This window comes from Paenibacillus sp. CMM36 (assembly GCF_053570945.1).
Genome location: NZ_JBSEDY010000017.1, coordinates 1 through 57,671, shown reverse-complemented (window position 1 = coordinate 57,671; position 57,671 = coordinate 1). Strand labels below are relative to the sequence as shown.

At 44.2% G+C, this 57,671-nt stretch carries 59 protein-coding genes and 1 pseudogene (1 of these 60 running past the window's edge); 12 read left to right on the top strand and 48 right to left on the bottom strand.

The features are described 5' to 3' along the window. Both ACWA2B_RS24120 and ACWA2B_RS24115 read left to right on the top strand, forming a co-directional pair. A protein-coding gene (locus ACWA2B_RS24120; RefSeq protein ID WP_029515495.1) for a methyl-accepting chemotaxis protein crosses the window boundary here: on the top strand, window positions 1–1,285 show its 3' portion. It extends 476 nt beyond the left edge of the window; 1,285 of the gene's 1,761 nt are visible here — the last part of the coding sequence; its start codon lies off the left edge, out of view; the stop codon is at window positions 1,283–1,285. A gap of 301 nt (window positions 1,286–1,586) precedes the next feature. Next, complete coding sequence (locus tag ACWA2B_RS24115) at window positions 1,587–3,155, top strand: S-layer homology domain-containing protein (protein WP_449292684.1); 1,569 nt, start codon at window positions 1,587–1,589, stop codon at window positions 3,153–3,155. Between the two features lie 90 nt (window positions 3,156–3,245). Here the strand turns inward: ACWA2B_RS24115 and ACWA2B_RS24110 are convergent, their stop codons facing one another. From ACWA2B_RS24110 to ACWA2B_RS23975, 28 genes and pseudogenes are all read right to left on the bottom strand, one after another. Beyond that, window positions 3,246–4,208, bottom strand: a complete 963-nt coding sequence (locus ACWA2B_RS24110) for a helix-turn-helix domain-containing protein (RefSeq protein WP_165149763.1) — start codon at window positions 4,206–4,208, stop codon at window positions 3,246–3,248. 130 nt (window positions 4,209–4,338) lie between these two features. Then, window positions 4,339–4,734, bottom strand: coding sequence for a hypothetical protein (locus ACWA2B_RS24105; RefSeq protein ID WP_340886107.1), 396 nt, complete (start codon window positions 4,732–4,734; stop codon window positions 4,339–4,341). A 43-nt stretch (window positions 4,735–4,777) separates the two neighbouring features. Beyond that, entirely contained in the window at window positions 4,778–5,761 is a 984-nt protein-coding gene (locus ACWA2B_RS24100) for a sensor domain-containing diguanylate cyclase (RefSeq protein WP_340886109.1), read from the bottom strand. Window positions 5,762–5,785: 24 nt separating this feature from the next. After that, entirely contained in the window at window positions 5,786–6,592 is an 807-nt protein-coding gene (locus ACWA2B_RS24095) for an alpha/beta fold hydrolase (protein ID WP_069010507.1), read from the bottom strand. A gap of 86 nt (window positions 6,593–6,678) precedes the next feature. Then, window positions 6,679–7,029: a hypothetical protein gene (locus ACWA2B_RS24090; protein ID WP_029515501.1), complete on the bottom strand. Its 351-nt coding sequence runs from the start codon at window positions 7,027–7,029 to the stop codon at window positions 6,679–6,681. Window positions 7,030–7,042: 13 nt separating this feature from the next. Then, a pseudogene (locus ACWA2B_RS24085) lies at window positions 7,043–7,206 on the bottom strand (methyl-accepting chemotaxis protein); the annotation flags it as partial. A 146-nt stretch (window positions 7,207–7,352) separates the two neighbouring features. Further along, window positions 7,353–8,810, bottom strand: coding sequence for a glycoside hydrolase family 1 protein (locus ACWA2B_RS24080; RefSeq protein WP_342444455.1), 1,458 nt, complete (start codon window positions 8,808–8,810; stop codon window positions 7,353–7,355). Between the two features lie 30 nt (window positions 8,811–8,840). Then, on the bottom strand, window positions 8,841–10,754 hold the full coding sequence (locus tag ACWA2B_RS24075; protein WP_029515503.1) for a beta-glucoside-specific PTS transporter subunit IIABC: 1,914 nt from the start codon (window positions 10,752–10,754) through the stop codon (window positions 8,841–8,843). A 107-nt stretch (window positions 10,755–10,861) separates the two neighbouring features. Continuing rightward, on the bottom strand, window positions 10,862–11,695 hold the full coding sequence (licT, locus tag ACWA2B_RS24070) for a BglG family transcription antiterminator LicT (RefSeq protein ID WP_029515504.1): 834 nt from the start codon (window positions 11,693–11,695) through the stop codon (window positions 10,862–10,864). 585 nt (window positions 11,696–12,280) lie between these two features. After that, entirely contained in the window at window positions 12,281–13,297 is a 1,017-nt protein-coding gene (gene moaA / locus ACWA2B_RS24065) for a GTP 3',8-cyclase MoaA (protein ID WP_029515505.1), read from the bottom strand. A gap of 37 nt (window positions 13,298–13,334) precedes the next feature. Beyond that, window positions 13,335–13,568, bottom strand: a complete 234-nt coding sequence (locus ACWA2B_RS24060) for a MoaD/ThiS family protein (RefSeq protein ID WP_029515506.1) — start codon at window positions 13,566–13,568, stop codon at window positions 13,335–13,337. Further along, window positions 13,561–14,004, bottom strand: a complete 444-nt coding sequence (locus ACWA2B_RS24055; RefSeq protein WP_029515507.1) for a molybdenum cofactor biosynthesis protein MoaE — start codon at window positions 14,002–14,004, stop codon at window positions 13,561–13,563. The genes ACWA2B_RS24060 and ACWA2B_RS24055 overlap by 8 nt, the downstream gene beginning before the upstream one ends. A gap of 84 nt (window positions 14,005–14,088) precedes the next feature. Then, window positions 14,089–15,108, bottom strand: coding sequence for a ThiF family adenylyltransferase (locus tag ACWA2B_RS24050; protein WP_029515508.1), 1,020 nt, complete (start codon window positions 15,106–15,108; stop codon window positions 14,089–14,091). Next, window positions 15,101–16,255, bottom strand: coding sequence for a nitrate/nitrite transporter (locus ACWA2B_RS24045; RefSeq protein WP_029515509.1), 1,155 nt, complete (start codon window positions 16,253–16,255; stop codon window positions 15,101–15,103). The genes ACWA2B_RS24050 and ACWA2B_RS24045 overlap by 8 nt, the downstream gene beginning before the upstream one ends. A gap of 166 nt (window positions 16,256–16,421) precedes the next feature. Next, window positions 16,422–16,952 carry a hemerythrin domain-containing protein gene (locus tag ACWA2B_RS24040; protein ID WP_029515510.1) on the bottom strand — a complete coding sequence of 177 codons (531 nt, stop codon included), beginning with the start codon at window positions 16,950–16,952 and terminating at the stop codon, window positions 16,422–16,424. Between the two features lie 22 nt (window positions 16,953–16,974). Next, window positions 16,975–17,622 carry a response regulator transcription factor gene (locus ACWA2B_RS24035; protein WP_023989699.1) on the bottom strand — a complete coding sequence of 216 codons (648 nt, stop codon included), beginning with the start codon at window positions 17,620–17,622 and terminating at the stop codon, window positions 16,975–16,977. Window positions 17,623–17,629: 7 nt separating this feature from the next. Next, window positions 17,630–18,694, bottom strand: coding sequence for a PAS domain-containing sensor histidine kinase (locus ACWA2B_RS24030; RefSeq protein WP_029515511.1), 1,065 nt, complete (start codon window positions 18,692–18,694; stop codon window positions 17,630–17,632). After that, entirely contained in the window at window positions 18,695–19,147 is a 453-nt protein-coding gene (locus ACWA2B_RS24025) for a GAF domain-containing protein (RefSeq protein WP_029515512.1), read from the bottom strand. Between the two features lie 45 nt (window positions 19,148–19,192). After that, window positions 19,193–19,876, bottom strand: a complete 684-nt coding sequence (gene narI, locus ACWA2B_RS24020) for a respiratory nitrate reductase subunit gamma (RefSeq protein ID WP_029515513.1) — start codon at window positions 19,874–19,876, stop codon at window positions 19,193–19,195. After that, window positions 19,876–20,442: a nitrate reductase molybdenum cofactor assembly chaperone gene (gene narJ, locus ACWA2B_RS24015; RefSeq protein ID WP_029515514.1), complete on the bottom strand. Its 567-nt coding sequence runs from the start codon at window positions 20,440–20,442 to the stop codon at window positions 19,876–19,878. The genes narI and narJ overlap by 1 nt, the downstream gene beginning before the upstream one ends. After that, entirely contained in the window at window positions 20,435–22,012 is a 1,578-nt protein-coding gene (gene narH / locus ACWA2B_RS24010) for a nitrate reductase subunit beta (RefSeq protein ID WP_028542275.1), read from the bottom strand. Before narH ends, narJ begins: the two co-directional genes overlap by 8 nt. After that, on the bottom strand, window positions 22,002–25,676 hold the full coding sequence (locus tag ACWA2B_RS24005; protein WP_029515515.1) for a nitrate reductase subunit alpha: 3,675 nt from the start codon (window positions 25,674–25,676) through the stop codon (window positions 22,002–22,004). The genes narH and ACWA2B_RS24005 overlap by 11 nt, the downstream gene beginning before the upstream one ends. A gap of 198 nt (window positions 25,677–25,874) precedes the next feature. Next, window positions 25,875–26,510 (bottom strand): molybdate ABC transporter permease subunit, encoded by a 636-nt coding sequence (modB, locus tag ACWA2B_RS24000; protein WP_449292704.1) that lies wholly within the window; start codon window positions 26,508–26,510, stop codon window positions 25,875–25,877. Between the two features lie 38 nt (window positions 26,511–26,548). Beyond that, window positions 26,549–27,403 carry a molybdate ABC transporter substrate-binding protein gene (gene modA / locus ACWA2B_RS23995; RefSeq protein WP_165149730.1) on the bottom strand — a complete coding sequence of 285 codons (855 nt, stop codon included), beginning with the start codon at window positions 27,401–27,403 and terminating at the stop codon, window positions 26,549–26,551. Between the two features lie 29 nt (window positions 27,404–27,432). Next, window positions 27,433–28,152, bottom strand: a complete 720-nt coding sequence (gene ric, locus ACWA2B_RS23990; RefSeq protein ID WP_209949808.1) for an iron-sulfur cluster repair di-iron protein — start codon at window positions 28,150–28,152, stop codon at window positions 27,433–27,435. 109 nt (window positions 28,153–28,261) lie between these two features. Next, window positions 28,262–29,683, bottom strand: a complete 1,422-nt coding sequence (hemG, locus tag ACWA2B_RS23985; protein ID WP_449292683.1) for a protoporphyrinogen oxidase — start codon at window positions 29,681–29,683, stop codon at window positions 28,262–28,264. Then, window positions 29,667–30,782 carry a TIGR04053 family radical SAM/SPASM domain-containing protein gene (locus tag ACWA2B_RS23980; RefSeq protein ID WP_069010498.1) on the bottom strand — a complete coding sequence of 372 codons (1,116 nt, stop codon included), beginning with the start codon at window positions 30,780–30,782 and terminating at the stop codon, window positions 29,667–29,669. Before ACWA2B_RS23980 ends, hemG begins: the two co-directional genes overlap by 17 nt. A 14-nt stretch (window positions 30,783–30,796) precedes the next feature. Then, window positions 30,797–31,585, bottom strand: coding sequence for a YwiC-like family protein (locus ACWA2B_RS23975; RefSeq protein ID WP_049816889.1), 789 nt, complete (start codon window positions 31,583–31,585; stop codon window positions 30,797–30,799). 169 nt (window positions 31,586–31,754) lie between these two features. Between ACWA2B_RS23975 and ACWA2B_RS23970 the strand changes: the two genes are divergently transcribed. Beyond that, window positions 31,755–32,177: a hemerythrin domain-containing protein gene (locus tag ACWA2B_RS23970; RefSeq protein ID WP_029515522.1), complete on the top strand. Its 423-nt coding sequence runs from the start codon at window positions 31,755–31,757 to the stop codon at window positions 32,175–32,177. Between the two features lie 28 nt (window positions 32,178–32,205). On the opposite strand, the gene ACWA2B_RS23965 is transcribed toward ACWA2B_RS23970, so the two are convergent. From ACWA2B_RS23965 to ACWA2B_RS23945, 5 genes are all read right to left on the bottom strand, one after another. After that, the gene (locus ACWA2B_RS23965; protein ID WP_029515523.1) at window positions 32,206–33,003 is read right to left on the bottom strand and encodes a hypothetical protein; all 798 of its coding nucleotides are present in this window, start codon (window positions 33,001–33,003) and stop codon (window positions 32,206–32,208) included. 78 nt (window positions 33,004–33,081) lie between these two features. Beyond that, complete coding sequence (locus tag ACWA2B_RS23960) at window positions 33,082–33,549, bottom strand: hypothetical protein (RefSeq protein WP_340932829.1); 468 nt, start codon at window positions 33,547–33,549, stop codon at window positions 33,082–33,084. A gap of 52 nt (window positions 33,550–33,601) precedes the next feature. Then, window positions 33,602–34,072 (bottom strand): DUF6097 family protein, encoded by a 471-nt coding sequence (locus ACWA2B_RS23955; RefSeq protein ID WP_039274393.1) that lies wholly within the window; start codon window positions 34,070–34,072, stop codon window positions 33,602–33,604. 99 nt (window positions 34,073–34,171) lie between these two features. Beyond that, window positions 34,172–34,882 (bottom strand): DUF1963 domain-containing protein, encoded by a 711-nt coding sequence (locus tag ACWA2B_RS23950; protein ID WP_449292682.1) that lies wholly within the window; start codon window positions 34,880–34,882, stop codon window positions 34,172–34,174. 11 nt (window positions 34,883–34,893) lie between these two features. Beyond that, window positions 34,894–35,820, bottom strand: coding sequence for a cell division protein ZipA C-terminal FtsZ-binding domain-containing protein (locus ACWA2B_RS23945; protein WP_449292681.1), 927 nt, complete (start codon window positions 35,818–35,820; stop codon window positions 34,894–34,896). Between the two features lie 159 nt (window positions 35,821–35,979). Between ACWA2B_RS23945 and ACWA2B_RS23940 the strand changes: the two genes are divergently transcribed. From ACWA2B_RS23940 to ACWA2B_RS23925, 4 genes are all read left to right on the top strand, one after another. After that, window positions 35,980–36,729, top strand: a complete 750-nt coding sequence (locus ACWA2B_RS23940) for a hypothetical protein (protein ID WP_340933950.1) — start codon at window positions 35,980–35,982, stop codon at window positions 36,727–36,729. A gap of 265 nt (window positions 36,730–36,994) precedes the next feature. After that, window positions 36,995–38,080 carry a WXG100 family type VII secretion target gene (locus tag ACWA2B_RS23935; protein WP_241113381.1) on the top strand — a complete coding sequence of 362 codons (1,086 nt, stop codon included), beginning with the start codon at window positions 36,995–36,997 and terminating at the stop codon, window positions 38,078–38,080. 35 nt (window positions 38,081–38,115) lie between these two features. After that, the gene (locus tag ACWA2B_RS23930) at window positions 38,116–38,952 is read left to right on the top strand and encodes a hypothetical protein (protein WP_029515530.1); all 837 of its coding nucleotides are present in this window, start codon (window positions 38,116–38,118) and stop codon (window positions 38,950–38,952) included. Continuing rightward, the gene (locus tag ACWA2B_RS23925) at window positions 38,945–39,430 is read left to right on the top strand and encodes a DUF5381 family protein (protein ID WP_029515531.1); all 486 of its coding nucleotides are present in this window, start codon (window positions 38,945–38,947) and stop codon (window positions 39,428–39,430) included. Before ACWA2B_RS23930 ends, ACWA2B_RS23925 begins: the two co-directional genes overlap by 8 nt. Window positions 39,431–39,448: 18 nt before the next feature. On the opposite strand, the gene ACWA2B_RS23920 is transcribed toward ACWA2B_RS23925, so the two are convergent. The 3 genes from ACWA2B_RS23920 to ACWA2B_RS23910 all read right to left on the bottom strand — a co-directional run bounded on the left by ACWA2B_RS23920 (window position 39,449) and on the right by ACWA2B_RS23910 (window position 41,882). Continuing rightward, window positions 39,449–39,775 carry a phosphorylase family protein gene (locus ACWA2B_RS23920; protein ID WP_340886119.1) on the bottom strand — a complete coding sequence of 109 codons (327 nt, stop codon included), beginning with the start codon at window positions 39,773–39,775 and terminating at the stop codon, window positions 39,449–39,451. Window positions 39,776–39,797: 22 nt separating this feature from the next. Next, complete coding sequence (locus tag ACWA2B_RS23915) at window positions 39,798–40,973, bottom strand: aminotransferase class I/II-fold pyridoxal phosphate-dependent enzyme (RefSeq protein ID WP_341039758.1); 1,176 nt, start codon at window positions 40,971–40,973, stop codon at window positions 39,798–39,800. A gap of 69 nt (window positions 40,974–41,042) precedes the next feature. Further along, window positions 41,043–41,882: a MetQ/NlpA family ABC transporter substrate-binding protein gene (locus ACWA2B_RS23910; RefSeq protein ID WP_449292680.1), complete on the bottom strand. Its 840-nt coding sequence runs from the start codon at window positions 41,880–41,882 to the stop codon at window positions 41,043–41,045. A 289-nt stretch (window positions 41,883–42,171) separates the two neighbouring features. Here ACWA2B_RS23910 and ACWA2B_RS23905 point away from each other — a divergent pair, with 289 nt between their 5' ends. Continuing rightward, entirely contained in the window at window positions 42,172–42,729 is a 558-nt protein-coding gene (locus tag ACWA2B_RS23905; RefSeq protein ID WP_342425086.1) for a YdhK family protein, read from the top strand. An 86-nt stretch (window positions 42,730–42,815) separates the two neighbouring features. Here the strand turns inward: ACWA2B_RS23905 and ACWA2B_RS23900 are convergent, their stop codons facing one another. From ACWA2B_RS23900 to ACWA2B_RS23880, 5 genes are all read right to left on the bottom strand, one after another. After that, entirely contained in the window at window positions 42,816–44,699 is a 1,884-nt protein-coding gene (locus ACWA2B_RS23900; RefSeq protein ID WP_449292679.1) for a stalk domain-containing protein, read from the bottom strand. Window positions 44,700–44,858: 159 nt separating this feature from the next. Next, window positions 44,859–45,146, bottom strand: coding sequence for an antitoxin Xre/MbcA/ParS toxin-binding domain-containing protein (locus tag ACWA2B_RS23895; RefSeq protein ID WP_341071064.1), 288 nt, complete (start codon window positions 45,144–45,146; stop codon window positions 44,859–44,861). A gap of 13 nt (window positions 45,147–45,159) precedes the next feature. Beyond that, entirely contained in the window at window positions 45,160–45,645 is a 486-nt protein-coding gene (locus ACWA2B_RS23890; protein WP_449292678.1) for a methylated-DNA--[protein]-cysteine S-methyltransferase, read from the bottom strand. Window positions 45,646–45,670: 25 nt separating this feature from the next. Next, window positions 45,671–46,231, bottom strand: a complete 561-nt coding sequence (locus ACWA2B_RS23885) for a bifunctional transcriptional activator/DNA repair enzyme AdaA (RefSeq protein WP_039274368.1) — start codon at window positions 46,229–46,231, stop codon at window positions 45,671–45,673. Between the two features lie 37 nt (window positions 46,232–46,268). Beyond that, complete coding sequence (locus ACWA2B_RS23880; protein ID WP_449292677.1) at window positions 46,269–47,057, bottom strand: isocitrate lyase/PEP mutase family protein; 789 nt, start codon at window positions 47,055–47,057, stop codon at window positions 46,269–46,271. Window positions 47,058–47,343: 286 nt separating this feature from the next. Between ACWA2B_RS23880 and ACWA2B_RS23875 the strand changes: the two genes are divergently transcribed. Beyond that, on the top strand, window positions 47,344–48,327 hold the full coding sequence (locus ACWA2B_RS23875) for a chitosanase (protein ID WP_449292676.1): 984 nt from the start codon (window positions 47,344–47,346) through the stop codon (window positions 48,325–48,327). Window positions 48,328–48,554: 227 nt separating this feature from the next. Here ACWA2B_RS23875 and ACWA2B_RS23870 read toward each other — a convergent pair whose 3' ends face one another. Further along, entirely contained in the window at window positions 48,555–48,926 is a 372-nt protein-coding gene (locus ACWA2B_RS23870) for a hypothetical protein (RefSeq protein WP_029515541.1), read from the bottom strand. A gap of 514 nt (window positions 48,927–49,440) precedes the next feature. On the opposite strand from ACWA2B_RS23870, the gene ACWA2B_RS23865 reads away from it, so the two are divergent. After that, window positions 49,441–50,121 carry a GNAT family N-acetyltransferase gene (locus ACWA2B_RS23865; RefSeq protein ID WP_341071067.1) on the top strand — a complete coding sequence of 227 codons (681 nt, stop codon included), beginning with the start codon at window positions 49,441–49,443 and terminating at the stop codon, window positions 50,119–50,121. Window positions 50,122–50,222: 101 nt separating this feature from the next. Here the strand turns inward: ACWA2B_RS23865 and ACWA2B_RS23860 are convergent, their stop codons facing one another. The 4 genes from ACWA2B_RS23860 to ACWA2B_RS23845 all read right to left on the bottom strand — a co-directional run bounded on the left by ACWA2B_RS23860 (window position 50,223) and on the right by ACWA2B_RS23845 (window position 53,037). Beyond that, the gene (locus ACWA2B_RS23860; RefSeq protein WP_341071068.1) at window positions 50,223–51,395 is read right to left on the bottom strand and encodes an MFS transporter; all 1,173 of its coding nucleotides are present in this window, start codon (window positions 51,393–51,395) and stop codon (window positions 50,223–50,225) included. A gap of 70 nt (window positions 51,396–51,465) precedes the next feature. Then, on the bottom strand, window positions 51,466–51,744 hold the full coding sequence (locus tag ACWA2B_RS23855) for an ArsR/SmtB family transcription factor (RefSeq protein WP_029515545.1): 279 nt from the start codon (window positions 51,742–51,744) through the stop codon (window positions 51,466–51,468). Window positions 51,745–51,968: 224 nt separating this feature from the next. Further along, window positions 51,969–52,706, bottom strand: a complete 738-nt coding sequence (locus ACWA2B_RS23850) for an SDR family oxidoreductase (RefSeq protein WP_341071069.1) — start codon at window positions 52,704–52,706, stop codon at window positions 51,969–51,971. 49 nt (window positions 52,707–52,755) lie between these two features. Then, window positions 52,756–53,037 (bottom strand): Atu4866 domain-containing protein, encoded by a 282-nt coding sequence (locus ACWA2B_RS23845; RefSeq protein WP_340932842.1) that lies wholly within the window; start codon window positions 53,035–53,037, stop codon window positions 52,756–52,758. A gap of 198 nt (window positions 53,038–53,235) precedes the next feature. Here ACWA2B_RS23845 and ACWA2B_RS23840 point away from each other — a divergent pair, with 198 nt between their 5' ends. Continuing rightward, window positions 53,236–54,165 carry an AraC family transcriptional regulator gene (locus ACWA2B_RS23840; RefSeq protein ID WP_340886130.1) on the top strand — a complete coding sequence of 310 codons (930 nt, stop codon included), beginning with the start codon at window positions 53,236–53,238 and terminating at the stop codon, window positions 54,163–54,165. A 140-nt stretch (window positions 54,166–54,305) separates the two neighbouring features. Here the strand turns inward: ACWA2B_RS23840 and ACWA2B_RS23835 are convergent, their stop codons facing one another. Further along, window positions 54,306–54,956 carry a hypothetical protein gene (locus tag ACWA2B_RS23835; RefSeq protein WP_449292675.1) on the bottom strand — a complete coding sequence of 217 codons (651 nt, stop codon included), beginning with the start codon at window positions 54,954–54,956 and terminating at the stop codon, window positions 54,306–54,308. Window positions 54,957–55,073: 117 nt separating this feature from the next. After that, a complete protein-coding gene (locus ACWA2B_RS23830) occupies window positions 55,074–56,111 on the bottom strand; it encodes a LacI family DNA-binding transcriptional regulator (protein WP_013311372.1) in 1,038 nt (345 codons plus the stop codon). A gap of 341 nt (window positions 56,112–56,452) precedes the next feature. Here ACWA2B_RS23830 and ACWA2B_RS23825 point away from each other — a divergent pair, with 341 nt between their 5' ends. Then, the gene (locus ACWA2B_RS23825; RefSeq protein ID WP_341071071.1) at window positions 56,453–57,505 is read left to right on the top strand and encodes a 2,3-butanediol dehydrogenase; all 1,053 of its coding nucleotides are present in this window, start codon (window positions 56,453–56,455) and stop codon (window positions 57,503–57,505) included. The last annotated feature ends 166 nt before the right edge of the window (window positions 57,506–57,671 follow it).

The following is a 57,671-nucleotide window of genomic DNA, read 5'->3' as shown; positions in this document are numbered from 1 at the left end:
CACTTATAAATGGGCTTTACCTGGTACAGATCAAGTGGAGACGAAAATTTCGTACGTTGAAAGGGATCCTTATTGGGGATGGATCATCGGTTCTGGAGCATATTTTAACGAATTTAACAGCGGGGCGACCAAGGTCCTTTATATTGTCCTGATTATTACGACTATTGCAGTTATTCTGGGAGCAATTATCGTAAGCTTTGTTTCGGGACGTTTTACGAAGCCTATTATCATGATTGCAAAGCGGCTTAACTCAGTTGCGGACGGTGATTTAACGGTCGAAGAAGTCAAAATGAATTCAAAAGATGAGGTTGGCGAGCTGGCACAGGATTTCAATCATATGATTAAAAATATTAGATATTTGATCGGTGAAGTAAACCTGTCCACAAAGCAGGTAGCAGCTTCCTCGAAAGAATTAACCCTTGGTGCAGAGCATACTGGGCAGGCAACCGAGCATATCACCATCGCGATTCAAGAATCGGCGGCCGGTGCGAAGGAGCAGCAACTGATGCTCCAGAAGACAACCAGCTCGCTTGAAGAAATTTCAATAGGCATGCAGCGGATCACGGATAGCTCCTTGACTATTGCTGAATCGTCTGCAGACGCGATGGAAATGGCGAGCCTTGGCGGTACTGCTGTACAACATACGGTGAAGCAAATGGACTTGATTAACCATTCCGTCAATGAAACCGATGCGGTTATGAGGATGCTGGATGAACGTACTCAACAGATCGACACGATGCTGCATGCCATTACGGATATCGCACAGCAGACCAATCTGCTTGCCTTAAATGCTTCGATTGAGGCTGCCCGTGCAGGCGAAGAAGGCCGCGGTTTCTCCGTAGTTGCTTCAGAGGTAAGAAAACTGGCCGAACAATCGAACCAGTCTTCTGGGCAGATTTCTGAGTTGATTCAGAATATGCGCAAAGATATGGAGCATTCGCTTCGGACCATGGAACGCGTAAAACAGGATGTCGACTCCGGCATTAAAATTGCTAATGAGACGGAGCAGCAGTTTAACAAAATTGTGACGTCCACCAATCATATCGCACAGCAAACGGAAGAGCTCGCGAGCATCACGGAGCAAATAACCGCAAGTGTCCAGGAAATTTCAGCAAGCGGAGAAAACGTATCGAGTCTGGCGCTTCAAGCGGCGGACAACTCGCAGAATATTGCAGCGTCTGCAGAGGAGCAGCTAGCTTCGATGCAGCAGATCACCAGCCTGGCAACGACCTTGTCGGATATGTCACAGAAATTACAGGATCTGACGGTCAAATTTAAATACTAACGGAATAATTCTTTCCAAAATATCACGCTAAACTGTCATTCATATTATGAGGTCAACCAGTTTTTTCTGGTTGACCCTTTTCGCATTTGCTCTGAGAAATTACGGAAAAGCTCGCAAATCGTGATCCCCTTCTAGCGATGTGAATTGAGCACGCGGTTTTTGTCGATTTGGTTCAGAATTGGTTCAGAGGCATTTAGTATAGTAAATCAGTAATGTAAGAAAGAAAATTATATTAGTAGGTTAGTCATCATGGAGGATTTAGTCAGTTCATCGTGACACCGGAATTTTATGGAGGAAATTTATGAGTAAAATCAAGTCTTTTTGTTTATCTTATCTTGCTGTTATCGTCTTATTTGGAACCTGGACATGGAGTTTTTCCGAGAGTACTGTGTATGCAACCTCCTCACCAGCACCTAGTGTAACGGATGCGGTGTATGCTACTGAAACCACGGTAACGAGTTGGACAAATCCTTCTAAACAAGGTCAATCCGTAACGTTTAGCATCAAAACCATCTCAACCCCACAAATTACGAAAGATTTAACCGGCTCGGTTATCCTTATGGACGGTACGGATATATTAGATACGCTGACGATGAGGCCAAATGGCATTGCGAATGGATATGCCACTGCGACCTACACCACAAGCGATTTAAGTGTGGGAAGTCACCCAATTACTGCTATATATAGTGGGGATGCTCGATTTGCCCCCAGTACATCTGAGCCATACATTCAGGTCGTAAATGCATCTGCGCCTACACCTTCACTGAGACCTACAGTAACTACAATATTGAGTTCGCTGAATCCGTCTAATCAAGGTCAGGAAGTAAGGTTTAGCTTGAGGACAACCTCAAACCCACAAACTTCGGGCGATTTAACCGGAACGGTCATCCTTATGGACGGCACGAATATATTAGATACGCTGACGATGGAGCCAGTGGGCATTTCGAATGGCTATGCCAATGCGTACTACACTACAAGCAACTTAAGTGTGGGAAGTCACGCAATTACTGCTATATACAGTGGGGATGCTCGATTCGCGCCGAGCACCTCTGATGCCTATATACAGGTTGTAAATGTAAATGGAAATGCAGGCACGGGTGATATTAGCAATAACGACAGCAGCAGTAGCAATAAAAAAGATAAGAAGGATAACGCGGATAGCAGTGACTCATCTTCTTCAAGTGAAACAACCGCATCTTCATCACCATCGGCTTCTTCAACGGTTTTACCGACTGCGGAAATCATGCCAGTAGAGCAATCCGAGGTTGCGCATGAAAAATATATAACGGGTTATCAGGATGGTACATTCCGACCGGACCAGTCAATTACACGAGCTGAAACCGCCGCGATGATGGCTAGGATTATGAAGTTGGAGACAAAAGAAGGCTCAACGACATACAAAGATGTACCTAGCACGTATTGGGCAAAGGATTCGATTATAGCACTTACGACACAGCACCTTATGAATGGATATGCAGATGGAACATTTCGACCAGAGCAACCCATTACCGGTGCAGAAATGGCAGCAATACTCGCATCCTGGAAGCAGCTTAAAGGAACGCAAACCACAGCGTCTCCTTATACCGATATCGAAAAGCATTGGGCAAGGGATTCCATTGTAGCGTTAGCTAATGCAGGATGGATTACCGGCTATAACGATAACAGCTTCCAACCCAATAAATATATAACACGAGTAGAAACGGTTACCATTTTGAACACGATCTTAAAACGAGGACCCCTGGAAGGAACCATTCAGGCTACATGGAAGGATGTACCAACAGATTACTGGGCATTCAAAAATATTGAAGAAGCGTCTCGTACCCATACTTCAACCATCAATACAGATGGCATTGAAACTTTCGTGAAATAAGCACCAAATAAAAAGTCTGGAATCCTATCTATACAGGGTTCCAGCTTTTTGTTACCTTGATATTTTTTTAAAATGGTCAAAACAGAATTTTTAAAATACTTTCTTCAAAGATGATGGTTTCACTCCGTATTCCCGAAAAAATTGCTCTGAAAATGCACTCACATTACTGTATCCTACAGCCATCGCAGCTTCTGTTACATTGCTTTCCTGGCTTCTAAGCAGCTTCATCGCATAATCAAGACGAATTTGGCGCAAATATTCAAATACAGTCGTTCCAAAACATGCTTTGAATCCTTTTTTTAATTTAAAATCGTTTAATCCAATTCTTTTGGATAATGCGATCAGTGAAGGAGGATCAATCATGCTGGATTCAAGGATTTGCCGAGCCATATGCAACTTTCTGACATCTTCTTTAGATAAGCCTTCGGGCATGGGAGTTAAATCAAATAATTGAATCATAAACCTATTCAAAATCTCTAGTGCCGCTGCTTCCATTAATAAAGGCGATCTATGCACACTTTTCAAATCTTTGATCAAATGTTCAATCATCACTATACTTCTGTGATCCAGCTCAAAACTAAGGTGATGGAACGCAGCACCCTTCAGAATTTGTTTAAATTCAATAGCTACCTGGCGACGAGCCGCCAACTGTGAAGCCGCATAATTAAACAACGAAACAGGAATGCCAAGTGCAAAGGATTGGTATTGTTCGTTAATCGGAGGATGAAAACGTGCTTTGAAATCCTGTAAAAAAATAAGAGCACCCCACCCTATCGGGAGCGTGTAGTCCAGACCAGCTATATTCACATGACGTTGACCCGAAAGTGCAAATTGAAGTTCAATCATTTGTCCTTTGGAAGCAAAGTTCGTCTGGTAAGGCTCGTGATATTGGATATGCGAATACACAATCTCGATACCGCTGTAAGTCGTAACTCTGTAGATATGTCCGTCACCTGCTTCCGGTAACATCATATACGTATGCTCGTTTTGTTTTCTAAACGGAGTTTTTTCCAAATAATGCTGATATATTAATGATAACGAATTTGAATTCACAAGCGTCCACCTCAAAGGTTTTCATTCATTTTGATGATTCAAATGAGAATCGTTATCATTAATATTAGCTGAATTTGAACGATTTGACCAGACTTATTGGAGTATGCTGTGAAGATATCCGGGGAATCTATTAATCCCAATCCATATAAAACGTTGCTTTCAATTTGCCCTTCTCACATGCTGGGCAACTTAAATGAACAGGCACATTGTTTTCAATGTGTTCCTGCTCCATAACACTCGCGCATCTAGGACAAGCATAAGAAATTTTATACTGTGATGAGTCCGATTTCATCTCAATAAACAATTCATTACGGATGGCCTGACAGGCAGGACACACATACATAGCGTCATAAGCATCATATCTCGTCGAAGGGTTGCCTATGAATTCCCCAATACGTCGTTTAAGGACAGTATCCTGTACAAACGAAGCAATGGATTCCAAACTCATATATGAAAAACCAAACCCTACAAATATGTTCTTAGTATAAGCACAGGTATCACAGTCCAGCTTGTACGCTTCCCCCATGTTTATCACTCCCCAACTCTTCATGCGGTTATTGAAGCCTCATTTATTTCTTTACGAGACTTGCTGAATGCGTGACTTGGTTTCTCCCGCCACTCTTAGAAGCATACAGTGCCAAATCCGCTTGATGAACTATCGATTGTTCCGTATCCGCTTGCGTAACCGTTGCCACACCGATACTCACAGTAATGCTGTATTCTCCCCAATCCCTTGAAGCCGTCATGGAGCGGTATCTTTCTGCTGTACGAATGGCTTCCTGTTGATCGTTGCCGGGAAGGATAATTACAAATTCCTCGCCACCGTAACGAGCGACAATATCAACATTCCGTGAAATGGATTGTAGTAATTCTGCCAGATGAGTGAGCACCAGGTCGCCCACCGGATGACCATAAGTGTCGTTAATGCTTTTGAAATGATCAATATCAATGAGCAGCAGCGAAAAAGGTATTCCAGTCTCTTGAAAAGAGGCTAGGATGATTAGTAATTGATCTTGAAAATATCTTCTATTCTTTAGCCCAGTTAACGGGTCGGTTGATGCCATCGTTTCTAGCTGGAGATTGATCCTCACTAATTCCTGCTGCTTGATTTCATATTCTTCGTGCAACCGTTCAAGCTTCTGGTTGGCTTCATTCGTCGCCTGATATAATTCCTGAAGCTTGGTTTTGGTCTGTAGTATATCTTTTTCGTGTTCAATACGCTTACGCATCACAAGCACTACACAGTCAATCACTGCTTCTCCATTTCGTTCCTGGCGAATTCCGTTTAGAAGTACAGGCACATCCTGTCGATCACTTGTGCGAAACGAAAAGTACATCTCATCGACACGCCCGTACAACTGGATGTATGGATAAAAATAAGTATGAAAAAATAGCTTGTTGGTAACAGACATTGTTATTTCAATCGGCCATCCGAGCAATTGATCGCGTTCATAAAGAAGCATGTCCAATAAAGTTTGGTTTACCGATTGAATGATCCCAGCGTCCGAAATTGAAAAGTATCCACAGGGAGCTTTATCTAATTGAATATCCATTAAATGACTGCCTTTCTTTCGATATTACACACTAGCTAAATATTCTTTGATTAAATCGCTCGTTTCTCCTGGTTGGCTTAAATGAGGATAATGCCCCTTTGCTCTCATCTGCTGAAGTCTGCTATTTCTAAGATGGGTATGCAAATAGTCCCCTACCTCAATCGGAGCAATACTATCATCTGAGCACTGGAGAATAAGTGTAGGAACCGAAGCATGCTGAAGATCAACACGGCAATCTGAAAAAAATGTAACCTCTGCGAATTGCCGTGCAATATGAGGATCTCTTGAACAAAATGCCTTTTCCAATTCTTCGGTTAAGTCCCCTCGCTCGGGATTCTGCATAGCAATGGGCGCCATGTAACTAGCCCAGCCAATAAAGTTCATTTGCATCATATCCAGTAATTCATCAATATCACTCTTATCGAAGCCCCCATAATAAGAAGGCAGGTCATTCACATAGCGTGGAGAAGGACCGAGCATGACAATGCGTTCAAAATATTGAGGGCTGCGGATCGATGCGAGCATTCCGATCATGCTGCTAACGGAGTGTCCGACGAATATGGTATTTCTTAAGTCTAACGCTTCCATAATATCCAGCACATCCTGGGCATACCCTTGCAAGTCACTGTATTTTTGGGAATCATAGTACTTTATTTGAGAATCTCCCGAACCAACATAATCAAATAAGACGATTTGGTAGTTGTCGATAAAGCTAGGGACGATATAACGCCACATATCCTGGTCGCATCCAAAGCCGTGAGCAAACACAATCGTCTGGCTACCTGTGCCTAGCACTTTTATATTATTACGTAGGAGAATATCAACGGTCATTGTGAATCACCTCTCTGAGGTAGTATCTGTTCTATGGCTTCTCTTCCCTATTATATCGGAAAAGTTTCGATTATGGATAATGACTCTCATTCATAAATCCAGCGTTCAATGATCCCTTTTACCTTGTGCACATGTTGCTGTGATAAGGAACAAATAATAACCAATTCGTTTTTCCCATTTGTATCTAACCAATAGTGAACGTCATCCTCTTCATTAACCGTTTCTTGAATGATTCTGATGGATTTATGACTTATTTTTGATTTAGCCGAAAAAATGGGGTTCATATCCATGACTTTCTGACCATTAGAAAAGGATGTATTGTAATAAGGAATCACCCAGTTCTCCTTATCCTGATCTTGTACTACATTTAGAAATACACGCACCCAATAATCCTCTAGTTCTGTGTAACTCTGTTCATTCAACTCATTCAAATTCATACATGTAACCACCCATCTTATACACTGGTTGTCTGACGGCTTGCAAGGATTGTTCAATACGCCCTGTTGCTTCCTTGGTGCCCGTAGACATTTTGCGGATTTCTGTAGCGACAACCCCAAAACCTGCTCCTGCGTCACCCACCCGAGCAGCTTCAATCCAGCATTTAATCCAAGCAGGTAATATGTATCCACTTCCTCAAATTTTGATATCAGCCCTACCCTCTATTTCGTCATTTTCACCCCATGTATTTAGTGAAGCAGCGCGTACCGATTAAAATTGGCACGCGCTGATGGTATGACTTTTATGAAACAGGTACTAAGGTTTAATCCAACTGCTCTCCATTGGTTTCGATCACATTCTTATACCAATAAAAGCTCTTCTTTCTGGATCTGGCAAGTGTCCCTTTGCCTTCATTATCCTTATCGACGTATATAAACCCATAACGCTTTTTCATTTCTCCGGTTCCCGCACTGACCAGATCAATACATCCCCATGGCGTATACCCTATTAGGTCCACTCCATCAGCAATTGCTTCTTTCATTTGCTCAATGTGTTGCTTCAGATAATCAATTCGATAATCATCGTGAATGGAGCCATCTTCTTCCACTGTATCTACGGCGCCAAGACCATTTTCAACAACCATTAACGGGATTTCATATCGGTTATAAATATTATTGAGGGACCATCTCAATCCCTGTGGATCGATCTGCCAATCCCAGGCACTTGCTTTTAAATGAGGATTCTTTAAGCCCATAGATAAATTCCCTCCCACTTTCTCCTGGTTAGGATCGGCACTGACACAAGTAGAAGAATAATAGCTGAAAGTATAGAAATCTACGCAGCCTTCTTTTAAGATGTCCTCATCTCCTTCTTGCATTGTGATCTGAATGTTATGATCTCTAAAATAGCGTTTGGCAAATCCCGGATAAGCTCCTCTTACTTGGACATCTGAGCATAGGAAATTACTTAAGTTATCCTTTTGTTGAGCCAGCAGAATATCATCAGGATGACATGTAAGTGGGTAGGAACACATATAAGCAATCATACAACCGATTTTAAAGTCCTTGTTGATTTCATGACCCAGCTTTACAGCCTTTGCACTGGCAATAAATTGATGATGCAACGCCTGATACAGAACCTGCTCATCCTTCACTGTAGCATGGGCTAGCTCTCCATTCCCCTCCGGCATCATAGCTCCAGCCATGAATGCTCCAAATGACAAGGTTAAAATATTGATTTCATTAAAGGTTAACCAGTATTTTACGACATTTTTGTATCTGTTAAAAAGCACTTCACAATATCTCACATAAAAATCTACGACTCTGCGATCTGACCAACCATTATATTTTTGGGTCAAATGAAACGGTGCTTCATAATGTGAGATTGTAACCAAAGGCTCAATATTGTACTTTTTCAATTCTGCGAATACACGATCATAGAACTGCAAGCCTTGCTCATTCGGCTCTGCATCATCTCCGTTAGGAAATATTCTTGACCACGCAATGGACATCCTAAAGACCTTGAATCCCATCTCTGCAAATAAGCGGATATCCTCTTGATAGCGGTGGAAAAAGTCAATAGCCTCGTGACTCGGGTAGTTCACTCCTTCTTCCAGCATAGGTGTAATTCTTCGGGAAGTCGTATGCGTTCCAGCCGTAATCACATCAGCAGTGCTTAAGCCTTTACCTTCTTCATTATATCCACCTTCAAATTGGTTGGCAGCCGTTGCACCTCCCCATAAAAATCCTTGTGGAAATTCCAATGTAGTTGTATTTTTCATTGTTTAATTCCTCCTCAACATTAATTAGGATTAGACTACGACGGTCAATAAGTCCTCTTGATACTCAATTGCCTTTTTCTCTGTTTCAATGACATCCAGGTAATTCGTAGTATTGGCAACGATAACAGGTGTGGTCAAAACATACCCAGCCTCTTTTATAGCTTCCATATCAAACTCCATAAGCAGCTCGCCTTTTTTAACAGCATCCCCCTGTTTTACTTTAGGATAGAAGTGTTTGCCTTTTAATTTGACCGTATCTTTGCCTACATGGATGAGGACTTCAACACCGTGATCACTTGTAATGCCAATCGCATGACCTGACGAAAATAATGATGTTAATACACCATCTACAGGTGAAACGACCTTACCTTCAGAAGGTTCAATGGCAATCCCTTTACCCAAGGCACCTGTCGAAAAGGCTTCATCTGTTACTTCAGATAAAGACTTCACTTCACCTTTTAATGGACTCATCACCGTCTCTTGTTTTACTAAAACTTCTCCTTTAGCTGCTCCCGAGGTGTTATCTTCCTTTTTAGCTTCTTTCACTTCATCATCTTTAAATCCGCCAAAGAACATAAGCAAGAAGCCTAATACAAAGCTTACCAGGATACCGATAACAGCCCCATAAAATCCGCTGTCTATTCCTGCCGGACTGATATAGCTCGGGATAGCAAAAATACCCAATCCACCAATGATATAACCTTTCGTTCCCATCATTCCTATAATACCGCCGCCTACTGCAGATGCTATGCAGCTTAAAATAAATGGTTTCTTACGTGGTAATGTAATCCCGTAAATCGCTGGTTCTGTCACACCAAAAATCCCGGAGATGACAGCTGGAATGGAAAGTGATCTCAGTTTTACATTTTTGGTTTTAAACAAAATTGCCAGTACGACGCCCGTCTGAGCAAAGGAAGCTCCCAGCGTAGCCGCAAGAATCGGATCGAATTTAAGAACGGCTAAGTTGTTCATAGCGATAGGAACAAGTCCCCAGTGTAATCCAAAGATAACAAACACTTGCCAGAAAGCGCCCATGATTATGCCTTCAATCATTGGACTTAAGTTATACACAAAGAGGGTTGCTGCCCCAAGCAGTTGACCTGCCCAAGTCGAGAGAGGTCCAATCACAATCAATGCTAAGGGTACAATAACTAACAATGTGAAAAACGGAACCAAAAATGTTCTCACTACGCTAGGGATTACCTTTTTAAAGAAGTTTTCTATTTTTGAGCCTACATAGGTGGATATGATAATTGGAAGAACGGTTGACGCATAACTCATCAGAATGACCGGAATGCCTAAGAAGGTGATATATACCGGTGACTCAAATATAGTACCGCTAAATAGAGTGTATAGTGGTTTGCCCGAGGCTGTTATCGTGCTAAATGTTGGGTACACAAGGGATGCACCTATAGCCATACCTATGAAAATGTTGGCATTGAACTTTTTAGCTGACGTATACCCCAGGAAAATAGGAAAGAAGTAAAATAAACAATCACCTAAAGCATTGAGAATTTGATAGGTACCCGATGTAGTGGTCAGCCAGCCCAAAGCTACAAATAGGGCAGTGAAGCCCTTAATCATACCTGTGGCACTTAAGACACCTAACGTGGGTGTAAATACACCTGAAATAGTATCAATGAATCTATTGAACAAACTCATTTTTTCACCTGATGCTTCTTCTGAATCTCCTGTCTGAAAACCACCCACAGCAGTAACATCAGCATAAACCTCAGGTACATGGTTACCTATAACAACCTGGTATTGCCCGCCACTCTTTACCACAGTGACAACACCATCCATATTTTTCAAAACCTCTGTATTGGCTTTACTTTCATCTTTTAGTTTGAAGCGCAAGCGTGTAATACAATGAGTTAGACTATTCACATTTTCTTTGCCGCCGACATTTCTGATGATGTCTTTTGCTAATGTCTCATACTTCATTGTAATTTCCCCTTTAATTGTATTTATAAAAAAAGGCGAAACCAAAATAGATCAAATTCGATCTAGGTTGGTTTCGCCTGCATTACCAGTAACAATCCAAGAGTTATTCAATTTTGTCTTTGGGTCACACGCTGAATATGAATCGTGATATACAGCTTTTCCTCATCTGACAATACCATATCCAAGTATTTCTCAATCTTCAGCATGCAGCCATAAGCCTTTTTGTACTTTGCTTTCACTTGCCTCCATAAAAAGTCGTCTTCCAGTTCTACTTTTTCTTTTTTATTTAATCGCTGAAAGAAGAATCTTAAATGTGTAATAAATCGCTCATAACTGATCGAGTGTTCATCTATGGTGGTATTATAAGAGTATTTAATAATATTCAAGATGTCGTGTATTTTTTGAGTTTGCTGAGCAACATCTGCTACCTTGTTGTAGGAGCTGTTTACTTGAGCATTGATTAAATGAAGAGCAATATTACCTGCTTCATCTTCTGACAATCGTTTGCCTGTTTCGTCTTCAATAAACTCCAGTGCTTTTAAGCCAACCGCAAATTCTTTAGGATAAAATTTTTTGATCTCCCAAATTAACGGATTTGCATTTTTAAACCCTTCATCAAACATTTTAAATGCATTGTTCATGTGATCCGTAAGCGAAACATATATATAATCGCTCAATTGTACTTCTAATATGCTTTTTCCATATTCAATGATGTCATAGCATAACGAAACATATTCTGATGGAACATCCTCTAACAATAACTTAAATTTCTCTGAAGCATCTTTATGTTTAAGCACAAAGACCTTTTCAATTAGATGCTCTTCTACTTGTTCGCCTGCATTCTTTTTGAATGCAATACCACGACCCATAACAACAAATTCATCTCTTTTTTGATCTTTGGCTATTATGGCGTTGTTATTAAAGATCTTCGTTATGATCATCTAACTGCCCCCCTTATCCCATCAAATTTAAAAAAGGATTTAGATGCTGGGCGAAATTTCAGATAGGTCACAAGACGGTAATAGCCGATCAAATCTTCGTCGTAAATCAAATTCAAATGTATTGATTTACAATTCCGTGTTATGAAAACGCATTCATAATAAGAGACAAAGCCTTACGTTTTCCATCATTGATCTTGAGTGCTCCCAAACCGATCTGATATTCCGTTCTGAAAATGGATATAGTCGGTTAACCACGTCCCATGACATCATTTTTGGGATGTCGATTCGTTGGTCGACGTCATCATCTTTGTTGTTCAGCACTTGTAAGGCTTTATATCACTCACCTTTCTGCGTTATGGCTGGGCAGATTTTCATATCATGCAGGATATCGCAAAGCATGTATTCTAAAAAGAAAAGGCAAAACCCAACACATGGAAATTGAATTCCATGCCTCGGGTTTTGCCTTTTCAGTAACAATCCCAAAATCATAATAACATCGAATTTAAGTTTTGCCAACAAAAATGTTTGCGCTTTCTTTTTCGGAGCAACCACATCAAATACAACACACTATCATGGTATAAAATGTCATCCGCCAATGTAGGACATGTTAATCTTTTTTTTGTTGTTAGCTGTCTGCTCCGTACGTTCATCGGAATACCGGTCTGTACGTTGTTCCCATACTGAAGTAATCACATCGAGTAGTTCCTGGTCATCCGCTTCATTACGAAGCATCTGGCGTAAATCGAATCCGCCTGAAGCAAACAAACATGTATAAAACTTGCCATCGCACGATAAGCGGGCGCGTGTACAAGACGAACAAAATGATTCAGAAACCGAAGTAATAAAACCAATCTGTGCGTCGCTGTCTTTATAACGGTAACGTTTTGCCACTTCTCCAAAGTAATCCCGATCCATCGGCTCCAGCTCGTACGCATTCTTAAGTCGTTCAACAATTTGTTTTTTGGTTAGTACCTTTTTGAAGCTCCATCCGTTGTCATTCCCTACATCCATAAACTCGATAAAGCGAAGGGTTATTCCCTGCTCCTTAAAATAAGCGGCCATCGGCAAAATCTCCGAGTCATTAACGCCTTTTTGAACGACCATATTGACCTTGATTTCAAAGCCGATTTCTCTTGCATATTCGATCTGCTTCAAAATAAAATCAGGCTTAATCCCCCGCCCATTCAATCGCCCAAATAGCTCAGGGTCCAGAGCGTCCAGACTGACATTAAGCCGTCGTAGCCCCGCGTCATAGAGAGGCTTAGCCTGCTGTCCTAGCAGCACACCATTGGTGGTCAAGCCGATATCTTCCACTCCGTCAATGGACAGGATTTGGGAGACCAGGTCGGATAGATTCCTGCGCATTAATGGTTCGCCGCCCGTGAGTCGGATCTTTTTTACACCCAGGGATACAAAGAGCTTCGTTAGCCGGTGTATCTCTTCAAACGACAGACATTCATTTTGAGGAAGAAAGGCGTAATCGTCACCGAATATTTCTTTGGGCATGCAATAGGAACAACGGAAATTGCAGCGGTCTGTAACCGATATACGCAGGTCACGAATTGGCCGCTGCAACGTGTCTTTCAGTGGATAAAAATTCATACGCCCTCTCCTTTCTAGTTGTTTAGCATCGTTATTATTAGCCACCGCTGACTGGGGGAATGAAGGCTGCAATGTCTCCATCCTGTAATACATCCGTAGACAACGCATACTCCTCGTTTATCGCAATTCGCACAGACTCGATCGGCATATCTGGATATTGATCTGTTATCCAATTGGATAAATCGCCTACCGTTTGGCCCGCCAAATCTGCCAATTCTTCTGTTTTTCCCGTCACCTCACGGAGTCCCGCAAAGTAGTACAGCTTAATCATGACTGATCTCCCCCGGCTTTTTCTTTTGATCTCCGACCCACTGCGTTCCATCTTCCCAAATCTCTCGTTTCCAAATAGGAACTATTTCTTTAATTCGTTCGATCGCGTATTCATTTGCCTTATACGCATCCGAACGGTGAGGTGAAGAAACGGCAATGACAACGGCGATATCACCGATTTGAAGCTCGCCAATGCGGTGCGCGATTGCCACTCGCGTCCCTTCCCATTTCTGTTCGATTTCGCGACCAATCTCTGTGAGTTTTTTTTGGGCCATGGGGACATAGGCCTCATAAGCAAGGTATAAGGTCCGTACGCCTTGAGTCCATTCTCGTACGTGCCCTGTAAAAATAGTCACCGCTCCTGCTTCCGGCCTTAGGACATAATCCGCATAAGCCTGCGGGATAATGGGCTCCGTCACGATTTCAAATACACTCATCTTTTCCACCTTCCAGCCCCCGGACAATCCACTCTCCGGTGACAGACTCTTTAAATATTTCTGCTTTTTGTATCTATATCTCATTTAACCGAACAGCTGATGATATAGTTTTTGACCGTTGGCAACACTCCGTACACCGTGTATGAGAAGCCTTCCGTTTTTGAATAAAATCATTCGATGCTTAAAAGCATAAAATTCAACGAAATAAGGGGTTCTTTTTACACGATCTGCTATAAGCCTGCCCATTTTTTCTGCATCATCGAGCGTGATCGGACGTTGTGGGTCTGGAAGAACCTGTACAACGTTCCGTCCGCACAGAGCAGCATACGCCGAGCGACGTGATGCTGTCAGTGCAGGAAACGTAGGATGTTCTCCACAGGTTGGACAATCTTGGTTACGGATGCGGGAAATCCCTATGTCCATCTGCGTGTTCTCCCATAAATCAAATAGATGAACCTTGCGACGCATCTTATCACGTCCGCCGCTCAGCCACTTCATGGCTTCTGCACATTGGAGGGCGGCTGTCACCTGGACTGCGGGTGAGATGATTCCAGCCGTATCGCAGGTCTGATTGATCGCAGGCAGCGATGGCAGAAGGCAGCGTAAACAAGCTGACTCGCCCGGCACGAATGGAAAAACAACGCCTGTGCTTCCAACACAGGCTCCATAAATCCATGGAATTCCTGCCTTCAGTGCAGCATCGTTGATCAGCAGACGAGTTTCGAAATTGTCCGTAGCATCCATCAGTAATATACTCTTGCTGGCAAGTTCTAGAACAAGCTCAGCATCTAAATTATCGAGATATGTGTGCAAGCGCACGTCTTCTCGTATGGCTTTCAGCCTTTTTTCGGCTGCCATAACCTTGGGCTGCATTTCCGCGGCGTCCTGCTCCGTGAACAGCTGCTGACGTTGCAGATTCGACATCTCTACGTAATCCCTGTCAACAAGATGGAGCTCCCCAACGCCCGCTCTTACCAGTGTTTCGGCGATGGCAGAACCCAGTGCCCCGCAACCGATAATGGTGACGACAGCAGCGGATAGATTACGCTGCCCTTCGCCACCAATGGGTCTAAATAAGATCTGTCTGGAATAACGCTCATTCATTAGATTGTGTCCCTTGATAATACAGCCATATGACGAGGATCAGGCTAGCCAGCGCCACTTGGGAGAGCAGCATGAATCCAATGGAGTAATGGCCAGTAGCGGCATGAATCGTCGACAACAAGATCGGAGGGAAAAAGCCACCGAGACCGCCCATCATGGATACAATTCCGTTAACTATACCTGCTTGTTTATTAAAATAAAATGGAACTAGCTTGAAGATGACGCCATTCCCTACTCCAGCACATACAGCGATCGCCAAGCAGCCTACTGTATAAAGGGTGATCCCTGGTGAAAAAGCCAAAAGAATCGCAGCGACCGTATAAACAGAGAACGTGCCTACCAGCAGGAACAGAGGCTGAAACCGATCCGCCAGCCAGCCACCGATAGGGCGGAAGAAAGTAGCAATCGCAATAAAGCCAGCTGTACGCATCCCTGCATCCACTTTGGTCAGTTCAAAATTTGATACCAGGAAATTCGGCAAGTACACCGTGAACGCTACAAATGAGCCAAATGTAATAAAATAAAAGAGCGAGAAAAACCAAAGCTTCTCATTTTTATAAACCCCTTTGATCTGCTCCATAATGGGCGTCTTCACTTTAGCTTCATGACGATCCCCAAAGAAGAAATTCAAAACGATAAAAACAAGCAGCAGAATGAGATACAGCTTCACTGTAGGGGCCCAGCCGATTTGGGTAGCCACAATAGGGGCCGAGAAGGTAGTGACGGCTGTTCCCAAGTTTCCTATACCATACATTCCATTTACAAACCCATGCTTTTCCTTTGGATAATACTTCGGCAGCGAAGTCACCCCAACCGAGAACACAGCTCCTCCAATCCCAAGGAACAAGCCACCAATAATTAAATCCGTCATCGTAGAAGCTTCACTGATATAGTAGACGGGAAACAAAAGCAAAATAAAGCTAACGAGAAAAACGATTCTTGCTCCGAAGATGTTGGCATAATAACCAAGCGGGATGCGCAGAATCGAACCAAGCACGACCGGAATCGCCGTGACCATGGCCAATTTTCCGGGCGGAATAGCAATATCCTCCGTAATGAACGGCATAAGCGAAGAAATGATAACCCATACCATGAATCCAAGAATCAAGTTCAATGTTTGTAACGGTAACTGCATTTTTCTAATCATTTAACTCACCTTTTCAACGTTTTTTCTGTCGAATTATTAAATTGAATTTCTGTCCCCATTGTAGCCGCTAGCCGATCTGTTCGAATATAGGGGACTCCCCTTTACCCGACAGGGGACTCCCTGAAAATATAAAAAAGCCGCTTCTATAGGAAGCGGCTTGGTCTTTTTAAGAGATAAGTGTATTTAATTTGTCACATAACTTGGTTAGATCATTCCGATTGATCTGTTGCTCTGCCATAGGAAAAAGTACAGTTTCTTCTTTTATAAAATGTACAGTCAGCACTTCAAAGGCCTCTCCCGCGTTCTTGGCTGCCTCTTGAATGTCATCAAGCGTGAGCAAACTCAAATCGCCCTCCGTCTGATGAAGAAAATGATCGATATAGCCCTCTATTTCACGGTGCTCCTCCTGTATACCGACGAGCGGTCCCTGCTCAAAACCAATGTAGGTTCCTAGCATAGAAAAGAAGTGTTCTTCTTCCTTTTCGGTATGTTTCTTGAGGGGTACCCTAAAGTCGAGAATCTGCATTCTCAGTTTTTCCAGTTGCTTGCGGCCTTCTTCCAAATCTAGTATTCTGTGCTGCTCAAACCACAATACAATGGCATGCCATTCATCCATCAGATATGTTAGATATCGATGCTCATTTTCAAGAATACGCATGGCAGGTTTGGAAAAGCGCAGTTTCTCATTTTCCAGCACGCGGATTTCCTCCATTCATCGGCTAAAAATCCAGCATTTTTTTCTTTAATGCATATTGGACCAGTTCAGGCCGGCTTCTTAAATTCAATTTTTCCATGATCTTCGCTTTATTTGCTTCCACCGTCTTGACAGAGATGAACAGCTTTTCCGCAACTTCCTTGTTACCGTAACCTTTTGCGACCAGAGGCAGAATCTCCAGTTCCCGCTTGGACAGGATCTCATAAGGATCTTCTGATTGTGACGTTGTATCTTTTTTGATGAACTCACGAACGAGAGAAGTAGCCATTTTAGGATGGATATAAGTCCCACCCCCATGAATGGTTCGTATGGCAAGTAATAGCTCCTCATCTGGAGCATTTTTCAAAACGTATCCTGAAGCACCATTCTTTAAAATATGAAAAAGATATTCTTCATCGTCATGCATGGTCAAAATCAGAATTTTAGTATCAGGGTGGTCTTCTTTAATCTTGCCTGTGGCGATCAATCCACTTTCGCCTGGGGGCATGCTGAGGTCCATGATTAGAATATCCGGACGATATTTAGCTACCATCGTATACGCTTCAATGCCATCCGCAGCCGTTCCGACAACCTCCATATCCGATTGGAAGTTCAAAATCATGGAAAATCCGCTTCGTACAATAGCATGGTCATCCGCTAACACAATTTTGATCAAGTCTCTATTCCTCCTCTTGGCCAATCGGAATTTGCAAAAAGACTTTGGTTCCCTGACCCACATTTGATAGGACGCCAAAACTTCCGCCTACCAGCTCTGCTCGCTCCTGCATGCCATATAAACCTAATCCCGTTCCAATAGGCTGGCTCCCCTTTTCAAAGCCAATTCCATCGTCCTCTACAGTCAAACGAAGCGTATGATCGTGCTCAGTCAAAGAAACTTTAACCATGTCTACCTGGGCATATTTTAAGGCATTGAGAACAGCCTCTTGGCAGACACGGTAAATGACCGTTTCCTTTTCACTTCCGTATCGCTTTTGGGGAAGATCCGACACAAATTCAACGACAAGACCAAAGCTTTGTTCAACCCTCTTAAAGTGGGAACGAAATGCCGCTTCAAGCCCAAAATCATCAAGTGTGGCGGGGCGTAGTTCCACAGACAGGTTGCGGATATCATCCAGCAATCGCGTCATGGATGCTTCAGTCTGCTTCATGTTTTTGATGAGCTGTTCATCATTCGTCATGTATTTTAACACCCGCAGCTCAACAACCGCACTCATCAATTCCTGGGCGACGCTGTCGTGCAGTTCCCTGGAAAGCCGTTTACGCTCATTTTCCTGCGCTTCAATGACATGCTTCATCATTTTGTTTTGATACAATTTTTCCTGCGTCTGAAATTGCGGAGTCAAGTCCCTCAACATCAACACCCTTGTTCCATGTTCAGAATCAATGGTGTGAAAAGAAGCGGCATAGGGGATCATTCCGTTGCTCTTTGTTTCCAGATATACCTGAAAAGAAGCGAAATCCTTGGATTCTGGCATATTGAAATAACAATCAAGGCAGGTACGGGGCTCCGTTTCGCTTGTATAGCCCCTGCATGTTCCACACAAAGCTTTTTCCTTCCCTTCATAGAGTTGAATGAGGACGTCATCGCTCACAATCTCCTCCGCTGCCGGGTTCATAGCTAGGGTGTTCCCTTGCCCATCAAAAAAGAAAATGGCTTCTGTACTGTTCTCAAACAACTTCACCATTAGCGCATTCAAAGAGCCAGTCCCTACAGATAATGTCAATTACATCACTTCCTTCCCGTTCAACTCTCCAAATCCCCTATGCGCCAAAGCTTCCAAATCACGCATCATGGCTGCGGTCATCAGCAGTTCTTCCCGAAATCCACCAAGCAGTACGCCCGCGACGCGAGCATCATTCCATAGGGGAACAGCCCCGAGACTCTTGAGTTTCTCGGATTGAACGATCGGGTAGTTAAACAGGTTGTCTGCCCCCACATATTGATGAACAGATGGAATGAAAACGGATTTCCCAGTTTTGAACACGACTCCTGCTATGCCCTTTCCGGATTGCAGTACAATTCGCTTAAAGCGATCATTTAAATTACCGGCTGCATTTTTCCATTTAATTACGTATTGATATTCGGCCGGTTCAACCAGAGCAAGCGCCATGAAATCATAACCGAAATGTTCGCGTATTCGCTCAAGCTCCCTTTGATAATCCATCCTATTATTCATCGCTCTCTCCTAATAGAATTAGGAAAGAAGGCAGAGCCCGCTTTCCTAATTCGATTTATGTCTTCTGTAAAGGATATAACTTCTGCGCACATAATTCAACGGAACACTCCACACATGTACAAGCCGGGTAAACGGCCAGAATGCAAAAATCGCAAAGGCCATAAGAATATGAAGCTTGAAGGACATCGGTACGTCTCTCATCAGTGTCGGGTCGACACGGAATACGAATAAACCGCGGAACCAGATTGAGATCGTCTCTCGATAATCGAATTCTGGCTGTACCGCATTCGTTACGAGAGTCGCAAACATCCCCATGCATACAATGGCCAAAAGCAATACGTTTACTATCAAATCAGACGCCGTACTTAAATGGCGCACATTGCGTATTGTAAATCGACGAGAGGTAAGAATCAACATACCGAGGAACGTCATCGCTCCAAATATTCCACCAATATAAACTGCTCCAATATGATATAGATGATCGTTTACACCCAGTGCATGCATCCAGGTTTTGGGTATGCCCAGACCGGATACATGACCCATAATAACCGGGATAATACCCAGGTGGAATAAGAGACTTCCGATCATCAATTGTTTCTTTTCAATAAACTCACTTGATTTCGCTGTCCAATTGAACTGATCATTTCTGTAGCGGAAAATATGCCCTACAATAAAGACGACCACACACATATAAGGGAAAATAACCCATAAAAACTGCTCTAGCATCATCATTGCGCAGCTGCCTCCTGTTCTACGCATGCTTTAAGCGTTTCGCGCAGTCCCTTGACCAGATGAAAATACGGGCTTTCCATTTTCTCCAGCGCTTTAAGTAAATGATATGTGCCGTCTTCCAGGATCGCGATTGGCATGCGGAAGTTTTCTGTCGTCTTCGGATCTTGCGACCATTCGGCGGCATACAGAAATTCACACATGAGCGGAAGGTAATCTGGCAGCTCACCATCTGGCATTTCAAGACCATACATCTCGTATAGCACCTTTAACTTGACCAACATTTGTCCCCGTTCTTTTGCATCTTCGAATTTGAAGTAAGTCATATATAGTGCACAATTTTTTTGAAAATCAAAGGTTTCTGTATACATTTCCTGAATCTCTTCCATACTGAACTCTTGCATAAGGGACCAGTAGGTGTTCGCATACGTATATGCCGGATGGTTTGGATCAAACGATGCTTCCAGAAAAGCCGGATGAAAATCCAGCTTTTCCGGGTACATGAGTTGTTGGGCGAAAAACCCGAATGATGGCTTGCATTCATACAGCTTCGCTACATTAATCACGCCAAATACCCCCGTAGAAGTTTTCTTCATACATTTCTTTTCCCGTTTTCAAAGGCTCTTCCATCCCCATTGAACTTGCCATACTACAGCCGTCACATCCAGATCCTGAACCCATATTTCCCATGGTATCGCCGTAACCCGCAGATCCTTGAGCCCGGTACGGATTCGAATATCCTTCTTTATGCGACGTTGGAATGACGAAACGATCCTCATACTTGGCAATCGCCAGAAGCCGATACATCTGCTCAGTCTGCCGAGGTGTCATGCCAATGCGCTCAAGACGGCTTTCATCAAAAGATTGTCCTGTGGATTGAGCACGCATATAGGAGCGCATCATAGCCATTCTTTGCAAGGATTCCTTCACGGTTTGGGTGTCGCCCGCCGTCAGCATATTGGCAAGGTACTGAATAGGGGTACGCATTTCTTCGATAGCCGGAAAAATCATATCGGGATTCTCAATCGAGTCTTTCCCTTCAAAGTAATTCATGATCGGGCTAAGTGGTGGAACATACCAGACCATAGGTAATGTACGATATTCCGGATGAAGCGGGAATGCCAGCTTGTGCTCAATGGCAAGCTTGTAGACCGGCGAGTTCTGCGCTGCTTCAATCCAGTCCTCCGAGATGCCGTCTTTTCTCGCTTGAGCGATCACTGCCGGATCACTAGGATCCATGAACAGGTCACACTGCGCCTTATAAAGCTCTTTCTCGTCCTGCGTAGAAGCGGCCTCAAGCACCCGATCCGCGTCATACAGCATAACACCGAGGTAGCGAATTCGTCCTGTACATGTCTCGGAGCAGACTGTCGGCAGGCCTGCTTCCACACGTGGGAAACAGAAGGTACATTTTTCCGCTTTGTTCGTCTGCCAGTTAAAGTACACTTTTTTGTATGGACAGCCCGTCATGCAATACCGCCAGCCGCGACATGCTTCCTGATCCACGAGCACAATTCCGTCCTCGTCCCGTTTGTACATAGCACCTGAAGGACAGGACGCGACACAGCTCGGATTTAAACAATGTTCGCAAAGCCGTGGGAGATAAACCATGAACGACTTCTCAAAGTTAAATTTAATCTCTTCTTCGATTTTCTGAATATTTGGATCAAGCGGACCAGTTACATGCGCACCCGCCAGGTCATCTTCCCAGTTTGGACCCCACTCCAAATCCATTTTTTCACCCGTTACCGCAGAGTGCGCGCGTGCCACAGGTGAATGCTTCTGTTCACCAGCGTTGGTCAGTTGTTCGTAATTGTAAGTCCAGGGCTCATAATAATCTTTCATTTCCGGCATATCTGGATTGTAAAAAATCTTACCCAGTGCTATTTTGGACAGCTTGTTGCCTGACTTCAGTTCCAATTTCCCTTTGCGGAGCTGCCAGCCGCCTTTATACAATTCCTGGTCTTCCCAGCGCTTCGGATAACCGATACCGGGTTTGGTTTCCACATTGTTAAACCACATATATTCCGCACCTTTGCGGTTCGTCCAGGTTGTTTTACATGTCACGCTGCACGTATGGCAGCCAATACATTTATCCAGGTTCATGACCATGGCAATTTGAGCTTTAATCTTCAAGCCAGTTAACCTCCTTCATTTTACGTACCGCAACGTACACATCACGCTGGTTGCCGATTGGACCATAATAGTTGAATCCATAACTAAGCTGAGCATATCCACCGACCATCTGGGTTGGTTTGAGATGAATTCTTGTTGGTGCGTTATGACTACCGCCGCGTGTATCCGTGATTTCAGAGCCTGGCACTTGAATGTGCTTATCCTGAGCATGGTACATGAACATAGTCCCTCTTGGCATCCGATGGCTGACAACGGCCCGGGCGGTTACGACGCCATTACGGTTGTATACCTCTACCCAGTCATTGTCAGCAAGATCGTGCGCCTCTGCGTCTTCATTGTTGATCCATACGGTAGGACCTCCACGAAACAGCGTAAGCATGTGCTGGTTATCCTGGTAGGTGGAGTGAATATTCCATTTACCGTGCGGTGTCAGATAGCGAAGCACGAGTGAATCTTGTCCGCCTTTTATTTCCCGATCCCGAGGACCGAACACCATCGGTGGCAACGTCGGTTTGTAGATCGGCAATGATTCTCCAAATTGTTGGAAAATCTCATGATCAATATAGAAATGCTGTCTTCCCGTCAAAGTACGAAACGGAACGAGACGTTCAATATTCGTTGTAAATGGTGAATAGCGGCGTCCCTTCTTGTTCGATCCAGTGAATACTGGTGTCGGTATAACTTCCCGAGGCTGTGCCGTGATACTTTGGAAAGTGATTCTTTCCGCTGCCCGATCAGCCGAGATGTCTTTAAGTTCAACACCGTGAAGCTCTTCTGCCTGCTCATAAGCCTTTTGCGACACCCGTCCATTAGTCGCGGATGAAAGATGAAGAATTGCATTGGCCACTTGGCGAGCTGTCTGGATTTTTGGCAGTCCATCTTTAATGGACTCATCGTAATAAACTCCGTTCAACTTTTTCATTTCCTCATATTCTTCTGCTACGGAGAAGCTGACGCCATGCGCACCTGCTTTCCCAGTAGTCAAATTCGGACCGAGTGAGATAAATTTATCGTGAATTTTAGTATAGTCACGTTCGATGATGCTGAAATTCGGCATGGTTTTACCCGGGGTCGCTTCAATCTCACCCTTCGTCCAATCCTTTACAAGACCCATCGGCTGTGAAATTTCACCCACACTGTCGTGTGCAAGCGGCGCGGTCACAAGGTCTTTATATATACCTGGCAGGTACTCTTTCGCCATATCAGAAAAGACTTCGGAAAGCTGGCGGTAAATATCCCAGTCCGCACGGGATTCCCACAGTGGATTAACGGCCGGATTAAACGGGTGTACGAAAGGATGCATATCGGTGGACGACAAATCCGTTTTCTCGTACCAGGTTGCCGCCGGAAGCACGATATCCGCGTACAATGGGGTTGTCGTCATCCGGAAATCAAGTGCAACCATCAGATCAAGCTTTCCTTCTACATCTTCTCTCCAGACGATTTCCTCCGGTTTCTGCTCCTCGTTCGGCCGGGCAAGCAGGGCATCAGATGCTCCGAGTAAATGCTTCATGAAATACTCTTGTCCCTTTGCCGAACTGGAAATCAGATTGGACCGCCAAACAAAGAGTGAACGCGGGAAGTTCTCGGCTGCCCCAGGATCTTCTACAGCGAAGCGTGTCTTACGTGATTTAATCTCTTCCACAGAATGATTAATGATTTCCTCGTTGGACTTTTTGCCTAATTGCGCTGCCTCTTCGGCGAACAACAGACTATTTTTATTAAACTGTGGATAAGAAGGCAGCCAACCCAGACGCGCTGCGAGCACGTTGTAGTCTGCTGGATGTCTGTAACTGACATCCCCGCCAGTCGGTGACTTCAAGGTGTCTGTTCCACTTTCTTCGTAACGCCACTGCTCTGTTGCAAAGTAGAAAAACGATGTAGCATTTTGCTGTCGAGCCGCCCCTTGCCAGTCTTTTGCAAAGGCAATCGTTGACCAGCCTTCGATTGGGCGGAGCTTTTCTTGACCCACATAATGCGCCCAGCCTCCCCCGTTTACACCTTGGGAAGCCGTCAACACGACAAGGTTCAAGATGGACCGATAGATGGTGTCACTATTGAACCAGTGGTTGATACCCGCACCCATAATAATCATGGAGCGCCCTTTGGTATCGATAGCATTTTGGGCAAATTCCCGAGCAATCTGTACCACAACAGACGCCTTCACACCTGTGATCTTCTCCTGCCAGGCAGGGGTATAATGCGAAGCTTCGTCGTAATAATTCTTGGCGTTATGAGAGCTGTCATTGCGTGCGACACCGTACTGGCTCATCATCAAATCGTACACGGTTGCTACGTAACGTTCCGAGCCATCTGCCAAGCGTACTTTTTTGACTGGAATTACACGTTTGAACGTTCCATTACCTGCGTTATCAAAATAAGGGAATACGATTTCTTCCCATTGCTCGCCATGACCTTCCACAGTGAGTGCGGGCTCAACCTTTGTTCCGTCTTCCCGCTCCAGAATCAGGTTCCATTTCTTATCCTGCTCCCAGCGCTGTCCCATCGTACCGTTCGGAACCAGCATTTCCCCCGCTGCTTCGTCATATATGACTGGCTTCCAGTCCGCATGCTGCGAAGCATCTCCAAGGTCACTCGCCCGTAGGAAACGTCCACCTTTCCAGGCTCCCTCGTGCGGATCAAGCAGAATCATAAACGGCATATCTGTATATTGTTTGGCATAGTTAATGAACATCGGTTCTTGGCGCTCTTTGTAAAACTCATCCAGAATAACATGTGTCATAGCCTGGGCTACAGCAGCATCTGTACCCGGATGTGGTGCAAGCCAGTTGTCAGCGAACTTCACATTCTCCGCCAAGTCGGGAGCCACTGATACAACTTTTGTCCCCTTATAACGTACTTCCGTCATAAAATGAGCGTCTGGCGTCCGGGTAAGTGGTACATTCGATCCCCACATGATCAGGTAACCCGCATTGTACCAATCAGAAGATTCCGGTACATCCGTCTGCTCACCCCAAATTTGAGGAGATGAAGGCGGAAGGTCGGCATACCAGTCATAGAAACTCAACATCTGTCCACCAAGAAGCGAAATGAATCTGGCTCCTGAAGCGTAACTTATCATTGACATCGCCGGTATTGGCGTAAAGCCCGCGATCCGGTCAGGACCATACTTACGAATGGTATAGATGAGTTGCGCCGAGATCAGACGCAGGACATCGTCCCAAGCGACACGGACATGACCGCCTTTTCCGCGAGCTGCTTTGTAGAGCTTGGCTTTCTCCGGATCTTCCACAATGCTTGCCCATGCTTCCACCGGATTGGCATGTTCCTGGATGGCAGCCTGCCAAAGCCGCAACAGCTTACCGCGCATATAAGGGTATTTCACACGTAATGGACTGTATTCATACCAGGAAAATGTAGCGCCACGCGGGCATCCTCGCGGTTCAAATTCTGGCATATCTACACCGCAGGAAGGATAATCGATCTGTTGATTTTCCCAGGTAATGATGCCGTTTTTCACAAAAACCTTCCAACTACAGGAACCGGTGCAGTTCACTCCGTGAGTCGTCCGAACCACTTTGTCGTGAGACCAACGCTGTCGGTACACGTTTTCCCATTCTCTATTTTTTTCCTCAAGGATTGACCAATTTCCCGAATAGCTTTCGATCGGTTTAAAAAAGTTGAGGTTGTATTTTTTTTTCATCGATGACCAACACTCCTTTTTAGAATAAATCATCCCAACGCAAGTTCCATGGGAAGGTTCATTCGCTTACTCTCATTATGTAATTCATTCATCGCTGTTCCCATTAGGGAATGTCCTATAGCGCTACAGGAAATCCCTCGTTCTATCGAAAGATACAAAAAAGCCTCCCTCTGCTAAAGGGAAGCTTATATGAAGAGATTAATTGTTCTTTTGGCCCGTTAATAGGAGCATGATAAAAGAAATGAGTATGATAGAGCACGTCCAGGCCCAGGCCATAGGAAGATGCCCAGAATCCACCGCAATATAAATGGCCGTCGGAATCGTTTGTGTTTTACCCGGAATATTTCCGGCAATCATCAACGTAGCACCAAATTCGCCCAGACCGCGGGCAAAACCGAGTATAAAGGCAGCTTTAAAAGAAGGGAAAATTAAAGGAAAGGTGATATACCGGAAAACCTGCCATTCACTTGCACCCATCGAACGTCCCGCGTTTTCCAAGTCCTGGCCAACAGAAGACAATCCCATTTTCAGTGTCCGATAGACAAGAGGAAAAGCCACTACCACCGCTGCTATAACCCCAGCCCACCACGAGAATATAATAGGTTCTCCAAACCATTGCTCCACAAAACGTCCGAACCCGCTTTTTCGTCCTAGTAATATTAGTAGTAAAAAACCAACAACCGTCGGTGGGAGTACCAAGGGCAACATAAGCACAGTTTCAACAACCGTTTTCCCTTTAAATAAACCTAACCGTGACATGGACCATGCCACAAGCAAACCTAATATGATTACTAGAACGCTGGATAACAGTGCAACCTGCAACGATAAGCGGATAGGAGGTCAATATTCATTCCAATCTATATCTTGTATGCTCACTTCGGTATGGTAAATCCATACTTAGCCATAATATTCAGAGATTCTTGTGATTGTAGGTATGCATAAAAGTCTTCGGCTTCTTGAATGTGCTTTGAACCTTTGATAATCCCGATTGGATACTCAACAGGTGAATAGGTTTTGGGATCCACCTCAAAGGCGATTTTTGCCTTTTGTGAAGTCAACGCATCTGTTTTATATACAAATCCGACATCAGCATTCCCAGTTTCCACATATTGCAGCACTTGTCTAACGTCTTTCGCTTGAACCAGCTTGCTCTGTAACGTGTCCCAAAGCTTCGCTTTCGTCAGCGCTTCCTGTGCGTAGTTGCCTGCAGGAACACTTTCAGGAATTCCGATCGCAACTTTCTTCACTTCTCTTTTTGTTAAATCGGTTACACTCGCAATGTCCATCGTCCCATCTGCTGGGATAACCGCGACCAATTCATTCGTCAGCCATGTTTTTTGTTTATTACTCTCTATTAACTGTTGATCTACGAGAGACTTCAAGTTTTTCTTCGAAGCGGACAGGAACAAATCCGACGGCGCTCCTTGCTCAATTTGTTTTTCCAGCGCACCAGAGCCGCCGAAGTTAAAATTCAATTTGGTGCCTGTATGGGTTGATTCGTATGAATGCTGAATTTCTTTGAGCGCATCCGTTAAACTTGCAGCTGCGGATATGGTAAGCTCAACAGTTTCAACCTTTTTCGAAGAATCCTGGCTGGAGACCTCGTTGTTCTGGGCCGTGCTGCTACCATTTGAAGCTGATTGTTGCCCCGCACCGCACCCTGAAAGTAATAAAATGATGGAAATAACCAAAACGAAAACAGTGCTACTTTTAATTAATTTATGCAATTGGTTCGGCTCCTCATGTTAGTTCATCATTAATTAATGGGTTTCGCTATTAGCTGTGCCTGTTTCGTACGTTCGATCAATGTACAATTTTCAAGAAGAATATGATTGAAAATATCTGCTTCCAGGTCTTCTAACCGCTTCAATACGAGTCGGTGCGTACCACAAGCTTCCTGCATCGGCTCAAAGCCATTTGTGATCAAGCGCATTTCCTTCAGGAATTCCACCACCGTTTGATGTTCGTTTTGCAACTTGGACAAAATTGGATTTAACTCATCTGCTCGTTCCATTGTTGATTCTTGTAAAAATGCTTCAATCATCGGAAACACAAGGTCCTCCTCATATTGAATATGTTCCGATATTTCCTGTTTAAGCAAGGTGAACAGTTCATTAACTCGCTTTAGATGCGGATAACGTTCGCCATGAACCCGCGTTAGTTTGGTTACATACGGCGTTAACGCCGATAGTTCTTCCCGAAGCTTCGTATGATACTCATTTTGAATATAGGCGATTAGTTCTTTGGGTTCGAGTGAAGGAGGTTGCATTTGCTTATGCTGTGCCTGCTTTTCTTCCACTTCATGTATCTGCTTCAGCAGTTCACCAGCGTGGAGACCTTGATTGGCTGCTGCTTCACGGAGCGATATTTTCCCTCCACAGCAGAAATCAATCCTCAGTTTGCGGAACAGATCTCCCGTTTTGGGTACTGCTTTCACAATGTCCGCCACCCATGTTTCTTCCGTTAACTGGCTCATCTTCCATTCCTCCATCTTACTTCGATTTTATACTTACCTTTCATTCTACGTCTCCCTTAAAGCTGAACCAATCAGGGGGTTCCCTCTTTCATTCGTGGAAAGAGCCTGATTATAAAAAATCAGAAAGCAACTGTTCAGCCGCTTCTTTCCCTTGAGCGATGCAATCTGGAATTCCAACGCCCCCATAGCCGGCACCACATAGAAAAACACCCGGTAAATCCTGTGCGAAGTCCTGTCTAATCTTCGCCATATGCTCTTTGTGTCCAATCGGATATTGCGGCATTGATCGATCACACCTACTGACTTCGGTGAATTCCGGTTCCGCTTCCAGGCCCATTAAATCTTTCAAATCTTTACGCGCGGCATCCACAAGTTGATCGTCTGTCATCTGAATCCACTCCTGTGCACCTGCATGTCCAATGTAGGTCCGTAAAAGCGTATATCCTTCAGGAGCAGTATGGCTCCACTTCGTCGAAGACCAAGTACATGCTGTAATCTTTTTGCCTTCTTTGCGGGGTACTAAAAATCCCGTTCCCTCAAAATTAAGATTAAGATCTGTGTTTTTATAAGCAAGAGCAATATTGGCTACGGAAACATAGTGAATCTTGTGTAACCAGCTAGCGCTTGCAACGCCGGAGAATAATGTAGCCGCTTCAAAAGCTGGAACAGCGCAGATCACCGCATCCGCATCTATTTTTTGTCCATGTTCTAAAATGACCTGATAACCGCTTTCTTTCCTTACTTCAACTACACCTTGCCCCATAACAAAACGTACGGTATCCAGCCTTTCCTTTAGCCGCTCCACGATCGAAGATAATCCTAGCCGATAAGAAAGAAACATACTTTTCTTAGCGATATCCGGCAGGTTGTCTTGTACTGCTGGCTTTCTCCCCGCCCCTTTAGACATACCCTTAATCAGACTTCCATGCTTTTGTTCCATTAGTTTAAATTGAGGGAAGGTTGACATGAGGCTCAGGGAATGTGTATCCCCAGCGTAAATTCCAGACAGCAGAGGTTCCGTAATCTGGTCCAGAACTTCTTTGCCGAGACGCCGTTTGATAAAATCACCTAGAGATTCGTCTGCATCACCTTTCTTTGCCGGAATGATTAAATCCAGGGCTGCCCGTGCTTTTCCCAGCGGAGAAATAAGTCCTGTCCGAATGAAGGGAGTGAGCTTTGTTGGAATGCCCAGAATGAAGCCCATCGGCATCATATGAAGTTTGCCCTTATGCAAAATACTAGCAGATTTGGCTTTCGGGTTTGTCGATACCAGATCTGCTTCCAGCCCCAACTCCATAGTCAAATCCAATATTGCCGTCTTTCTGGCCAAGAAAGCATCCGGTCCTTTTTCGATCATAAAATCGTTTTGGCGAACGGTTTGCAGTTTTCCTCCTAGACGTTCACTTTTCTCCACCAGTGTAATCTCCACTTCAAGTTGCCGATCCTCAGCCAGCTTTTTCACATAAAAGGCAGCACTTAAACCGCTTATTCCTCCACCGAGAATAACGACTTTTTTAGAACTTTTCTTCATGAAAACACTTTTCCTCTCCAACCCCGGGTATATAAGCGCAATAAGGGTCACTCTCCAAATAGTCTCCTGTTATTGCAAAAGCCCTTGCTCTGGAGCCCCCACAGACAGCCTTGAATTCACAGACTCCACATTTACCTTTAAGTAGGGACTTATCTCTAAGATTCATCATGATCGGAGAGTTGCGATAAATGTCTGCCAAGCTATCCTTTCGTACATTCCCGCACATAAGAGGCAGGAAACCACTCGGGTATACTTCGCCGATATGACTAATAAAAACAAATCCATCTCCGTCATTTACGCCTTTAGGAGCACGTCCTAAAACATCTGCCCTCTTTTGTCCGTCTGCTACACTGTTCTCACCTGCGCTGTGCTTTTGCTGCAGCACGACCCTCCGGTAGTGAGGAGCTTCTGTAGCCTTCACTCCGTACGGCATCTGTTGCTGTATTTGATACAACCATTTCATTACGGCTTCATGCTCATCAGGAGTAATCATATCTTTCTCCATGCCACGTCCAGTTGGAACAAGGAAAAATAAACTCCATAACACGGCCTGCATTTCCTTTACTCTTTCTGCAATTTGCTCCAGATCATGAAGATTGTACCGGGATACCGTAGTGTTCACTTGAATAGGGATGTTCAGTTCCTTTAAATAACCAATTCCTCGCATGGTCGTATCGTAAGAACCCGCTGTACCCCGAAAATGATCGTGAATCTCGGCACATGAACCGTCCAGACTAAATGCCCACCGCGATAATCCAACTTGCTTTGCTTTTTCTACCGCTGTTCGTGTCACTTTAGGAGTGGCACTGGGGGTCATTGAAACCGACAGATTTTTCTCTTCAATTGCATATTGAGCCAGTTCAAACAGATCAGGACGCATTAAAGGATCTCCGCCTGTGAATACAAGCAACGGATGATTCATTTCAGCGATTTGATCTATTAGCTTCTTACCTTCTTCTAGTGTCAGTTGGCGAGGATCAGGTTTGTACTGAGCTTCCGCTCTACAGTGAAGGCACTTTAAAGCACAAGCTCGTGTAACCTCCCAGATGACTATAAACGGGTCAGTATGATAATCACGCGGCGTTTTTAAAGATATCATTGATGTCTCTCCTTTTAGAAATATAAAAACAACACAAAAACATAGAGCATCATTGAAAATCCAATTTCCGCCATGCCAACTTGTTTTGCCTTTAATCCGAGTTTAGGAAGCCATATGGCTCTTATCAAAAAAATTAAAAAAGGAACAAACAGAAATAACTTTAACCAAATGGCAAACAACAAAATCACCACATGATAGATAACGGAAGCATAATGGTAACGTATATTTTTTCTTTCACGAATGATCGTTTTGACATACAAAGCAGTTCCGATAAAGTAAAGCACCAAAAGCAAGAATAGCTCTGTTGCTACCCTCCAATCCTCTCCTCCCCCCATATAAATAACGGGATATATAAAAGAACAAAAGAGTAGAATTGCAACAATGTCATTGAGTAAAGCACGTTCATTTTTCGTTCTCGCAAAATAAATATTAGCCATAAAAAAGAGCAATAAAAGAACTCCATACCAGATCAAGGCAGGCTCAAACCATATCAGTGAAATTAACAAAGGAAGTAATATCACTCCGTATACAACGGCGGGTTTGCGGTATCTTTCACTGCTGCCTGTTTTGATCCATTGGAGGACAGGAAAACTGAATAAGTAGATAAAAAACCAGCACACAAATAGGGGTATATGAATGAGATCCCCTCGAGAAGCAGCTAAACCGAATAAAAATGGAAGAATGAGCATAGCCCAGGCTCCATGTTGATTGGGTATGTATCTGCTCATCCCCCTCAAACCCTTGATCCTTTTTTCACAATCTTTTTTATGTCTGTTATTTCGGTTAATCGATTCATCATCCATTCCCCCAAGATTGAGTTTTATCTTCTAACTTCATTCTAAGTATTATATGAAATTGAACCAATTAGGGAGTTCCCTTTTCCTTAGAGGGGAAAATCCTAACCGGAAAAATAACGCTATTTTCTTATGCTATACTGTACTAAAAAAGGGAACAAAGAAAGGATGAACTGTTATGGGAGGACCTTCTTTACGTCAACTGCATGCTCATCATGCCATTCATCAAGGCGGGCTATCTGGCGCTCTAGATAAGACGAGAGAAGTAGAGGAATTACTCGAAGCGAAAGAATTCCAGGTGGCGCGCCAGGCTGCCGACCACTTGATCGAATATTGGGAAACCCGCATTCTCAGCCATGCTGATGCAGAAGAGGAAGGATTCTATCAGGAAATGGTCGAGAAAAAACCGGAACTGCAGGAGGCTGTCGTCAAACTTACACGAGATCATGATCTGCTCCGAATCATTGTAAAAGAACTCAAAGCCGGGATCCGTGAAGAAGGGCTTACGCCTGAAGTTCTTCAACAGTTCCACGCGCTTCTGGTTGTCAATGCCATTCATAGTCGGGAAGAAGAACGTTTGCTGTTTGAGCAACCGTCATAATCAAGATGTGCATAACGATTCACATTCTCTATAAAAACGTACCAAAGAAATAGTCCAACGCCTCCTGCGAGTATCCGTCATCTCCTTGCCAGGCTGCTACGGAATAAAAATCATGATTGCCGTGCTGTCGTTTACGAGGCGTGTCCTGTGGGACCAGCAGTCCGGCATATCCCCACACCTCCATGACGACATCACGCTCGTTTTTGCTGGATGGGAACACATCCTTCCAGCGCTTTTCCAATTGACGTGCACTGCTTTGAGCATCACAGTTCTGAACAGCTTCGAGCATGTTATGGAGTATAGCTAGATCCTCATCGGAAACCTGAACATCCTCTTCTTGACTGAACAATTCAAGGTCCATCCAGCAATACAGAAGGTAGTTCAGACGAATACCGCCCCATTTGATTCGTTCAAAATTTAGTACATTCAAATCTTTATTGACGTATTCCTTATCGGACATCATTTTATTAAAATTACAATCCCCACAGCTACTGTAATTGGGCAGGACGACAGGCCGCTCCCCATAGGTGTGCAAAGGAAGCCCTGCGGTTAATGCCCAGCTCGATAAGGCGCTTCGTAAATGAACCTTTTTCGTGGAAAGACTATGCAAAAATGCTGCTGCCACTCGTTCTTTTGTAGCCTTTTGCTGGTGCAGCTCATGCAGCCTGTTTATAATCTCGTTATGTGTAATGGTGATCGGATCGAACATCAAGCCCTTACTTTTGGCATATTCAAAATCCTCACCCGAAAAAGATCCCCGCTCCTGCTTCCAGCCGCTAGAGGACCAGAATGTGTTCATCAGTATTTTTTTCGCCTTTTTATCCACAACATATCTCCCTTACTCATCCAACACCCTCACCTCCAGCACAAAGCGCAGGGTTGTCGTGTATTTTATGTAAGATCACTATTCATCTTTATACTTAAAAGCAATGGCCGTATTTCCCGACCGGGGGTCAAAATAAGAAGAGATTTTCCCCCAGTTCAGTTCATATTCCATATAGGGGTAAGGCTTTGTTTGACGATAGCTTGGCTTTACGGACAAATGTTGCTGTAACAAACGATCATGCTCCCTTTGCCGCTTTCTCTCCCCTTCTTCAGACCAATTATCCCACGAAGTTGGAAATTCATTGCCCTGGAGCGAAATCTCCACGACAACTAGGCTGGTATCCTTAAAGCATACAGACACAAAAAAATGCCGACGCAGCAAAGAAAGCTGATCGAAATGATACCAGATATACTCATTTCCTAGCTTTCTTACAGAATGAAAATATTTCGAATACCAGTCGGCCTCTAACAACTGATCTTCCGTTAACGATGAGTAAATCGCACGCTCACCATCGACCTGAATGATTCCCGATTCCCAGTCATTCATTGCTGCCACTCCTTCAGCTATTATGCCAAACTCCTACAGTTGCTCTCTGCCCTTATTTGTCCACATGATTGAAAATGGCCTGCCAGGCCCGATCTAGCACGCGCGTATGTAATTGTTTGGCATAAACAGTTCTAACGATGGCGAGAACGATCACACCCACGAATACAACACTGAGCAAAGTAATAGAGGGAACCCAATAGTCAAACATGGCATTCGCCAGCACTTGCAGCAAATGTCGTTCGGGTTGTAAATATTCCATTGCCGCAACGATGCCTGCTGCCAGCAATATGATCACAGATATGATCATAAGTATTACATTGATTACTTTGTATTTAGCAAGCCCTCGCTGAAAAACGCGAGTTCCCGTATATTGCTCCAGCACGATGATCTGCTTGTGAAAATCATGTTCTACCTGCTCTACAGGCAGATCGTGCTCCTGAATAAATGCATGAGCTTTCTTCAGTTCGGATTGAATAAATAAACTACTCTGGATAGCAGATCCCAGCTGACCTAAAACATTCATATCTTTTCACTCCACTTCAATAGTATCTAACTTACGAGTATATAGGGTTGCCATGCTCTACAAAACGATCGGTTCCAGACTGCTCTCTAAATGAGCCTATTAGTAAAAATCAAAGTAACCCCGCCAGACTCCGTCATTCTGATGCTTGGCAAAATAAAAGCTGCCTCCATCCACAATATTCAATTGAGCTTTGGCATCCGAAGCAATCTGAAATACAAATTCATAGCCCTCGCCAAAGTCAATGCCCGATTGAATAAAGTTGGGATAGCCACCGATTTTGTGAACCGCATATATTTCCTCTACGATGTCCTCAAAATAGTCGGGTTCCTCCTTGTCCATTTGGTTAAGGGCATCGCCGTATTCCTCAGGGATGTCATCACCGTCCCAGACCGGATAATCATTCTCTTTGAGTTCAGGGAACAGCGGAAATGCTTTGATTTGCATAAATGACGGACCAAAATCTTTTTCGACCAAATCCTCTACCGACGTATACTCACGAATACACATATACCCTTCCATGTCCTCATGATCCAGTACATCGGGAGACAGGAAGACTGTCAACAGCTTGATGCTACGCATAGCTTCAGGGACAAAGGGTAAGACCGGCAAATACAATTGCATGATCGGAGCCATAGCATTCCCCTGTACATCAATGGGTCGTTCCTCCGTTGGCAAAGCCACTGTAACTCTACCAATCCAGCTTTGTTCAAGGGAATCCGACGGTCTACGACCCCCTGTATGAAAAATAGTAGCTTTACGTTTTAGAATCGTTCTTAGCTTTTCAATAGCGTTGCTGGACAACGAAATCACTCCTTTCTAATCTAGAATAGAAACAGAACAACATCCTCGCCTGCTTTAAATCCAAACTCTCTTAGTCGATCTTCCATCTCTTGAATCTGATGTAGATAATCTTCCGGCACAGCTGGCAGACCCTGTTCATTCACTAATGTCCCGCCGAGTCTGGTGCGTGCATATTCGGCACTTTTCCACATCGCCTCAAACACCGTTTGCGGCTGCGCGGTTCGCACCCCATCCATACTAAAAATTAAATCTGCAAAGCGATCCTCTGCGAGTGTACTCAACCAAAAAAAGCCAGGCTCGGTTCCCGTATGTACGCTAAATAGTTCATCATAACCTCCCGTCCCGTGATGGTGCGCATGGAAAATGTCCATATCTCCCCACTCCATTCCGAGACTCAGCATGACATCCCAGATATCCGCTCCACGGTAAGATTGGCCTTGATCCGCTACAAGCCTAAGCATGACAGCGTGTTCCCTTTCACCTTCCTGATCTGTAAATGCTTTTAGTTTTTCCGCTTTTGCACGTGCATGGGCAGCATCCTCTCGAGGAAGCACATGAACAGTTCCCTTCTCCTGAAAACGCGCTGGCAGTGTGTTCATAAAGTCTGCAACCTTGGCTTCATCCAAACAAACCTGCATCTCTACATTATCGAATATATCTATACAAACACAAATTTTATCAAAATGGCATTCGCCTGCTGGTCTGCGCCCCACACTAGTCCACACCTGTAAATCATGAACATGCCCATACACGATATATCCTTTGAGCAATTGCAAAATATCCTCATCTGACAACGTAAAACCACTAAATTCCACATCAATCAGCCAATAGATATTAGCATCAGGCTCCACTTGATGGATTCCTTTTATGGTCTTGACAGGCTCAAGTTCCAACTCCACGGCAAGGATGCTCGATACATCCTCACTCCCATGTTCGGGTAAATTCATGAATCTCTCTCCTAACTAGCTGTTTTCACTTTACAGTTTCCTATAATTCTCAATATATATTAAACTATAAATCACCAAGCACAAAATAGTATAAAAACGGTGCTGGGTTGTTGAACTTAACTTTTAGAAATTCAAAGCTTCGAAAGGGGAGAACTCATGATGCAAAAACTTTGGCAAAAAGGGAAGGCTCTATCACTGCCTATTATGGTGTCCGCATCGCTGATATCTGGAGCGCTGTCTGTAAGTACACCTGCGGCGAATGCGGCTGCAACCAAGGAATTGCTTCAGCTATCCGGTCAGACTACTTACTATGGAGAGGTCGAGAATGGGCAGCCTAACGGACGTGGTACGATCAAATGGAGCGAATATAAGCAGTATTCGGGTGATTTTGTGAATGGCAAGCGATCAGGTACCGGAAAATATACAAATCAATACACGGATGCAGATGGACAGAATCATAAAGTCGTATACAACGGAACATGGAGCAATGACACGATGAGCGGCAAGGGTACGCAGACTGAAAAAGTGACGCAAATGGATGAAACCGTACGTTCGAACGAGATCCAGGTAGGTACTTTTCAGAACAATGGATTACAGAACGGCTACCAAGTGATCCACGCTGTGGCCGATCCAGACTACAGCTTCACTTATAAAAATAGCAATGAAATAATAAATATCTTACACAGTAATCAAGATCTGGTCCAAAGGTGGCAAAAAGGAGACCTCTTCTCCGTAAATTATAAAAATGGCTCTGTCCAAAAGGAATACTCCATGTTCCCTGAAGAGACTGCTACCAAAGAACGCCAAAGACAAGCGTCCATTAAGTATCTCAAAGGTATTACTGCCAAGGTCACTCCTCACTTGCAGCAGTTTGAAAAGCTGTCCAAGCAGATTCCGTTAAGTAATTAAACCGACGCGAAATATGTATTAGTCTCTACGCAAGAAGGCCTCTCTTTCTAATGGAAAGCTCCATTTGAAAAGAGTGGCTTTTTTCGTTTCGTTATGAATGACTATAAGAACTTCGGATCATACACCTCCTACTATTCTCCCTTATGCACCCTCATGAACTCATACAAATGACTTATTTTTCACTAAAACCCCCTCCTTTTTTTGCTAACCCCCACTGGATTCACTAAAATATAAGTAATTATTTTAATCATCCGAGGTGGACATCATGGCTAAAATTATGGTTCCTCCTGAGAAACTAGAAGCGGTTTCCAGGCAGTTCGCACAGGCACGTGAGCTGGGGGCACAAATTTGCGGACAACTGTCACAGCATATTCAGATGTTGGAAAATAGCTGGGCAGGAACAACACAGCAGCGCTTTTATCAGGATTTTCATAAAGCGCGTGGACAAATGGATGCTTTCACTCAAACTGTCAGTTCTGTCAGCACAGAGCTGCGTTCCATTGCAGTAAAATTTAAGGAAACAGATACCCAAGCAGACACGGGGATTACCAAAGGAGATCACAGCGGACAGATCAGCAACAGCGAAGGGGCAACTTCCGGGAAAAAAGGACCCGATCCAGCAGATATAGCCATTAACAGCCTGTCAGAGGCCAACAAATGGCGCGGGCAACTAGGATTTGCCGGAACAGCGATCTATAGCGGTCTGGCTTCCACACTTGTGCTCACCAAAACAGTAGAATTCAAGAAAAGTCTGAAGAATCCCACTCGAGCGGTTATACATAATGCGGCATGGGTGAAAGGCAAGGGTAACAATGCTTTTATGCGTAATTTGGGCAAAAGCCTAAACCGCCAATTCGCCAAACCCGGTATTGTGATGAAGGGGTTAAAGGGCTTTGATCGATTAGCTGGAAAGCTTCAAATGGGTAAGCTCGGCCTCGGATTCAACAAAGCCAACAGCTTTCCTCAGTGGACACGGAACGTCATCGCCGGGGTGGAAAAAGGACGTTACGGCATAGCCACCCGCCAAATTCCCGGTATGATTGCCAAAAAGCTCTACCCTATTAATGCCACCATGAATATTGTGGGCGAGGGCATCAGTCTGGCTGGAAAATGGAAAAGCGGCAAGCTTACCGGAACGGATGTAGCTGTATCTGCCTCTAACGTAGCGATTAAAACCGCCGCAACTTATGGCGGCGCTGTCGTTTTGGGGTCCATAGGCGGTGCTATCGGTGGTCCGGTCGGCGCAGCCGTCGGGGCATACGTCGGCGGTACAGTGGGAAGCTGGGCAGGCGGAAAAGTCGCCAAATTTGCGGAAAAAGGGATACGCTGGGCCAGCAAATTATTTAAATAATATACACACCTAACAGATGGAGAAGGAGCCTGACTATGGACAAACAAACGGTAATTTTAACGCTTGAGGAGCTAGGTTTTGCCTTGACCGCATTGGGCGCAGAAGATATGGCTTCTGGTCTGCTCCAATCTTATTACGGGGAACTAACCGAAGATCGCTGGGAACTACTTTTTCATGCCGCAACGCATAGCATGATATCCAAGGGTTTGATGGAACAACGGGATGACGAGCAACAACAGCTCGAATTTGATGCGTTCATTGTTGAAATTTTAGCTCATCTGGTACAAAGTCGTCAGATGCTACGTGGCTTTAAGGAGCAACAAGATAAGCAAAATACGTTAACGATACACCATGGAAATGAACGTTTTCTGTATCATTTCTCCAGTCACAATGAACTCCATTTCTTTCGCTGGTCTTCTCCAGAAGACTGGCATCACGACATTGATCAACTGTTCGGCCTGTCTGCTCCGAACTTCAATGCGCACAGCCGATACGTCGATCTGACCGAAGAACAGTGGAATGAGTTAACCTCATCCAACTTCACCATGCAGCAAATGGCAACGTGGAAGCTTCATGAGTCGGCTCAACAAATGATACAAGACTGGCGGGAGGACTTTGATCGTAATCAGTGTAGCCTTGATAATTTGAGCCAAATGGTATACACGGATACGGATGAAGATGGTCCTTCTGTTACAAATCTGCTATTTGTTCTTAAAGGAAAGAATGATGTGTGGATTGTAAGAAATACAGAACTGAATATGCAGGCCACTCCATGTCTGCGAATTGAAAGTGTGACCGAAGCTGACTGGAGAGAACGAATAACTTATTTCATTCAGGCGTTTGTTCCCGACGAGGCGGTATTCCGTGGATAAAATTGTATATCGAAGATCTTTGGCATTTTGGAAAGCCATGGGCAGCTTGATGTTTGTGCTTATTTGTCTGTTTTTGCTGCTGCTCATTTTTATCGACGAAGATATCTCAGCTCTACAAATCTTCTTCTTTATTACGTCCGCCATTGTCGGACTTCCTTTTTTCGGTAGCTATCTCGTGGTTTGTTTGAGCAGAACGCTTCGAAAGGATACCTACCTGTTCATCTTTGACGAGCACAGCATTTCAGATGGTATTCGAACTGTCCCGTGGGCTGCAATCACTAAAGTCGAATTCGAAGGGGCCTCCATCCGCAAATGGCTGCGCCCTCGCTTTCCCGCCTTTATTTTTCATCTGAATGACCACAGCACCTGGGAAGTCAGCACCGACTATGTGTTGAACGATATGGAGCTGAACCAAGCCGGGAAACAACTTCGAACTCTCATTAACCAGCATGGCAAGTCGAAGAAAAAACGTTCCTGAATAGTGCCATTGAATATATCAAAGCTTGTCTCTATCATATGCGGCTACAAGAGCCACAACCAATGCGGCCGAATTGGCCGCAGCCAAAAATGGAACACCAAACTGGCTACGGATAAAATGGGCGCGCTCAGCCTGGGAGATAAAGGAGTCTGCCGTCGTAATCAAACCCTTGACGATCTTCCCCTCAATCCTGGTCTCCGCCAGCGCTTCTGTCGCAAAAGCAAGCAGCGCTGGATCGAGCCCACCCGCAGACCCGGTATTAATGACAAGCTCTGGGCTAAAACGCTCAATCAGCAGGGCCGTAGTCGAGGCAACGTTCGCTTTGCCAATTCCTGATTGCAGCAAAATAACTTCCTTGTATTCCGGCTTATACTTGAAAAACCCCCGTCGCTGCGATACGCTGCACCGCCTCCAGCAGCCTTTCCTCACTGTTTACCAGACTGACCCGCACATAAGAAGCTCCTGCACGACCAAAGCCTTCTCCAGGAGCGACCGCAACGTGCGCACCGTCCAATAAAAAGTCTGCAAAGGAAGCCGATGTATGCCCCTCCGGCACCTTGAACCAGGCAAAAAAAGACCCTTGGGGAGCTGCTACATCCCAGCCAATACCTCGTAACGCTGCAATAAGAACATTACGGCGCCGCTCATATAACTTCGCGAGCTCCTGTACTGGCTCCTGGGTGCCCAGCAATGCGACAGCTCCCGCATCCTGTACCGCGCCAAAAACAGTGCTGTAGGCATGCGTATGATAATGCTTGAGCGCACCAATAACGGACGCATTTCCAACCGCAAATCCGAAGCGCCATCCAGCCATGTTATACGTTTTGGAAGCTGTATACGTCTCGACGCCATACTCCTTGCCGCCGGGGATTTGCAATAAACTAATCGGCTTATGCCCGTCAAATCCAAGAGCACCGTAAGCAAAATCATTCATAACTGGAAACTGATACCGAGCGGCATAATCCAGCGTCTTCGTCAGAAAATCTGCAGTAGCTACGGCTCCAGTCGGATTGTTCGGATAATTAATCATAAGCAATTTGACCTGCTCTGCGATTTCCTCTGGCACGGTTGTATAATCAGGCAAGAAACCAAGCTTCTCATCAAGCGGAATCGTATGAATATGGGCTCTTGCCAGCGCAGCAGCGGAATAATATTGGGGATATGCCGGATCGGTGGTCAATAACCAATCACCGGGATTCAGCAGCGCCTGTGGAATCCCCATTACGCCTATGGCTGAGCCGTTGAATATGGCAATCTCCCGGTCAGGATCCAGCTCCACCTGATACTCCCGTTTATAGAACGCGGCGACAGCCTCCAGCGTGCTTTTTTTTCCATGAAAAGGCGGATAGCCCTGATTGATCGGTTGATCAACCGCTTCCTTCAAAGCGCTGATAATATGCGCCGGTGTTGGCTGATCCGGGTTGCCGGCTGCCAGATTAATTACATCTATTCCTTTACTTTTATACAGATTCACTTTGTCATCTATTGCGCTAAAATAGTTGTCAGGCAGAGCCTTGACGAAATCAGAGGATGAAAAAATCACGTTCATATCCACCTTCTATCCATAAGATACAGGCTGACAACGTCAGCCCGCAGAAGATAATGCCCCATATTATTTGAAATAGCTTGGCAACTTGTAGCCTTCATAATCAGGGTTCGAATGGATGTACTTTTGGAATTCATCTGAATGATATCCTTCAATAATGTCTTTGACGAAGGGCTTATCCTTGTTCTTGCTGTCCACAGCGACCACGTTCGTGAACGGATCTGTCATATTTTCAAGCTTTAATGCCGAGGTCAGCTTTATTCCATTCGATACAGCAAAGTTCCCTTGTATAGCCGCAAAATCAACATCCTTCAGTACACGTGGCCCCTGTGCCGGATCGGTAGCAACAAATTGCAGATGATGCGGATTAGAGGTGATGTCGTTCACCGAGGTTTGCAATGGATCGATATTGTCCTTTAACGTAATCCAACCTACTTCCTTCAAAATATTCAGCGCACGCAGCATATTGACTGGCTCGTTGGGCAGGTTGATTTGGGCTCCCTCACTGATTTCGTCAAGGCTGGTATGCTTGCTGGAGTACAATCCCATTGGAGGAGTTGGGACCTGCACAGCACCAATCAGATAAATATTCTCCCGCTTATTCATAGAATCCAGATAGAGCGAATGCTGGAATACATTAGCATCAATATCCCCCTTAGCCACGGCTACATTGGGCTGAACACCGTCTGTAAACTCTTTATATGTAATCTTATATCCTTTCTTCTCCAAATATGGAGCCACACCTTTCTTAAACTGATCGCTATATGGACCAGGATTAAAGCTGATATGCAGTGTTTTCTTTTCTTCACCCGCAGCGTTGCCCGACGTATTGTTGCTGCCGCAGCCTGAAATAAAAAGCACGACTGCTCCCAGCAGCAATATAAATGAAATCCATGGTTTCTTCATTTGATGTCTCCCCCTGCTCCTTGATATCATCTACTTTTGGTGAGTTAGAATGTTTACAGTCGCTCAAAATACCAAGTAACTTGATGCGTTTTATAGATATTACAATGATTTTTTATTCACTGTCAACAACATTTAATTACGCATCTTCTGCATAACAAATAAGGGATCACACAGGCGATCCCCTTGTAGGCAAAAACACTTCACAAGTTTGTAATATTATTCCGTTTCACTTATACCCCCTAGGGGTATAAGTGAATATGAAAATAAAACCCTAAAGGAGCTATTAAATATGAGAATGCAATGGGCTTTGCTCGCTGGTACAGTCATGATGATTTTGAGTGGGTGCGGGAACAGTAACGCGCCGAACCAGGAGCATACGGCAAACAGCAGTCAACAGCACGACACATCGGAGATGAACCATTCCACTTCCAGTGAGCTTCCTGTCGGATTAAAAGAAGCTGAAAATCCAGCCTTCAAAGTTGGTAGTCAAGCGACTATACGAGCTGACCATATGGCCGGCATGAATGGGGCTACGGCCACGATTGCGGGTGCTTATACGACTACTGCTTATACAGTCTCCTATACACCAACCACTGGAGGAGAAAAAGTGAATAATCATAAGTGGGTTATTCATGAAGAGATTAAGGATGCAAGTAGTGAGCCCTATGCACCGGGCACAGAGGTTATCCTTGCAGCAGATCATATGAAGGGGATGGATGGGGCTAAGGCTACCATTGATTCCGCCGAGCCAACGACCGTATATATGGTAGACTATACGCCGACTACAGGGGGAGAGCCTGTCAAAAATCATAAATGGGTGACGGAGAGTGAGCTTTCAGCCCATTAGAACTCTTTCATCACAGGTCGCTTGTGATAACAAAAGGGAGCCTGGCATCGGCTCCCTTTAACGGCTTTATTTGAGTTTGGACAAACCTACTTCGCTAAATTCAGCTTGGCCTCCTTGATATCATACAAAGTCCCTTCGTTGGAATCTACAAGCTTTTTCATTTGTTTGTTGGCTAGTCCATTTGCAGGCACGATTGCATTAAAAATAACATCATTTTTCTGTAATTGCTCGTTGATTTCATCCACAGAAAAACGGGCTTTACCCAGGGCTGTATTCTTATCATGAACTGGTGCATCTGTAATGAATATGATTGTTTTGGAATTAGAATTTTTGGGAAATTTACTTATAGCTAACTGAATAGCCTCTAATCCCGATTCCTTCAAATCCCCGCCAGCGGAAGGGCGCAGCATATTCAAGTTACCTTTTAACTTATTTTTATCGGTCGTAAACTCCAAAAATTCTAAATCTTTATCTGCCTTCAGATTGATATCCCGAAATGCTACGACAGCAAAATGAGAACCTGCTGGAACGGAATCAACAAAGCCTTTCACCTTATGTCTCACATAATCCAGCGTCCCTGTCATACTACTCGTAACATCTATGACGAACACAATATCCGTAGATTTGGAGAAGGTGGTGGATATCTTTTTCAGAATCGTTGGATTGGATTGTGATGCGGAAGCATCTTCATTTTCCTCCATTAATTGTTCACTTTCGCTGGTTGTCAAAACCTGCGGTGGAGCAAGGAAAATCACAACGCTCTGAGCTGCAATATTCCACTTTACCTTCGCACCCAGCGCCTCACTTACAAAGCGAATAGGAACCATTACTTTGCCGTTAATGAGTCTTGGCGCCGCATTGAGACGCACTAATTTTCCGTTGATATAGGCATCCCTGGAGCCTACAGTTAACTTGATCGTTGTATTTCCTTTGGTTGCAGTAACGGTCTTGGTAGCTCCATCCCACTTCACTTTCGCCCCAAGCGCCTCAAAAACGGCACGAAATGGCACCAGCATACTTCCGCTAATAGAGGTCGCAGGCTGCTCATATTGTTGCAATTTACCGTCTATAAACACCTCAACCTGCTGAGCCTTGTTATTATTTATAGGAACAAATTGGGGCACAGACGCTGCCGAATTTCCCGACTGATCGATCATTTTGATATAAAAGTAATATCCACCTGTAGATAAATTCAGGTTACTCAAAGGGTAGCTAAACGTTGTTTCCGGATCGAACTGAATCCGTTTAATTAATTGAGCATCCGCATTTTTGACCATAACATATGAAGTGTACGTGGGTTGAATATTTTTCATCTTCAAACGAACTGAAAATGATGTACTTGAAGAGTTGATTGTAAATGTACCCGGAAAATTTTCTCCAGATGGGATAGACAAAGGGATTTCCGGTGACTCATCAACCGCTTGGTCCACTTTAGGCTCCTCGATCGGCTGGGTTACTTGCGGTTCAATTACTTTCGGTTCATCCACAGGTTGAGCAACTTTGGGTTCACTGGGAGTGGGAATCTCTTTTATATTGGTCTCCACCTCAGGCTGCGTTACTTTCGGCTCCTCCGCAAGTGGAGTTACTGTAGATTCATCGACTGACTGCACAGTCCCTTTCATAGTTATAGCTATAGGAAGTTCTATATGATTTTCTGATCCTGGCCCAGGTGCTGGTCGTGAATCCGCAATCGTAATTGTGGAGTTGGCATAATCGATCGTAAAGTCACCAGAAGGAATTTCAATGTTGTTGCTATACAGACGAATTGGTGTATCAGGCTTAATCGTAAACGGGAGATCAAATTTAAACACTCTGTTTACTCCATTACCATCATCAAGAATAAGCTTAAGCTTATCTCCATCTTTGAATACTGTCGAATTGGCAGCCTGAACACTTTCTGTGCACAAAGTGATCAACCCTACAAATATCGTTAAAAACGAAAGTAGGAACATCATTTTTTTGAGCTTCATTCTTATTTCCCCTTTTAAATCTATATTCTTGTCGGTAAATCATAGCATAGGGTTAGATGAAGTTCATTCCATCTGATTACAGTTATGGATATAGGAACTCACTTTTTCCATCATTCGCGCTCTGTTCAATGTTCATATGTATCTCCTTGGTCCGCTTCTTCAACGTGGCATACGTAATATAGCCGCCTTCAGTGCTTTAGTCCCTTCTTCGCTTTTCAAATAATCCGACGGTGTTTCGTTGCCGAGTGCGGGGACTTTTCGATCCATCCAAATCAGCAAATACTCCCCCATATCGGGCAGCAGCACAATCTGAATCTCCTTGGGAATTTTACTTTTGGCCACTTTTGCTCTTATAGCCGGATCTACCTGTGCATACCACTCCTGATAGACCTGAACCATATTTGTCCAGTTCTCCGGCTTAAACTCTTTCAAATATATGTCTCTCATCTACGAACCCTCCTTAGGACCTCAGACCACGCTTCTCATGCTGGAGCAACCATTCTTTTCTCCATAGCCCTCCTGCATAGCCCGTTAGTTTCTGATTGGAACCGATAATTCGGTGACATGGAATCACAATGCTCAGCTTATTTTTTCCATTAGCACTGCCTACGGCTCGGATCGCTTTTTCATTTCCAATAGCAAGAGCAATATCTTTATAAGCTGTCGTTTTACCGTACCCCACGGACACCAGCGCATTCCATACTTTTTGCTGAAAATCCGTACCTTCAAAGGCATAAGGAAACGTAAACTCAAAGCGCTCACCTTTAAAATACTCGTCAAGTTGGGTAGTGCATTCCGCTAATACTTGGATTGGAACCTCTTCTATAGCCCTCGTTAAGGGCTCATTCCGATTAGAGAACATAATAGAATAGACAGCCTCATTTGTGCCCTGTATCTCTACCTCTCCAATCGGCGATACATACTTCATTACGTATAGTTCGCTCATAAAAGGATACAACCTCCTTCCTTTTCTATTCCCTACTCAACTTTCTATACTCACTAGGAGAACAATGGTTCAAGCTACGAAACGCCTTATAGAAATGGGAGGGACTTTGGAAGCCCGTCTCATAGCAAATCTCAAGATTCGTAAGATTTGTACTTTTAAGAAGATAGGCTGCCTTATCTACTCTTATTTTTTCCAAATACGTGCGCGGGGTTTCGGCGGTTTCCTGTTTAAAGATCCGATCCAAGTAAAAGGAGCTTATTCCGATATGGTCCGCAATATCCTGCAATACAAGTTTTTCCTTGTAATGATTAACCAAGAAGGTTACCACATTCTGCACAAGTCTGATATACGGCGAATGGTCTGTATGGGGCTGGCATCTTTTGCAAGCACGAAAACCCGCCTTTTCCACTTTGTCCAAATCAAAATAAAACTCTACATTTATTTTCTTCGGCTTTTTGGATCGACAGGAAGGTCGGCAGTATATGCGGGTTGTTTTCACAGCGGTAAAAAACAACCCGTCATACTTACGATCACACGCTATAATTTTCTCCCACATTTCTTCAAAAGAAAGACTAAGGTTAGCCATGATCGAATGCTCCGTCCTTTCTATAGTTCATATTCATCTAGCTCAAGGATTTTGCAAAATCCTCATATAAATGTGATGTATCTTGTAGCTCTATCAACTGTTCTGCATTCTTTTGCAAAGCAACTATTATCTTATCAGAAAATGCATTTCCAAAGCTAAACCGTTTAACTCCTAACTGCTGAAGCTGGTGGACATTCGTCAGACCCGGCAGGGATAAAACATTAAGCGGAGCATGGATATGAAACACAACTTCTCTGATCTCTTCATCACGCTTTAATCCTGGAACAAAAATTCCGCTCGCACCACTATCTACATACGCTTTGGCCCGCTCTATGGTCTCTGAAAGTGGAGCATTCATCTGCAAATATGTATCCGTTCTTGCGTTTATAAAAAACGCTTGAAACCCACGCACATCCAAGGCCGCTCTAATTTTGGACAATAGGTTACTGTGCAGACCCACTTCTCGAAGTCCCTTTTGCATTTTCAAAGAATCCTCAATATTAATCCCTGCAACTCCCACATCGGCTACCCTTAAAACATGCTCAACAATCGTTGCCGTGTCCTCTCCATATCCTGCTTCAATATCTGCCGACACTGGAATCTGAACATGCTCAACAATCGTCCGAATAATACTTACGTGCTGGTCAAAATCAATAAGCTCTCCATCTGAAAATCCAAGCGTATTGGCAATCCCCCAACTCGTCGTACCTATCGCCTTAAAACCTGCTTTCTCCAGAGCCACCGCAGATAGCAGATCCCAGGCGTTCCCTAAAAATAAAAGTTCCTCTAATGTGTGAAGTGCATGAAACTGCTGGATTTTGTTCATAAATATAGCCTCCTGATATGTGATGTAACTCATTTTATCAAGAGGCTATCTTTGTTTCGTCCTCATTCTTGCACTTATGGTCAGTAGGAATCTAGGAACAACTTGGTCCATTTATTCACATATAAATCATAATTTTTGAAAAAAACGGTTATTTAAGCTCTATTCAATCCTATGCTTCTTATCTATACTCTTGCTAAATCCATTCGAGTTAGATGAAAATCTACGCTTTTAGCCTTTCACAATTACATTTTATAGGAGGAGTTATATGTATAAAATAAAGTTCCTTATGATCTTGCTAAGCTTTACTGTAGTCGCTTCTTTCTCTAGCTTGTCCGGCTCTTCACCTAGCAAGGCTTTTGCTGAAGAGAATGGGACTCCGGTGCAGAAAACGATCGATTTAAATGAGGGCTTCGACAACTCAAATGAAGCTAGTATACAGCCATTATCCCTTACCAGCGAAGAAGCTACTAGCCAAGCAGCGGTTACAGCTATTGACCATAATGCTAATTTCTCACCCTCAACACTTCAGTTCCTGAAGGCTAATACAGGACTCGACGGTGAGCAGTGGGATAACATTATGAAGCTAGTGAACAAACCAGAGCAAGATTCTTTGAAATGGACTGAATTCTATGGCTATGCTGAAGATATCGGCGATAATCGTGGGTACACCATTGGTATCTTTGGAGCAACAACAGGCGGTTCAAATGATACGGGACCAGATGGCCCGTACTTATTTAAAGCTTTTGATGCTGCTAGTGGAGCTAGCAACCCTTCCATTGCAGGTGGATTAACACGTGCTGGTCTAAAGGGGAAGATGAATGGTTCGATTCTAAAGCTCAGCGATAGCGATAGTGTAATCAAGAAGAAGATCAACGCTCTCCAAAACAATGAAGCTTGGAGAGAAGCCATGTGGCGTACGTTCTATGACACCTATATCGAATATAGTGTACAGCAAGCACATAAACGCGGATTTAATACTGCTCTAACGATTGGATCATTTGTCGACACAGCACTCAATCAAGGCGCTACTGGTGATTCAGGTAGTCTTGAAGGAATCCTCTCACGTTCAGGCAGTAGTACGAATGAGAAGAATTTCATGACTAGCTTCTATGCTAAGCGTACATTGGTTGTCGATACCAACGATTATAACCAACCTCCCAATGGTAAGAATCGTGTGAAACAATGGAGTTCTCTCTTAGCTTCTGGCGAAACAGATCTTAAGAACGCAGATGCAGCCGTGATCAAAGCAACGAATTGGGAACTGAAGTAAATACAATATACGTCATTAGGAGGGCATATCGTATGTCCTCCTTTATTTATTTTCATAAATATTGAGTTGGTGTTGACTACTAACAAGGTCCCATTTTCCCAAACAGTTCCTCTCATCATTCAAATATGTGGGTCGCGTGTGCAAATAGAGAGACTGTCCCAAAAGCCCGAAAGTTGCAAGCTCCTGAAACAGTCTTGTAAAATGGTTATGAAGTCGAAATAAGGCCGTTAGATGATTCGGTAGCCAGATGGAAGTCTACCGCTACTGCGGATATTACGGATTTGTTGCAACGTCAAACGTTGATTGGTAGAGATAATAGATTCCACATCATTCCCACGAATCAGATCATCCAGGTCGGCGATGCTGCGATTGCCTCTAAACACACGGAAGTTACCTCTAAACCGCGTGCCTGTAAAGAGTACCAGTGTAGCATTGCTGCTGGTAGAAAAGAAACGCAGACTTTCGATGCCGTCGAGAATGTTATCGGTATTACGAATGCCTAGGTTTCCTCTGAATACTCTCCTGGAACCCCGAAAATTTTCTTCGTTGTAAACTGTAAGTCGTGGATACGTTTGAGATACATATGCTTTGTTGTCCATGTTGTAATTCCTCCTTTCAACTTATCTTATGCCTCACCATCCGATTGGCGCGGGCCTCGCAGCATCCATCTAAAAATGGTTATGTGATTGAATAGAGCGATGCAGACTTGAAAAAGGAACATATGTTCTGTATAATCTAGCTTAGCAATTTGGAAAATCCTGAACTAACGGAGATGCGGACATGGACGATAAATTTATTGAGGAACTACGTGAAATTAGCAGAAACGACAAGCGAAGATCCGAATTTCTTATTAAGGGTATGAAGGAAACACTTCAGGAAAGAAAAGAAAAAAACTTTATCGAAAGATGGATTTGGCGACAAAAAAATAAGAAGCGTATAGCGCGGAAGTTTAAATCCTAGTAGATATAACAACCGAATCTTCATAGCTTCATAGCACTTTACAAGTGCTTAGGTCACAGCTCATTAGGAGGCAGAGTCATCATTGAGCAACTAGTCCCAAACGACGATATATTAAATCAAAATCTATTTTTGGCTGATGAAGTTCGATACCATTTGATCCATCGAATTTGTGAGTCAGAAGGATCAACATGCCTCAAAACGTCCGATAAAAATATGGTCTTTGCTCAATCACCCGGACATAAGGCCTGGTTATGGATCTCACAACAAATCACAGATAATCATAAATTGACCTATATAGGAGAACTCTTACGTTATTTAAAAGGAACCACCCTATCAGGTGTATGTGGTGATGCCGAAACAGCCGAGAAGTTCGCAAATGCTTACGCACAACGTCGTCATGCTGCTCAGGTACATACCCATATGGTCATGGAATCTTATTTCTGTCCTAAATATAAAAAGCCCTCGGGCGTTGAGGGAATGATCCGACAATCCATCCCAGAGGATGTACAATTAGTTGCCCAGTTTCTAGCTGGTTTTTCAGAAGAAGCTTTAGGTAGTTTTATTGATCCGGTTAGTCAAATATCGGTTGCGGAGAAGACCATCGGGACAGGAAATTTGTATCTTTGGATTGTAAATAACATGCCTGTGTCCATGGCTAATATTGCTCACCGCTCGCCGAGACATGCTCGCATTAATGCTGTGTATACCCCGCCTAATTTACGAAAGAAAGGTTTTGCCAGCGGAATGGTATCCGAGCTATCGGTTTCCAATCAAGTTTATAAAAATATCGGCTTTAAGGAAGCCGGCAAAATCACTGATATTACGTTTGAATAAGTCCTCCTACTGCAAGAGAGCATATTATTGTTCATTCAAAATCAAAGAAGACCACAATGTCACCTTCATCACTGGGCCTCCTTTTCACTTATCTATAAGCTTTACTCCGTAACACCCAATTCCGTGTGGACTGAGGATCTTCGTGAAAGTAAATATACAGCCACAATAGCTATAACGACCCCTGCTGCTCCAAACCAGGTGATGGAAGCCAGCGAAACCTGACCTACAACTACACCACCGATCCCGGCTCCGGCCGCCATGGCAAGCTGCATCGTAGACTGATTGAGACTCAGCATCACACCGGAAGATTCAGGCACAAGAGTGACCAAGTTATATTGTTGAGTAGGTCCAGTTGTCCAGGCAGCGAACGACCAAAGGATCAATAAAGCAAATACTGCGATCAGGGAATGAGCGGCGACAGGAAGTAAAAGCAAGGAAAAGACATGCAACACCATGCCCCCGAATAATGTAAAGGAAATACCCTTTTTATCTGCGCTGTATCCACCGATTTTCGACCCGATCAGGCTGGCAATCCCGAAGGCAAGTAATACTGAGCTTAGCATATTATCCCCTACACCTGATACATTCAGCAAGTACGGTGAAATGTAAGTATACGCGAGGAAATATCCCCCTCCCCAAAAGAAGGTAATCGCCAATCCCAAAGCAACTTCAGGCTTCTTCAGAAGAGCAAATTGCTGTAGTAAGGGAATCGGTTGATCTCCTTTTAAGCGAGGGATTGTCATAGCGATAACGATCAAAGCAATAATCGCTGTCAAAGCGATGCCGAGAAATACGGTTTTCCAGCCATATGCAGAAGATATCATTCTTCCAAGCGGCACCCCGATAATCAGCGAGGCTGTAAAACCCATAGTAACTGTAGCAATAGAACTGGCCTGCTTGCCGGCTGGAGCAATCTTCGCAGCAATGCTCAGTGCTGTAACCACAACCATCCCCGCCCCGAGGGCCATAAGAATACGTGCGGCGATAAACATTCCAAAACCCGGCAGAATAAAGGAGAGGGCATTAGCTACTGCAAATAATCCGAGCGAACTCAGGAGCAGCTTGCGTCTGTCCCATTTAGCGGTTACTGCCATCAGAATCGGCGTGCCAATCGCGTAAGCAAGAGAAAAGACTGTAATCAACTGTCCCGCTGCGGACACCGTAATCCCCATGGTTGTCGCAATCTGATCCAAAATGCCTGAGATAATGTATTCGGATGTGCCTACCAAAAAACTAACAATGGCCAAAATATACACTTTCCACGTGCTCTGCATTTTTAAATAACGCCTCTTTTCTTATATTGTTTTTATATTTTTACAAATATCGAAATTAAGACTAAAAAAATTATGTCATCAGGAACGGGGCATATTTCTGCGCTGCTTCCACATCCAAGCTGTAATAGATAAACGTCCCCTCTTTACGGTATGTGAGCAGCCCCGACTCTGCCATTTGCTTCAGATGATGCGATAGCGTTGAAATAGCTACACTGTTCAGCTTCTCGCCCAGCACAGAGCAGCATTGGCCACTTTCCTCTTTTAGCAGAAGTGCTATCTTGAGACGAGTTGGTTCTCCAAGTGCTTTATATATTTTTACAGCTTGTTGCATTTCCGTTGTATCTTTCACCCTGTTCGGCTCCCTTCTGTTTCAGTCTTAATTTCGATGTTTGTCGAAATAAAGTTATCACAAACATTTGTAAAAGTAAACCCGTTTATTATAAAGGTACAGCTTTTTTACACTCTGAGGTGTGAATGATGGTCTTTCTCATCCGATAAATAATCCCCCATCCATAAAGGATGGAGGAAAAAAAAACTGAGTATAGAGGGAGAAACGTCGTGGATGCCATGGCATTAATTCAGGCTTGCCGTGGGTCTGACAATAATTTCATTAACATCTACATCCGCTGGCTGCTCCATGGCATACAGAATGGAACGGGCTATGGCATCAGGCGAAATCGAAATACGACGATACTCTTTCATTCCTTGCCGGGCCTCTTCATCTGAAATACTGTCAGCAAGCTCAGATTCGGTTACTCCCGGCGATACCAACGTCACGCGAATATCTCCCCCCACCTCCAAGCGCAATCCTTCAGAGATCGCCCGAACCGCATACTTTGTAGCGCAATACACCGCTGCAGTCGGGGTTACACTATACGCGCCAATAGAGGCGATATTGATAAACTGACCAAATCCTTGCTTTTTCATAATCGGAAGCCCTGCCGCAATCCCATGCAGAACGCCTCGTATATTTACATCAATCATGCGATCCCATTCCTCTACCTTCAGGGCCTCTAATTTTGAAAGAGGCATCACTCCCGCATTGTTCAAAATGACATCCACACGCCCAAATGTTTTTTCCGCGTAGTTAATGAACGCTTCCATCTGGTCCCTCTTCGTCACATCCAGTTGCTGATAATCAGCCGATCCACCTTTAGAACGAACCTCGGATGTCAGAGCCTCCAGTCGCTCTGTGCGTCTGGCCCCTAATATCACATGAGCCCCATGGCGAGCAAGTAAACGGGCAGTAGCTTCACCGATCCCACTGCTTGCCCCCGTAATAGCTACGACTTTCCCTTTAATATCCAACATGCTTATTCCTCCTCTAGTTTAAAATGTCACTGAAAAAAGATAAAATAGATTACTTTTTCTCTTCCCTGTAAAAAACCATCCCTGCATGATACAAGACATCATCTTTAAATTCGCCATCTGCCGTAAATCCGGTGTCGTCCACATACTCGATATAGTCATCTTCTACGATGATATAGCTGCCTGTGTAGGCACTTTTCCTCTGACCCCGTGCTTCATCATAACGGCCATTAGGCAAGAGTTCGTGACGGATATTTCCGTCTTCAGTTACCCACATCCCTATACAGGGATGCTGCGAAGCGTGTACACTTTTTTCCGCTTTGTTACTCTCCATGACTCCCACTCCTTTGCACTTCTATTTTTTTCTCAATTGCTCATTAGGTGTTGTATCTGCATCTTATTATGAGAGGAATGTCCATCGGGCTGGTAGAAGAATCAGAGCAAATTATTGCCTAATCCTCCAAAGACCCTTAATATGTAATAAACTACTGAAAATGAAAACGGGCTACGTTGAAAGAAGGGATGTGTCAAGATGGGGGCAACCAAAATAGAGGGTTCTACCATGGAAAAACAAGCCGAATTGGCAAGGCTTATAGAACGATTTTCAAATCAGGACGGAGTTCTCACTACAGCCATACCTTCGCTTCACTTCGTCCGAAGTTCAAATACAACCGTTCCGGTACATCAAGTCCATGAACCTGCCTTATGTATTGTGGCACAAGGCAGAAAAGTCGTGATGCTCGCAGAGGAAAGCTACCATTACGGCACATCCGACTACCTTGTTGTGTCGGTGGATTTGCCGATCTCGGGGCAGGTCATCCAAGCGTCATCAGAAGCTCCTTATTTGTGCCTCCGGCTCAATTTTGATCCGCATCAGGTTTTGGACCTGATCAAGGAATCTGCTTTTCCCACAAGCCCCATGCCTGATTCCAGACGAGGCTTGTATGTAAGTCAAACCAACTCACTACTGCTGGATGCCGTGGTAAGGCTAGTGCATCTTTTGGAAAACCCGCAAGATGTTCCGGTGCTTGCTCCATTAGTCATTCGTGAGATACTGTATAGGATTTTACAAGGTAATCAGGGGGAATCCTTAAAACAACTGGTCATGATCGGCAGCCATTCCAACCGAATTGCAGAAGTCATAAAGCGGATTAAGCAGGATTATGATAAGCCGTTGCGTATTGAAGAATTGTCCAAACTAGCGAATATGAGTCCTTCGTCACTACATCGTCATTTTAAAGAGGTTACGGCTATGAGCCCCATGCAATATCAAAAACAATTACGTCTACAAGAGTCCCGCCGCCTGTTGTTATCCGAATCAGCGGATGCGGCAGATGTAGGTTTTCAGGTAGGTTACGAGAGTCCCTCACAATTCAGCCGCGAATACGCCCGCTTGTTCGGCCTGCCTCCAATTAGTGATATCAAACGCTTGCGCTCGGATCAGGATCACCAGACCACTTGAGCACGTTGTTAGATGAACATATGAAACCAATGGTCCTACTAACGCTTATCCCATCATAGATGGCAGGATGTAAAAAAACAGCACAAACAGCCGCTCCTCCGGTAGAGACGCGGCTGTTCAATATTTCCTCTATACATGCATTAATACGGATTATCCAGCTTGACGAACAAAGCTCGAATGACATCCTTCTCTGCCGTAGTAAGCTTTTGTCCTGCCTGCCATTGTTGAATCTCTTTCTTGACTTCCTTGGGTTCTCTATAGCTGAGAGCATACCCGATGCTTCCTATACCTTGTGTGCGGTTGGTTTTATCCATATTTGCCAATGCTCGAGTCATCGCAGTTCTGTCTCTTGTAAACAAATCTCCCATAAGGGCAGCATAGCTTTCGCTTAAAGCTCCATCCAATCCTTCAGAAGCTCGGATCAGATTTGGAAAACTTTCCAATGGAATAAAAGCTCGCTGCCTATACAAATATTCGATCATTTCCAGGCTTTGATGTTCATTGTTTTCGTTCATCTTTCCCCATTGGATTCCTGCTAAATGGTCCGTTATATGACGTACTTTTGCTTCATCACTGAGGGAAGAATCCTTATAAAAGGACAGCACAAGCTCCTCTTTACTTTGCTGGGTATGCTGCGTATCGGCTGCAGTTTGCTTAGACTCCCCATGGTTTGCTCCGGACGGCGCCACAGTTTCAGCATCCTGTCCCACTGGCTGGGGAGTACACCCTATGGTTACAGCCAGCATTAGTGCAGTACAAGCTGCAGAAACGAACCCATTCCCTTTTAACATGAATCCACTCTCCTGTCTGAACAAACAATGGTCGTTATAATTGCCCAAAATCCACTCCTATCTTGCTACGCCTGCAACCGTTCATCCATCTAACAAAGGAAGATTCCATCTAGACTTTTACGCGTCACGTCCCACCGTAGGCTTACGGATCACGGAGACGCTCGATTCCCTCACGATCAGACGAGGCTCGAATTGCACACGCTCATAATCCCCAGGTGTCTGTTCCTGAATCCGCTTGAGCAGCAGCTCCGCAGCCAATCGTGCCACCTCTTCCCCCATGATGGAAACTGAGCTGATCTGAGGAGTCGTTACCATAGCCCACAGATTGTTATCAATACCAACTACAGCAACCTCATCCGGCACTTTTACGCCCAAATCCTTAAATCGATTGACGATCCCTATCGCCACCATATCATTAACCGCATAAATAGCATCCGGCATATGTTTCAAGCTGTAAAAATAATCGGCAGCACGCAACCCTGTCTCAAAGGAGAAATCATCACCAAAATAAACGAGTGAAGGGTCCACATGCTGGAGAGACTGCTCATAAGCGAAGTATCTTTCCTCGATTTTGTCCTTCGCAGCGCCTGCATAGGCAATTCTTGTTCTGCCGATTTTAAGCAAATGCTCCATCACGAGTCTTCCCTCTTGCCGGGCCAGACTGACGATATCCGCTTTGACATCTTCGCCCAGCTTCTTGCCATAGTTAATAATGGACACGGGAACGCTAGCTTTGTTAATCAGATCTACCAACATTTTCGGATACGCCAGCGGCATAATGATGAGCCCGTCGACATGTAGCTTCTTGACCTCACGAACTGTTTCAAGCTCCATTCTGGCATTCCCGGCGGTATTGATTTGCACGACACGGTAACCATGCTGCTTGGCGGCCTGCTCTACGGACCAAGCGATTTCTGGAATAATCGCGTTACGAATGTCCGGCACGGCCAGCGCGATTTGTCGTGTCTGACGCACTTTCAAGCTCTGAGCCGAGGTGTTGGGCGTAAACCCCATCTCTTCAATCACTTGCAAAATCAAGGCTTTCGTTCTCGGGCTGATGCCCTCACTATCGTTAATAGCTCTGGAGACAGTCGCAATACCGACTCCTGCCCGCTTGGCTACATCCTCTATGGTTACTTTCTTTTGATCTGTCACGCCCAAAATCCTTTCAAGAACGGAATCGTTTTCTGACTTTCTAAAATAAAGTCTTAATACTGATATTATACCACAGAATGAGTGTCTAAAAATTTGAAGTCGTTTTCTTCTTGTCTTTGCTTCACCTGAAAAATCCACAAAATCTCTTTGTATAAAAGCAACGAGCCGAATATAGCACTGTAGTCACAAGTGATTATATTCACAAAAAAATCAAGTGCTTTTTGTATGAATTTGGTTTGACAATGTGTAAAATTTGTGACATATTATTTTTCGGAAACGTTTCCTAATTCATTCACTTTTATAGAGGCAATGATCATATATTCTTCAAGGAGATGACAAACATGCAAGCATTGAGATGGCATGGAGTAAAAGACTTACGATTGGAAAACATTGAGCAACCCACCGCTCTGGCAGGAAAAGTAAAAATCAAAGTAGAATGGTGTGGCATTTGCGGAAGTGATCTTCACGAATATGTAGCAGGACCAATCTTTATTCCCCAAGATGCTCAGCATCCATTGACTGGCGAAAAAGCACCGATCGTAATGGGACATGAATTCTCTGGACAAGTCGTCGAAATCGGCGAAGGTGTAACCAAGATTCAGGTTGGCGACCGTGTCGTTGTAGAACCGGTTTTTGCATGTGGAGAATGTGATGCATGTAAACAAGGCAAATATAATCTTTGCGATAAAATGGGCTTCCTCGGTCTGGCAGGCGGCGGCGGTGGATTTTCTGAATATGTCGCAGCTGACGAGCACATGGTTCACAAAATTCCAGAAAGCGTATCTTTCGAGCAAGGCGCATTGGTAGAGCCTTCGGCCGTTGCTTTGTATGCTGTTCGTCAAAGCCAACTGAAAGTCGGCGATAAAGCTGTAGTATTTGGCGCTGGTCCTATCGGATTGCTGGTTATTGAAGCGTTGAAAGCTTCGGGCGCATCTGAGATTTATGCAGTAGAGCTTTCTGAGGAGCGTAAAGCTAAAGCTGAAGAGTTGGGTGCTATTGTGCTTGATCCTAAGACTTATGATGTGGTGCAAGAGCTGCACAAACGGACCAACGGTGGCGTAGATGTAGCCTATGAAGTCACTGGAGTACCTCCTGTGCTGACTCAAGCTATTGAATCTACTAAAATCAGCGGACAAATCATGATCGTCAGCATTTTTGAAAAAGAAGCTCCGATTAAACCGAACAATATTGTCATGAAGGAACGCAATCTGACGGGTATTATCGGCTACCGTGATGTATTCCCGGCTGTTATCAGCCTGATGGAAAAAGGATATTTCCCAGCCGACAAGCTGGTTACCAAACGCATTAAGCTCGAAGAAGTGATTGAGCAAGGTTTTGAAGGACTCCTGAAAGAGAAAAATCAGGTTAAAATCCTGGTATCTCCGCAAGCTTAATTTAGAAAATAAACCAGATGTCTGCTCTATGCAGACATCCAGGCTGTCGAGAAAGTCTCGACAGCCTATTTTATGTTAATTTTGTTTAAGACGACACCGCGTTAATGTTGTATAATATAGGTAACTATTGTAGAACGGATGGTGTTGATATGCTACGCTCCAACCG

Coding starts and splice junctions, on each gene's coding strand:
- ACWA2B_RS23955 (WP_039274393.1), bottom strand. CDS start 34,072: ATGAATGTTTTAGGTCAGCTGGGATCTGCTATCCAGAGTAGTTTATTT.
- ACWA2B_RS24005 (WP_029515515.1), bottom strand. CDS start 25,676: ATGAAAAAAAAATACAACCTCAACTTTTTTAAACCGATCGAAAGCTAT.
- ACWA2B_RS24105 (WP_340886107.1), bottom strand. CDS start 4,734: ATGGGGGAAGCGTACAAGCTGGACTGTGATACCTGTGCTTATACTAAG.
- ACWA2B_RS24060 (WP_029515506.1), bottom strand. CDS start 13,568: ATGATTAAGCTGTACTACTTTGCGGGACTCCGTGAGGTGACGGGAAAA.
- ACWA2B_RS23845 (WP_340932842.1), bottom strand. CDS start 53,037: ATGGAGAGTAACAAAGCGGAAAAAAGTGTACACGCTTCGCAGCATCCC.
- ACWA2B_RS23840 (WP_340886130.1), top strand. CDS start 53,236: ATGGGGGCAACCAAAATAGAGGGTTCTACCATGGAAAAACAAGCCGAA.
- ACWA2B_RS23945 (WP_449292681.1), bottom strand. CDS start 35,820: ATGAATTTACCCGAACATGGGAGTGAGGATGTATCGAGCATCCTTGCC.
- ACWA2B_RS24055 (WP_029515507.1), bottom strand. CDS start 14,004: ATGAGTGTATTTGAAATCGTGACGGAGCCCATTATCCCGCAGGCTTAT.
- ACWA2B_RS23975 (WP_049816889.1), bottom strand. CDS start 31,585: ATGGATGATGAATCGATTAACCGAAATAACAGACATAAAAAAGATTGT.
- ric (WP_209949808.1), bottom strand. CDS start 28,152: ATGAGCCAGTTAACGGAAGAAACATGGGTGGCGGACATTGTGAAAGCA.
- ACWA2B_RS24045 (WP_029515509.1), bottom strand. CDS start 16,255: ATGATTAGAAAAATGCAGTTACCGTTACAAACATTGAACTTGATTCTT.
- ACWA2B_RS23850 (WP_341071069.1), bottom strand. CDS start 52,706: ATGTTGGATATTAAAGGGAAAGTCGTAGCTATTACGGGGGCAAGCAGT.
- hemG (WP_449292683.1), bottom strand. CDS start 29,683: ATGAAGAAAAGTTCTAAAAAAGTCGTTATTCTCGGTGGAGGAATAAGC.
- ACWA2B_RS23895 (WP_341071064.1), bottom strand. CDS start 45,146: ATGAGAGACATATATTTGAAAGAGTTTAAGCCGGAGAACTGGACAAAT.
- ACWA2B_RS23900 (WP_449292679.1), bottom strand. CDS start 44,699: ATGAAGCTCAAAAAAATGATGTTCCTACTTTCGTTTTTAACGATATTT.
- ACWA2B_RS23980 (WP_069010498.1), bottom strand. CDS start 30,782: ATGATATCTTTAAAAACGCCGCGTGATTATCATACTGACCCGTTTATA.
- ACWA2B_RS23880 (WP_449292677.1), bottom strand. CDS start 47,057: ATGAACAAAATCCAGCAGTTTCATGCACTTCACACATTAGAGGAACTT.
- ACWA2B_RS23835 (WP_449292675.1), bottom strand. CDS start 54,956: ATGTTAAAAGGGAATGGGTTCGTTTCTGCAGCTTGTACTGCACTAATG.
- moaA (WP_029515505.1), bottom strand. CDS start 13,297: ATGAATTTTTATCCACTGAAAGACACGTTGCAGCGGCCAATTCGTGAC.
- ACWA2B_RS24075 (WP_029515503.1), bottom strand. CDS start 10,754: ATGAAGTATGAGACATTAGCAAAAGACATCATCAGAAATGTCGGCGGC.
- ACWA2B_RS24025 (WP_029515512.1), bottom strand. CDS start 19,147: ATGAATAATAGGATGGATTATCAAAGGGAGCTTGAGCGAATACGCGAA.
- ACWA2B_RS23970 (WP_029515522.1), top strand. CDS start 31,755: ATGGGAGGACCTTCTTTACGTCAACTGCATGCTCATCATGCCATTCAT.
- ACWA2B_RS24090 (WP_029515501.1), bottom strand. CDS start 7,029: ATGAATTTGAATGAGTTGAATGAACAGAGTTACACAGAACTAGAGGAT.
- narI (WP_029515513.1), bottom strand. CDS start 19,876: ATGATGCTAGAGCAGTTTTTATGGGTTATTTTCCCTTATATGTGTGTG.
- ACWA2B_RS23935 (WP_241113381.1), top strand. CDS start 36,995: ATGGCTAAAATTATGGTTCCTCCTGAGAAACTAGAAGCGGTTTCCAGG.
- ACWA2B_RS23905 (WP_342425086.1), top strand. CDS start 42,172: ATGAGAATGCAATGGGCTTTGCTCGCTGGTACAGTCATGATGATTTTG.
- ACWA2B_RS23960 (WP_340932829.1), bottom strand. CDS start 33,549: ATGAATGACTGGGAATCGGGAATCATTCAGGTCGATGGTGAGCGTGCG.
- ACWA2B_RS23890 (WP_449292678.1), bottom strand. CDS start 45,645: ATGAGCGAACTATACGTAATGAAGTATGTATCGCCGATTGGAGAGGTA.
- ACWA2B_RS24100 (WP_340886109.1), bottom strand. CDS start 5,761: ATGGATATTCAATTAGATAAAGCTCCCTGTGGATACTTTTCAATTTCG.
- ACWA2B_RS23930 (WP_029515530.1), top strand. CDS start 38,116: ATGGACAAACAAACGGTAATTTTAACGCTTGAGGAGCTAGGTTTTGCC.
- ACWA2B_RS23860 (WP_341071068.1), bottom strand. CDS start 51,395: ATGCAGAGCACGTGGAAAGTGTATATTTTGGCCATTGTTAGTTTTTTG.
- licT (WP_029515504.1), bottom strand. CDS start 11,695: ATGATCATAACGAAGATCTTTAATAACAACGCCATAATAGCCAAAGAT.
- ACWA2B_RS24095 (WP_069010507.1), bottom strand. CDS start 6,592: ATGACCGTTGATATTCTCCTACGTAATAATATAAAAGTGCTAGGCACA.
- ACWA2B_RS24080 (WP_342444455.1), bottom strand. CDS start 8,810: ATGAAAAATACAACTACATTGGAATTTCCACAAGGATTTTTATGGGGA.
- ACWA2B_RS23885 (WP_039274368.1), bottom strand. CDS start 46,231: ATGGCTAACCTTAGTCTTTCTTTTGAAGAAATGTGGGAGAAAATTATA.
- ACWA2B_RS23870 (WP_029515541.1), bottom strand. CDS start 48,926: ATGGACAACAAAGCATATGTATCTCAAACGTATCCACGACTTACAGTT.
- ACWA2B_RS23825 (WP_341071071.1), top strand. CDS start 56,453: ATGCAAGCATTGAGATGGCATGGAGTAAAAGACTTACGATTGGAAAAC.
- ACWA2B_RS23910 (WP_449292680.1), bottom strand. CDS start 41,882: ATGAAGAAACCATGGATTTCATTTATATTGCTGCTGGGAGCAGTCGTG.
- ACWA2B_RS23940 (WP_340933950.1), top strand. CDS start 35,980: ATGCAAAAACTTTGGCAAAAAGGGAAGGCTCTATCACTGCCTATTATG.
- ACWA2B_RS24050 (WP_029515508.1), bottom strand. CDS start 15,108: ATGAATGAGCGTTATTCCAGACAGATCTTATTTAGACCCATTGGTGGC.
- ACWA2B_RS24115 (WP_449292684.1), top strand. CDS start 1,587: ATGAGTAAAATCAAGTCTTTTTGTTTATCTTATCTTGCTGTTATCGTC.
- ACWA2B_RS23875 (WP_449292676.1), top strand. CDS start 47,344: ATGATCTTGCTAAGCTTTACTGTAGTCGCTTCTTTCTCTAGCTTGTCC.